The following is a 56,441-nucleotide window of genomic DNA, read 5'->3' on the forward strand; positions in this document are numbered from 1 at the left end:
AAAGACAACCCCGGCACCGGCTGGACCGTCACCCAACCCAGCCCCGGCACCTTCATCCACACCTCACCCACCGGCCGGACCTACACCAAAAACCCCCAACCCCCACCCTTCTAAGACCAACCCGTGCAACGTCACACCACCCAGCGACGAGCTCGCCCGTTCCGCCACTCCGGCGGGCCGACGCTGTCGTGGTATCACCGCAGGCTCACCCGTCCTGACACTACGGTGCAGGCACTGTCCTTGTACTGCGGTTGGCTGGCTGGCCGGTCCTGATTTGTCCTGGTACTACAGGGCAGGAACTGTTCGTGGCCTGACGACTAACCAAAGGGAAGCGATCAGCAGGGCAATACAACCGGCCATAACGGCACCCATGGGGGTCGCGCTGCCAACGCCGAGCAGTCCGACTACGGGGGAGATGAGGCCGGCCACGCCAAATGTTGCCGCGCCGAGCAGAGAAGCCGCCGTTCCTGCTTGATGTCCATGGTTCGAGAGTCCAAGAACCTGGATGCACGGGAAGACAAAGCCGGTGGCCATGATGTAGAACCACAGCGGCACTATCACGCCCCACAGACCAAGATGGAACTGATCAAAGACCACGATCAACACAGCCATCAGCAGCTGGATGATACTGGCCGCGGCGATCACCCATTGCGGGCCCAGCCTGCGCAGCAGCCGGGCAGAGGTCTGCACGCCGGTCACGATGCCGAGCGAATTTATTCCGAAGAGCAAACCGTACTGCTGCGGTGAAAATTCGTAAATCGTCTGAAAGAGGAAGGGAGAGGCGGAGAGGTAGGTGAATAAACCGCCGAAATTCAGTCCGCCAACCATCAGCGTGCCGACGAAGATCCTATCCGCGAAGAGGATCCGGTAGCGCTGGCGCATGGTTGATCCGGAGCGTCGTCGCTGTTCGATGGGCAGTGTCTCGACGATCAGGAAGGACGCCGCCATTAGCACGATAAGTCCGTAGGAGGCCAAGAACCAGAAAATGCCGGGCCATGCCATTATGCCCAGCAGCTGGGAACCGATGACCGGCGCCAGGATGGGCGCCATTCCGTTCACCAGAGCCAGCCGGGAGAGCATTCTGACAAGCGGGTAGCCGCTGAATAGATCACGGACCATGGCCATCGCTACGACGCCACCGCCGGCAGCGCCGATTCCCTGCAGGACGCGGAACACGCCCAGCATGGTGATATCCGTGGACAGCGCGGCTCCCACCGAGGCCAGCACATGAACGGCCGTCGCCAGGATCAGCGGCATCCGGCGTCCAAATTTGTCGCTGAATGGCCCTACCACCAGCTGACCAACGGCAAAACCGATGGTGGTCGCCGTTAGCGTGAGCGCAATCGACGTGGCGCTGGCGTTGAGGTCCTGTTCCAGGATGGGGAACGCCGGCAAATAGAGGTCAACTGTGAAAGGTCCAAGAGCCGTGAGCAGGCCGAGGACCAGGATGTAGACAAATTTCTGCCGATGCGATAATGCGTCGCCGGGATGGATATGCGAGCTCAAAAAAAGAATCCTCAGATGTATGGGAAGCCATCGCGTGGGGGTGGCCAGTCACTATGCTGGTAGTTCAGTGGCCACCTGCTGGCAATTCGAAAGCAGAACGGCCAAGTCCTCATAGTAGGGCCTGAGTCAGTGGAGGAGAAAGTGATGGAATCCGAACAAGGAGCAGCCGCACCCAAACGGGGCAAGGTTATTGGGGTCACCATTGCAGCGGCACTCGGGGGACTCCTATTTGGGTTCGACACGGCGGTCATTAACGGAGCCAACGAGGCGATTCGTGAGGAGTTCTCACTTGATCCTGCGGTATTGGGATTTGTCGTTGCCGTGACTCTGCTCGGGTGCGCGGCCGGCGCCTGGTTTGCCGGTCAGTTGGCTGACCTATGGGGCCGGAAAAAAGTCATGGTGTTGGCCGCCATTCTCTTCGTCGCGAGCTCGTTGGGCGCAGGCCTCGCATTCGCCGCTTGGGACTTGATGATCTGGCGCTTTATCGGCGGTTTGGCAATTGGTACCGCATCGGTGATTGCTCCGGCCTACATTGCCGAGGTGGCGCCGGCTCGGATGCGCGGTGCGTTGGGATCGTTGCAGCAGCTGGCCATCACCTCGGGAATTTTTCTGGCGTTGCTCTCGGATGCCTTCCTGGCCGACTCCGCCGGGAGCGCCATGGACCAGTTCTGGCTTGGTCTGCCCGCATGGCGTTGGATGCTGCTGGTGGGTGTGATCCCGGCCGCCGTCTACGGTGGGCTGTCACTGGGAATCCCGGAATCCCCGCAGTATCTGCTGCGGGTGGGACGGGTCGACGAGGCGCGAAGGGTCATCGTCAACGTCATTGGAAGCCGTAACCCTGATGCGCGGATCAAAGATATACAGGACAGTTTCGAGCGCGAAGATAAGTCGAGTTTTCGGGAATTGCGTGGTCCAATGCTGGGCCTGCAGCCCATTCTTTGGGTAGGCATGGCCGTGGCGGCGCTCCAGCAGCTGGTGGGCATTAACGCCATATTTTATTACTCGAACACTCTTTGGCAGTCGGTGGGCTTCAGTGAAAAGGACTCCTTTACGACGTCGGTTATTACCGCGATCATCAATGTCGCCTTGACATTCGTGGCCATTTTCTTTGTTGACAAAGTGGGGCGCACCAAGCTTTTACTGATTGGCTCGGTGGGAATGTTCCTTGGTCTGCTGGCGGCGGCAATTTCCTTTTCGCAGGCATCCGGCAGTGGCGATAATATTTCGTTGCCGGCGCCGTGGGGTGCAGTAGCCCTGGTGGGTGCGAATGTCTTTGTTATTTTCTTCGCGGCCACTTGGGGGCCGGTGATGTGGGTGGTGCTGGGCGAGATTTTCCCAAACCGCATCCGCAGCATGGCTCTGGGCCTGACGGCAATGGTCAACTGGATCTTCAATTTCATTGTGACGTTGTTGTTTCCGATTCTCAGCGCGGCGGTGGGACTTGGCTATGTCTACGGCGGCTTTGCGCTGTTTGCCGCATTGTCCTTCTGGTTTGTGAAAACGGCAATGCCCGATGTCAGCGGCCGCGAGCTCGAGGACAAGGGCAAGCTGATCAAGGCATGAGTTGTCGTGGCGCTTTGCACCGGTGCCGGGGCCAGCTGGCACCGGCACCGCATGGCTCGATGGTAATTTTGAGAAGTAAGGCGCCGGAACGATCGGTGCTACGTGCACGTGCGGCCAGCACGTCTGCAGGTTCCAACGATGGAGGCGGTTCCGATGAGTAGTGCTCGACACGCCAAGGCCGGTACCCTGGAAGCTTATTCCGCGGGTACCGGGTCCACCCTGATGGGTGCGCTTAAGCTGGTGTCCCGACTGGTCCCCAAGCAACTTAACGATGAATTGGCGCTGGCCAAGGCGGAGCTTAAACGCAAGGGCATGGCCCTGGGCATCGCGTCGGCAATTTTCGCGGTCGCGCTGGTCTTTCTGGCCCTCCTGGTGGTTGCCTTGATAGTGGCCGGCATCATGGGGCTCGCAACGGTCATGCCGGCGTGGCTGGCCGCTCTATTGGTGGCAGCACTGTTCTTAGTGTTGCTGCTGATTGCTGGATTGGTTGGGTACCTCAGGCTTAAGAAGGCTCTACCGCTCAAACCGGAGCAGGCTTTGACCGGCATGCGCTACGACGTCGCCATTGCCAAGGAGGGCGGCAAGTTTAACGTATCGACGATGGTCGCCAAGCCGATAAGCAATGCGGAAGCGAAAGCCAAGAAGGCGGAGAAGGTGGCGAAGGCCAAGCGTGCCAAGGCCCAGAAGGAAGCCAAAGCAGTTCAGAACGGTCCTGCTCCGAGCGAGCACGATCTCAGCGCACGGACCGCGGCGCGGCGTGAACATTTGCTCGCGCTGCGTGCCACTATCATTGCCCGCGCGGACATCCGTAAGGACGCGCGTGTGCTGTGGCAAAACGCCAAAATTACGGCCGACGACGCCGCCGCAGACACGCGCCACAAGTTTGCTGAGCTCTCGGGCACGACTGCAGTTGAAACGGCCAAGGAACGTTGGTTCCCTGCCGGTGTCTTTATGGTTTCGACCACCGTGCTGGTTGTCCTCCTGAGAAAGCTGATCCGGAAGTAGCAAGCTGGACCACGAGGTGCAGAGAGGGGCAGCGTGAGGCTGATCGGTGCGGGTGCCCGAAGGGGTGCAGCCCTGACGGACCACGAGGTGGTCTTCACCGTCCCCAATCTACTCACGGTGCTCCGTTTTCTCGGCGTCCCGTTGTTCATGTGGCTCGTTCTGGCCCGGGAGCAATACGGCTTTGGGGTTCTGGTCCTGGCGATCATGGCATGCACGGACTGGGTGGACGGGTACGTGGCGCGCCGTTTTGACCAGATGTCCAGGCTTGGCCGGGTGCTGGACCCGATCGCGGACCGGTTGGCGCTGACTGCCGTGGCGGTCACGCTGGTGATTGCCGGGATTGCTCCGTGGTGGCTGCTGGCCGCGCTCGTTATTCCCGATGCGATTCTGCTGGTGCTGTGCATCGTCTTTTTCCGTTGGCACCCCGACCTGCCCGTCAGCGTCCTGGGCAAGGTCAGGATGGCGGCGTTGCTGCTGGGAACTCCTCTGCTCCTGCTCGCCAAGGCGGTGGGATCGGAGCCTAATGCGCTCCAGGTTGCCGCCTGGTTCTTCCTGATCATTGGCATTGCCGGGCATCTCATTGCGGCCGTGAGCTATTTCCGCGCCATCGTGGAAAAGCACCGCCGGGAACCGAGGCCCAAGGGTGCGGCGGCAGAAGGCAGACCAACATGATGTGGGTAGCCATCGCCTGCGCAGTGGCGGGAGCTTTCTTTCTGGCCTTCGGCGCACAACGTCAGGGCAGCGCGGTTCAGGCTAACACCGGCGGGTTGGCTTTGGGCGGAAACGGATTTCTGCGGCTGCTGCGCAATCCACGTTGGGTGCTCGGCCTGTTGCTGTTGGGCGCCGGTACAGCGCTGAATGTGGTGGCCCTAACGCTGGGTACGCTAGTGGTGATCCAGCCGATCGGCGCCATCGCACTGGTGATCACCACCATAGTTAATGCCAAGGACCAAGGCATCAGACTCAACCGGGGCACCGTTGTGTCAATTTCTTTATGCGTTACCGGCAGCGGGGTGTTCGTCCTCCTCGCCGTGAATGTGGTTCGGGAAAACACCCATGTCACAGTTGTGGAGGAACTGACGGTCGTGCTGCTGCTCGCCGTCGTCGTCGGCATTCTCGGCTCCTGCATGGTCCTGTTTAAACACCGGTTGAAGGCCTTCTTTTACATCCTTGGCGCCGGCGTACTCTTCGGCTTCGTGGCGGTGTTGACCCGAATAATTTCCAAGCAGCTTTTCGACCCGAACGGGCTGTTTCTACTGAATCTGCAGTGGTACTCCATTCTGGCGATCGCGACGGCCGCCGGCCTTGGCTCCTGGTTCGTGCAGAATGCCTATTCCAGTGGCCCCCCGGACCTGGTGATTGCCGGGCTGACCGTGATTGATCCTATGGTGGGCATTGCCATCGGGATCAGCATCCTGGGTGAATTGCGTCCGGATGTCCCCGCCGTGGTCGCAATTGGCATGGTTGGGGCTGCTTTGCTTGCTATCGTGGGAGTCGTCGCGCTGTCCAGGCACCATCCGGATGTGGTCAAAAAACGGGACGAAGCCCGAAGTGACCGCAGGAAGGGCTCGCGGAAAACCGTGAAGCGGTAGCTGCGAAAGTTGCAGCAGCAGGACAGGACCGAGGAGCACGACAGTACCGCAGAAGCACCGCAGTACCGCAGGAGCACCGCAGTAACGCAAAAGCACGACGGCGCCGGAAGCCCGAAGTGCGCCGGTCCGCCAGGAACCGGTCCAGTGAGAAGCCACCAGGAGTAATTTCAGTGACATCCGCACAAAGCACCGAGCCGCAGCAGAAGCCGCAGGCCAGCGCTCAGCCTACGACCCGACCCGTTGCGCGGGCCAGTGCGGCGGCCCGGGCTCAGACGAAGCCGCTGACAATATTGATTGCTGCGGACACTTATGCTCCGCAGATCAATGGTGCAGCGATGTTCTGCTACCGACTGGCCAAAGGATTGACCGGCCGCGGGAACGACGTCCATGTGCTCGCCTGCCGCGCCGACAAGGGCAAGAGCTTTACCGAAGTCCGTGATGAAGGACAAATACACCGGCTTCGTGCGCATTCGGTGCCGACTCACGAATATTTTAGGGTTTGTCTTCCGTGGGAAATCAAAAAGGACATCGCGCTGCTGTTCGATCGGATCAAGCCCGACGTCGTCCATGTCCAGAGTCATTACATGATTGGTGAGCAGGTCGTCTACGAAGCCCAGCGCCGCGGCATCCGGATCATAGCCACCAATCACTTCATGCCGGCGAACCTGAATCCCTTCCTGCCATTCCCGCAGTGGCTCAAAGACATCATCGCCCGTGTTTCCTGGCGGGACATGGGCAAGGTAATGGGCCGAGCCGACGTTGTTACTACCCCCACACCATTGGCTGCCAAGGCCATGGCGGAGCGTGCACTCCTGCCCCGGGTGCTGCCGCTGTCCAACGGCATAGACTCCGCCGCTTATGAGCTACAACCGGGAGAAGTGATTGAGCGCCATCGGTACCCGACCGTTCTCTTCGCCGGTCGGCTGGCGGAAGAGAAGCACGTCGATGTCCTGATCGATGCGGTGGCCAAGACACCGTCCGAGCTCAACGTCCGGCTGGAAATCGTGGGTGGTGGTGAGGTGAAAGCTGCCCTCCGAACGCAGGCCGAACGTCTGGGTCTGAAGGACCGGGTGAAGTTTTTCGGACTGGCTAGTGATGAGGACCTGCGCAAGGCCTACATCCAGGCGGATCTCTTTTGCATGCCGGGAACCGCCGAGCTGCAGTCATTGGTAACACTGGAAGCCATGAGCGCTTCGACCCCTGTGGTGTTGGCCGATGCCATGGCGCTTCCGCACCTGGTGGACCAAGGTGTAAACGGCTACCTATTCACACCCGGAGACAGCAACGATCTGGCGCGCAAGATAACGACGATTCTGCAGCTTCCACCGCAGGAACGGGCAGCCATGGGGGAGGCCAGCCACGCGATGGTCGAAAAACACAGCATCGCGCAGACGCTGGACACCTTCGAGGACCTGTATCGCGGCGGCTCGTATAACGACTATGCCGATCAGGCCTAGAAGCGCGGTTAGGCGCGGCAAATGTGCTGATCATGCCGGCGGACTATTAGGATGGCTAAGTCAGTCATTGACGTGACGGGCATGGGGCTATAGCTCAGCTGGTTAGAGCGCGGGACTCATAATCCTTAGGTCCTCGGTTCAAGTCCGAGTAGCCCTACTGAAAACGCCCGGAAGACCCGGTCCCATTGGGGGCCGGGTCTTCCGGCGCTTTTCACTGTGTTTGATATGCGGTCCCAGGTACCCTGGAGTCCAGGTGGAGAGGCCGGGAAGCCAGACTATGGCTGTGCAGACCGCTGGCCGTAAGACAATGAGTTGGTGTTGGCCTCCGGTGCAGCGATCCAGTGGCCAGTCGCAGCTACGCAGCAGTCTTCTGCCAAGCCTTGATGCTGACCAAAAGGGATTCCAAGCTGATTCGCATGAAGGCTGGGTGAAGCAGCCCCATGACAAGCCCGAGAATGAGCAGGGCGATCATCCTCCCAAATTAAATTAAACGATTTTCGCGCCGTTCGGTGGGATATGCCTGGTGAAACTCAGGTCAGAAAAACTCTTCATAAATTTCTCCTATCGACAGCAGTGGTGCGTCCGGCAGGCTTGCTGAACAGACCATTCAGGCCCATGTAAGCAGTGCGTCAGAGCAGTTCTCCCCAAGGTGTATGCGGTTGCCGCTCTGGACGAGATGAAGTCTCTGGTCCGAACGCACCGGGGAAGACTTTGCTGCCGCGGCCTATCTGCGGTATGTTACTGATGAGTAACAAGCTCCGAACCGTTGATCCGCGAAGTAATCCCGGATCACAATTGATCACGAGCGAAGGAACGCCGATGCCTAAGGCCATTGACCTCAATAATCTCCCTTACGCCGATGGGGATTTCTATTCATTTGAGGATCTCCTCACTGGCGCGGAGCGGGAGCGCCTGCAGGAGGTCCGGGACTTTCTGACCAAGGAAGTCCGTCCGATTGCCGTGGACTGCTGGAACCGTGCCGAGTTCCCAATGGACATTATTCCCAAGCTTGCCGAACTGGACATGGTGAGTCCCGTCCGCCGGCAGGGCTATTCGAATGTTTTTGCCGGCATGGTGCACGCCGAGTTCACGCGTGCTGATGCCTCGATTGCCACGTTTATGGGAGTCCATGACGGGCTCTTCACCGGTTCCATTGAGGAACTCGCATCGGAAGAGCAGAAGGCGGCGTGGCTGCCGGACATCTACTCGCTGAAGAAAATCGGGGCGTTCGGACTGACCGAACCGTTGGGCGGCTCGGATGTTGCCGGTGGGACCAGGACCACTGCCCAGCGTGAGGGTGACAGCTGGATCCTGAACGGTGCGAAGCGGTGGATCGGTAATGCGACCTTCTCTGACTGGGTGGTCATTTTTGCCCGTGACGTGGCCGATAACCAAGTCAAGGGGTTCCTTGTGGACACGAAGACCGAAGGTTACGCAGCAAGCAAGATCGAAAATAAGATCTCCCTGCGGACTGTACAGAATGCCGATATTACCCTGACCAATGTGGTGGTTTCGGATGACTTCAAACTGGCCGGGGCGAACAGCTTTCGCGACACTAACAAGGTGCTGAAGGTGACTCGGCTGGGCGTGGCATGGCAGGCCGTCGGACAGCAGCTCGCTGCCTTCGACGTTGCCCGCAGGTATGCGGTTGAGCGCCAGCAGTTCGGTCGCCCGCTGGCATCCTTCCAGCTGGTGCAGGATCAGCTGGTTCAGATTCTGGGTAATGCGGTCAGCTCGATGGGCATGATGATCCGCCTCGCGCAGCTGGAGGACGCGGGTGTGGCCAAGGACGAGCAGTCAACGCTGGCCAAGGCCTTCACCACCGCCCGTATGCGGGAGAGCGTTGCCTTGGGCCGCAGCATTCTTGGCGGTAACGGCATCGTCACGGACTACGGGATGGCCAAGATTTTCGCGGATGCCGAAGCGATTTACTCTTACGAGGGAACCCACGAAATCAACACCCTCGTGACAGGCCGGGCCATTACCGGTATTTCCGCGATCGTTTAGGGCGGATGGAGCGGGAGCAGGACTGAGGGCCGCCGGTCGAGGATGAACTGAAGTGGATCCAGGTAGACCTGGCCACGCCGTACACCCCAGTGCAGGCAGCCCGCCGGCGGACAATGGCTGCTTACTGCGAGGATGCCGACGGGCTGACCGATGACGACGGTGGTTCCCTCTGGAAGCGGGCTGTCTACCGGCTCGAAGCTGCTGCGAAGACCGGGTGTGTGTTCAATGGTGACGACGGTGCGGTCGACCACCCAGCCGGAAAAGACCACTGTTCCATTGGCTGGTGCCAGGATTGGGGTTCCCGGAGCCGCCGCCAGGTCAATACCCCGGTGCCCGGCCAGCCACGGCTTGGCGGGGGGATCGAACTTCCGGATGAGCCGTGGACGGGGATCGAGTGGCCAGTGCCAGCCGGCCTTCGACGGTGTTGATGACCGCGCCGTTGATTGTGGTGGCGCCGATGGCCGCGGTGCCGCAGCCGATGCCGCTGCTGGTGTCGAAACCGCAGAAACGGCAGATTTGCCCGTGTGGCTGAAAGGTACGATCCCGCCCAGTGGGAGGGCCAGCTGCAGCAACGCTGCTGCCATCGCCAAGCGTTGAAGTCCGGCAGAGCGTTGAAGTCCGGCAGAGCGTTGAAGTCCGGCAGAGCGTTGAAGTCCGGCAGAGCGTTGAAGTCCGGCAGAGCGTTGAAGTCCGGCAGAGCGTCGTCGTACATTCATGCATCCAGCTTCCCGCCGAGCGCAGTGCCGTGGCACTCCGGATCGCCCGGTTGTGCATCACGGGACGCTGACCTCGGCTGTGGAGGACCGCGCAGCCATGCCAAGACGATGGAGGCAGGCAGGCAGGCAGGACAGGACAGCGAAAGCCGGGGGCGCCACTGTAGTAGGATGGACAAAGCAGCCTGCTGTGCAGGCTGACTACGCGTGCCCGAACCGCTATGGAAACAGGCGGATGGTGTCTCTTTCGGTCCGAGGGTCAGTAATTGATTCCCGGGTAGGGACACTCTGGGCGCCAGGAGCAAGCCCCGGCAGAAATGTCTGCGGGGGTACGAGGCTAATAACCGTCAAATTATAGAAGGAGCGTCGGCATGCCCGTCGTAACCATGCGCCAGCTGCTTGACAGCGGCGTCCACTTTGGACACCAGACCCGTCGTTGGAACCCGAAGATGAAGCGTTTCATCTTCACGGAGCGCAACGGCATTTACATCATCGATCTGCAGCAGTCGCTGTCCTACATCGACCGCGCCTACGAGTTCGTGAAGGCCACCGTGGCTCACGGCGGTACCGTTCTGTTCGTGGGTACCAAGAAGCAGGCGCAGGAAGCCATCGCCGACCAGGCCACCCGTGTTGGCCAGCCATACGTGAACCAGCGTTGGCTGGGCGGTATGCTCACCAACTTCCAGACCGTGGCCAAGCGCATCCAGCGTATGAAGGAACTCGAAGAGATTGACTTCGACGACGTCGCCTCCTCTGGCCACACCAAGAAGGAACTGCTGCTGCTGCGTCGCGAGCTGACCAAGCTGCAGACCAATCTGGGCGGTATCCGCAATCTGACGAAGGCTCCGTCCGTCGTCTGGATTGTTGACACGAAGAAGGAACACCTCGCCATTGACGAGGCCAAGAAGCTGAATATCCCGGTTGTCGCCATCCTGGACACCAACTGCGATCCGGACGAGGTCGACTTCCCGATTCCGGGTAACGACGACGCGATTCGCTCCGTCAATCTGCTGACCCGCGTTGTTGCCGATGCGATCGCCGAAGGCCTGATGGCGCGGAACAATAAGGCATCGGGCAATACCGAGGCGCCCGTGGAGCCGATGGCCGAGTGGGAGCGCGAGCTGTTGGTTGGCACCGAGACCCCAGAAGGCGAAGCCAAGGCCGCTCCGGCTGACGGCACACCCGCTGGCACCGAGGCTGCTGCTTCACCGGTGGCTGCTGATGCTCCGGCCACGGAGGCTCCGGCCACCGACGCTCCGGCCACCGACGCTCCGGCCGAGGAAGCTCCGGCCGAGGAAGCTCCGGCAGCGGAAACTGCTGACGTCGTCTCCGAAGAGAAGACCGAAGACAAGTAACTCCTTGGTGCTGCCGGGATGCCTCTTGGTATTCCGGCAGCACCGTCTGCGCTCAGCACTGTAACGTTCGCGCTCAGCGGTGTACCGTCTGCGCTCAGCGCTGTACCGTCTGCGCTCAGCGCAGCTTGGCCCGCCTCGCGGGCCCCTAAGCAATTGGCACAAGAGAAGATTAGAAAGAGGAGTTCACTATGGCGAATTACACCGCCGCTGATATCAAGGCTCTGCGCGAGCGCACGGGCGCCGGCATGATGGACGTCAAGAAGGCACTCGACGAGGCCAACGGTGACGCGGAAAAGGCCATGGAGCTTATTCGTATTAAGGGACTCAAGGGTGCTACGAAGCGCGAAGGCCGCTCCACCGCAGAGGGCCTTGTGGCCGCTGCTGTTAACGCCGGTGTGGGCGTCATGGTGGAGGTCAACTGCGAGACCGACTTTGTCGCCAAGGCCGGACCGTTCATTGACTTCTCCAAGAAGGTCCTTGCTGCCGCGTTTGATTCCGGTGCTTCGGACGTCGATAGCCTGCTGGCGCACACCGTAGACGGCAAGCCGCTGTCCGAACTCGTCATCGAGACCGGAGCGTTGCTGGGCGAAAAGGTTGCCGTCCGCCGCATGGCCCGCATTGAAGGCAAGACCGTGGATGCGTACCTGCATAAGACCTCCAAGGACCTTCCAGCCCAGGTTGGCGTGCTGTTCGCAGTGGATGGCGAAGGGGATGCCGCCACGGAAGCCGCGCACGACATCGCCGTGCACATCGCTGCCTACTCGCCGACTTACCTTACCCGCGACGAAGTTCCGGCAGAACTGGTCGAGAGCGAGCGTCGCATTGCGGACGAGACCGCACGGGCCGAGGGCAAGCCGGAGGCCGCCATGAGCAAGATTGTTGAGGGACGCCTGACGGGCTTCTTCAAGGAGAGCGTTCTGGTTGATCAGTCGTTTGCCAAGGATGCGAAGAAGAGCGTTGCCCAGGTTCTCACCGAGGCTTCCGTGAAGGCTACTGCCTTCGCCCGGTTCCGTGTTGGTGCGTAGCCCACGAAACTGGTAGCGCGAAGCTGGTAATGCGAAGGGGGCGGTCACTGCGGTGGCCGCCCCTTTCGCATGAGGACCGCTAATATCTTAGGAGCCCATCGGATCAGACCGGACTTCGGGACGCAAGTCAGCAAGGCATAATGTCAAGGGCGCCAGCGCCAAATGGAAGGCGATATGAGCATCGATAATACTGTTTCCACGGCCCGTAGGGCACCTGTACCGGCCACCCATCGGGATCCGCTGCACGGGCATGCAGAACCTCGCAGGCGGGTGCTGCTCAAGCTCTCCGGTGAGGTCTTCGGGGGCGGCAAACTGGGTGTGGACCCGGACACGGTCCGCGGTATTGCCGAACAGATTGCCAGCACCAACGGCACCGTAGAAGTGGCCATCGTTGTTGGCGGGGGTAATTTCTTCCGCGGTGCAGAACTGGCGCAAAGCGGTATGGACCGGTCGCGTGCTGACTATATGGGGATGCTCGGCACAGTGATGAACTGCCTGGCGCTGCAGGACTTCCTGGAACAAGCCGGCGTGGAAACGCGGGTGCAGAGCGCCATCAGCATGGGGCAGGTAGCCGAGGCTTACATTCCTCGCCGTGCCATCCGTCACTTGGAGAAGGGGCGGGTGGTAATTTTTGGCGCGGGTGCGGGACTGCCGTACTTTTCCACCGACACGGTGGCTGCCCAACGTGCGCTGGAGGTGCATGCCGATCTGGTGCTGATGGCCAAAAACGGGGTCGACGGCGTCTATACGGCCGATCCCAAAAAGGATCCACTGGCGCGCAAACTGGACAAACTGACCTACGATGAGGCCATCCAGCGGGATCTGCGGGTGATGGATCAGACAGCGCTGAGCCTGTGCAAGGACAATAACGTGACCATGCTGGTCTTCGGCATGGAGGGCGAAGGCAACGTTGCCCGGGCCATCCTGGGCGAAGAGCTGGGTACTTTGGTCACACCCTGAGCGCGGCCCTTGGTGGCTCCACGCTAGGATGAAGTCAGGACATGGGCGGGCGGAACGCGGTCCCGGGGATCAGGGAAAGCTAATGCCCGAGTTGGAAGCATCAATTTTTCGAGGGAGAGACTGTGATCGACGAAATCTTGCTGGAGGCCGAAGAAAAGATGGACAAGGCTGTTGAGGTCGCGAAGGAGGATTTCGCCTCAATCCGCACTGGGCGGGCAAATCCGGGCCTGTTTTCGAAGGTCCTGGTGGAGTATTACGGTTCGCCGACGCCGCTGCAGCAGCTGGCGTCCTTTGCCGTGCCGGAAGCCCGCACGCTGCTGATCACCCCCTTCGATAAGACCTCGCTGAGCGCCATCGAGCGCGCGCTGAGCAACTCCGAGGTTGGCGCCAATCCGTCTAATGACGGCAACGTAATCCGCATTGTGATGCCCGAGCTGACTCAGGAGCGCCGCCGTGAATACGTCAAGATTGTCCGCGGCAAGGGTGAGGACGCCAAGGTGTCGATCCGCAATATCCGCCGAAAGGCCAAGGAAGGTCTGGATAGGATCGTCAAGGATGGCGACGCCGGCGAAGACGAGGGCTCCCGCGCTGAAAAGGAACTGGACGCCCTGACAAAGGCCCACACTGACAATATCGATGACCTGCTCAAGCGAAAAGAAGCGGAACTTCTCGAGGTCTAATGAGCGATTTACCGCCTCCGGAACCCGGCTCCGGCTCGGCCGGCTCTTCAGGGTCAGGGGCCACCGGCCCGGAACCGCACTTTCCCTCCCGCCGTTCCCTGCGTGCCGGCCAGCATGACCGGGTGAGCAGAGCGTCGCGCAGATCCGCCGGTCGTTCGGCGCAGGGCGTTCCGACGGTCCCCGAGTCTGCAACGCCGATTCGTCCGCTGCCGCCGGAGGCATCCGCAGCTGAGCCGCACGGGCAGCTGCCGGACACGGGGGTTGCCGATGCCATTTCCCAGCATGGTTCCTCCGGCACCGATGGGGTTGTTCCGGCTGCGGACAGGTTACCGCTGGAGCTGACGGCGGAAAAACCAGCGAAGCGGACGCCGTCCGCCGGACGTGACCTGCCGGCAGCCATCGCGGTGGGCCTGACCATGCTCGTCGTCGTGCTGGTAGGGCTGCTGATTTACCAGCTGGCATTCGTTGTCATCGTCACGGTCTTTGCCGGCTTTGGCGTCTGGGAATTTAGCCGGGCCCTGCTGCAGCGCGGAATAGGCGTACCCATACTGCCGGTGATGATCGGCACCGTAGCCATGCCGGCGTCGGCGTATTTCTCCGGCGCGGAGGGGCTCTTGTTTGCCCTGGTGGCCAGCGCAACAGCGGTGCTCCTCTGGCGCTGTCTGGATCCGGCAGAGGGTGCCATCCAAAGCGTCTTTGCCGGCGTTTTTGCGCTGGCATGGATCCCCTTTTTCATTAGTTTTGTCTTTCTCCTGCTGCGCGGCGCAGACGGTCCGACGACGGGAATAACGTTGGACCTGTCACGGCCGCGGACAGGTGCGCTGCAGGTGGCCATCATGCTGATGCTGGTGGTGGCGAACGATACCTGCGGTTATCTGGTCGGTGTGTTTTTCGGTAAACACCCAATGGCACCGAAAATCAGTCCGAAGAAGTCGTGGGAGGGCTTTGCCGGTTCGGCTGGCGGTGCCATTGTGCTGGCCGTACCGGCGACTGTCTTTCTTCTCAACGATCCATGGTGGGTGGGCATGGTTCTGGCGCTCAGCATGGTGACCGCCGCGACCGCCGGCGATTTCGCCGAATCCATGATCAAACGCGAACTGGGGGTGAAGGATATGAGCAGTATTCTTCCCGGACATGGCGGCGTGATGGATCGGCTGGATTCGATCCTATTCGCGGCCCCGGCGGCCTTCATCGTCTTCACCTTGCTGGGCCGGTAAAGTTGTTGGGCCGGGAGGGTTCGCCGGTAGAATATTCCAGAGAATATGGTGGAGCAGGCTGCGCGGCGGCAGCGGCTGCGGCGGCGGCCGTCACCGGCAGCTGAATCCAATGACTGAAAAAAGGAATGACTGTGACCGTGGACAATAAACAGCGGACAAGCGCTCCTTTTGTGCGCGTAGGCCGCAGCGAGCTCGGCTATAGCACCAGGCAGGTTGACGTGTTCCTGCGTCGGGCACGTTCCTACTACACCTCACAAGACCACGATCACAAGACCGTGACCAGCCACGACGTACGGTCAGTGTCGTTCGATCCGGCCAAGGGCGGCTACGAGGCGCTGGCTGTGGACGCGGCACTGGACCGGCTGGAGGACGTTTTTGCCCAGCGGGAGCGGGACCAGCTGGTCAGCAGCAAGGGCGAAGAAGCGTGGCTGCTGCATATCGGCCGAATTTCCTCGGTGTTGCGGGCCCGGCTGCACCGCGGTGACGGCGGCCGGTTCCGCCGGCCAAAGGGCAAGAAGACCCGCAGCTACAACGTTACCGACGTGGACCGGCTTTGCCATCAGCTGCTGGACTACTTTGAAGCGGGCAAGCCGATGAGCGTTGACGTCGTCCGACGCGCGGTGTTCGCTCCGGCGAAGGGCAGCACCGGATATGAGGAGAGCCAAGTCGATGCGTTCCTGGACCGCGTGGTCGAGCTGATGGCCTCCGTCGACTAGCGGCCGGCCGGAACTTTCACTCCACGGCGGGTACTGTTGCTTGGCCAAGGGGCCGCTCCGGCGCATGCAGCCGAGTCATGATCCGGGTAATACCGCCCGGACGTCGGTTCTTGGTAGCCAGTGAGACGGCGATCATGACCACAAAAGCCACGGGCACCGTCCACGCCGCCGGCTGTGCCAGCACCTGGTACCAGAATCCGGCGGGATTTTGGGTTGAAGCCAGTGTTGACGCTGCCAGTGGTGAGGATGCCGGTGCTGAGGATGCCAGGCGTGAACCGGCCAGGATGGCTGCGGCGCACAGTATCCCGCCGGTGAGCATTCCGGCAATGGCTCCGATGTCTGTCAGTCCGCGCCACCAGATCCCGAGTACCAGCAGTGGACACAGCGTGGAGGCGGTAAAAGCAAACACCAGACTGACACTGCCGGCCAGCGCCAGCGATCCGGTGCCCAGTGCTACAGCCAGTGGAATCAGGGCGGAGAGCACCGCCGCGATGCGGAAGCCGCGTACGGTTCCACCGAAGAGATCCTGGCTGACCACGCCGGCCAGCGAAACCACAAGGCCCGAGGTGGTGGACAGGAAAGCTGCGAAAGCGCCGGCGATGACCAGCGCGGACAGCACGTTCCCGGCGGCACCGCCGATCAGCCGTCCGGGCAGCAGCAGGACTGTCGCGTCCGCCTGCCCGTTCGTGGCCAGTTCCGGAAGGTAGATGCGGCCCAGGACTGCGTAGATGGTGGGAAAAAGATAAAAAACGGAGAGCAGTCCCAGGACGATCAGCGTTGTACGCCGTGCCGCGCCGCCGTCGGGATTGGTGTAAAACCGCACCAGCACGTGCGGCAGGCCCAAGGTTCCGAACAGCAGGGCGGTCATTAGGGACAGGTTCCGGTAGAGCCCCGCGGGTGCCACGGTGTTCAGCGTCGTCGAGAACGCGGCGCCGCCGTCGCTCACCGGCCGCGCGCCCGCCGTCAGGACCAGAAGCACAAAAATCACCGGAACGGCAATGGCAGTCAGTTTGAGCCAGTACTGGAAAGCCTGCACGAAGGTGATGGAGCGCATGCCGCCGGTCATGACGGTAAGGCAGACGACGGCGACGACGGCCACCGCGCCGACCCAGGACGGCAGACCGGTGGTGATTCTGATGGTCAGCGCTGCGCCGTGGAGCTGGGGGACAATATAGAACCACCCAACGACCACCACGAGGGCACTGGTGACGTTTCGGACCCGGCGGGACTGCAGTCGGGATTGGGCGAAGTCGGGAAGGGTGTAGGCGCCGGAGCGCCGGAGCGGGGCTGCCACGAACAAGAGCAGCATCAGGTAGCCGGCCGTGTATCCCAGTGGGAACCAGAGCCCGTCAATTCCCGAGACCATGATCAGCCCCGCGATACCGAGGAAGCTGGCGGCTGAGAGGTATTCTCCGCCGATGGCTGAGGCATTCCACCACGGAGCCACGGTGCGGGAAGCGACGTAGAAGTCACTGGTGGTGCGGGACACGCGCAGACCGTAGAAACCGATTAGTGCCGTGACCGCCGAAACGCCCGCCACCGCTGCATAACCGATGGCCGGATTCACTTCTCACCTATCAGATCGCGGTAGCGCGCTTCATTGCGGGCAGCGCTGCGGACAAAAAGCCAAGCGCACAGGCCCGTCACCGGGTATATCCCGGCGCCCAACACTAACCACGGCAGCGGCACCGTCAGCACCGTGATGGAATGCAATTGCGGTGCCAGGGCCAGGAGCAGGCCGCAACCGGCCACCAGCAGCAAAAAACCCGCCGCCACCACCACGGCCAACCGCAGTTGGGAGCGGATCAGGGACGTGATGAAGACCTCTCCTACGTCCGTCTGCTCGGCGACCTCACGCGCTACCGGAATCGGACCGGGGGAGCGTTGTGCCAGATTGCGCGGTGCCACCACCCGGACACGGGCAGGCGTCTCGCCGTCGTCGTTCACGCTCCGGGCCGTACTCGGGAGGATTTCAGTGTGCCCCGCAGCGTGGGAAGGTGCCGCCGGCTGACCGGCAGATCCGTCGCAGATACCGAGACCGCAGGCCGGGCAGCACCGAGTTTCAGTGCGGTGACGTAGTCCATGCAGACCAGATAGGAACGGTGAATACGCAGGAAGCCGGCATCGGCCCACTGGCGTTCCAACTCTGCCAGCGGAACCCGGATCAGGTAGCTGGCGTCCTTGGTGTGCAGCCGGGCGTAGTCGCCCTGGGCCTGCACGAACCGGACTTCGTCGCGGCGAATAATTTTGCTGGTTCCGCCCTGATCCACGGTAATCAGCTCCGACTTTGTGCCTCGGCTGCCCGGACCGGCCCCTGCCCGGGCACCCGCCGTGGCGCCGAGCTCCGCAATGCGTCCAACCGAACAGGCCAGCCGCTGGGCCCGGACGGGTTTAAGCAGGTAGTCGACGGCGGCGAGTTCGAACGCTTCCAGCGCACAGTCCTCGTCGGCTGTAACGAAGACGACGGCGGGTGGGTCCGGTCGTGCGTTAACGGCACGTGCCAGTTGGAGGCCCGAGAGCCCCGGCATGTGAATGTCCAGGAAAATCGCGTCCACGGCGGCGCCATCCAGGGCCAGCAGTGCCTGGCTCCCGCTGGAGGCCGTGTGGATAACGCCGATCCGCTCGTCCCGGCCCAGCAGGAAGGCAAGCTCCTGCACGGCGGGGGGCTCGTCGTCGGCGACGAGGACATTGATCATGGCCTCCAGCATAGGGCCCGGCCTCAGGTATCGTGCTCGGGCTGGGACTTGGGCACCCGGACCGTGATCAGTGTCCCTGCCCCTGGTGCTGTCTCAATCACCAGTCCGTGGTCGTCGCCATAGACCTGGCGGAGCCGGGAATCGACGTTGCGCAGGCCCACGTGGTCGCCGTCTTGGTGCCCGGCCAGAACGGACCGCAGGTGCTCCGGTTCCATCCCGCCGCCGTCGTCCTCGATGATAACTTCGGCGTAGGCTCCACGGTCGTGGGCTGCGATGCGGACGTGCCCAATTCCTTCCTTGGCCTCCAACCCGTGCCGTACGGCGTTTTCCACCAGTGGCTGCAGGCTCAGGAACGGGATCACCGTACCGAGGACTTCGGGGGCGATCAGCAGGCTGACCTGCAGACGATCGCCAAACCGGGCGCGTTCGAGCAGCAGATAGCGGTCAATGCAGCGCAGCTCCTCGGCCAAGGTGGTGAAATCACCGTGCCGGCGAAAGGAATACCTGGTGAAGTCCGCGAACTCCACCACGAGCCCGCGCGCCCGGTCCGGGTCGGTGGTGATGAAGGAGGCGATGGCGTTCAAAGAGTTGTAGATGAAATGCGGGCTGATCTGTGCCCGCAGTGCGCGGACCTCGGCCTCCATCAGCAGTGTCCTGGAAGTGCCCAATTCTGCCAGCTGGACTTGGGCCGCGACCCAGCCGGCAACCTCATTCGTAGCGCGGACCAGGCCGGCGCTGGCGTGGCCGGTGAAAGCGGCGACGCAGCCAAGGACGCGGGAGTCGACCTGAATGGGTGAAATCACAACGTGTTTGAGTGCCGCCTCTGCCTCGCGCAGTCCCAGCGCCTGCCGGGTCGGCGCATCGAGTTTGCCGACCTGGGTCCGGCCGGAGGAGAGCGTTTTGGCGGCCAGCTCCATGACCTTCCCGCGGGCCTGGTCATCCGTGGCACTGCCTGCGCCGTCAAACGCCAGCAGACGGGACTCATCCGTCATCGCGAAAGCAGCACAGTTCAGCAGGCTCCGCAGATGCCCGCTGGCCTTGAGCGCGCCTGCGGGTTCGAGCCCGTTGCGCAGGTGGGCACCCGCCAGCGCGGCTGTGTGCAAAGCGGTGTAAGTGGCGTGTTCGACGTCGGTGCCAAGCTCACGGTAGGGCCGGGAAAGCCGGAAGCCAACGGCTCCGACAACACAGACGGACGCGACGATGACGGCGACCGCCGCGATGATGAACAGCGTCGATTCCGGCATGCAGCTAAGACTATCCGGCGGGCAGCCGGGCCAATGTACCGCTGACCCTTGAGTAGACCTGCGGAGCGGACCCGCGCTGTCATTGGGCGCATGGATCGTGCCGTTGGGCGACGGCGGGCGCATCAGGTGCTGTGGACGAGGCCGGCACCGTGCATGGTGATAAGCATCACTATCAATTCAAGGAGGAATCATGGGTAGTACTGCCCATAGCACGTCGGATGATCCCGCTCTTACCGTGGATTTCGTTGCGGAACAGGCCACCGACGAGTTCCAGAATCTGCGCAAGCGGCACCGTAGTTTCGTTTTTCCCCTGGCCATCGGATTTTTGCTCTGGTATTTCGCGTATGTTCTGCTCGCGGACTACGCCCATGACTTCATGTCAACCAAGGTCTGGGGCAGCATCAACATCGGGCTGATCCTGGGCCTTCTGCAGTTCGTCAGCACTTTTGGCATCACCACCTGGTATGTCAGCTATGCCAACCGCAAGCTTGATCCGGCTGCGGAGAAGATCCGCAGCCGGCTTGAGGGCCCGCTCACGAAGGAAGAGGCCGCCAAATGAGTGCACTCGCCGCTGTGCCGCAACTTGTCCCGATGGCAGGGCTTGGCGCCCAGATGAAGGACACCGCGTGGGTGAATATCCTCATTTTTGGGCTCTTCGTCGCCATCACCTTGGTCGTTGTCTTCCGGGCCAGCCGCAACAACAAGACCGCCGCGGACTACTACGCGGCAGGACGTTCCTTCACCGGACCGCAGAATGGCACGGCCATTGCCGGGGACTACCTCTCTGCGGCATCCTTCCTGGGCATCTGCGGGGCGATCGCCATCAACGGCTATGACGGTTTCCTGTACTCCGTTGGTTTTCTCGTAGCCTGGCTGGTTGCGCTGCTGCTGGTGGCGGAGCTGCTGCGCAATACCGGCAAATTCACGATGGCGGATGTACTGTCTTTCCGCCTGAAACAGCGTCCGGTCCGCATTGCCGCAGCTACCACGACGCTGATGGTCTGTTTCTTCTATCTATTGGCACAGATGGCCGGAGCAGGCGGTCTGGTTTCACTGCTGCTGGGGCTGGACAGCAAGGACAAGCTCGGCCAGGCGGTCGTGATCGCGGTGGTCGGCGCGCTGATGATTGTGTATGTACTGATCGGCGGCATGAAGGGCACCACCTGGGTGCAGATCATCAAGGCGATGCTGCTGATTGCCGGAGCAGCGGTAATGACTTTCATTGTCCTGGCGATGCACGGCTTTAATTTGTCCACTCTCCTGGATGCGGCGGTCACCAAAGCCGGCGACGGCGGCGCAGCCCTTCTGAGTCCGGGTAAGGCTTACGGCGCCACCGGGACATCAAAGCTGGACTTCATTTCCCTGGCGCTTGCTTTGGTCCTCGGTACTGCTGCCCTGCCGCACGTGCTGATGCGCTTCTACACCGTGCCGACGGCCAAGGAAGCCCGGCGCTCGGTAGTGTGGGCTATCTGGCTAATAGGTATCTTCTACCTGTTTACGCTGGTTCTGGGCTACGGTGCCGGCGCACTGATCGGTTCCAAGGAAATCCTCGCGGCTCCCGGCGGAGTCAATGCGGCGGCTCCGTTGCTGGCCTTCGTGATCGGCGGTCCGGTCCTCCTTGGATTCATCTCCGCTGTCGCCTTCGCCACTATTCTCGCTGTGGTGGCCGGTCTGACCATCACCGCGGCCGCATCCTTCGCGCATGATATCTACACAAATGTCATCGCCAAAGGTGAGGTCAACCCGAAGGCGGAGGTCAAGGTTGCGCGGCGCACCGTCGTGGTGATCGGCATTGTTGCCATTGGCGGTGGCATTCTGGCCAACGGACAAAATGTGGCCTTCCTTGTGGCGCTGGCCTTTGCGGTAGCGGCAAGTGCAAACCTGCCGACCATCCTGTACTCGTTGTTCTGGAAGCGCTTCACCACCCAGGGCGCGTTGTGGAGCATGTACGGCGGTCTGGCGTTGGCAATCATTTTGATAGCGTTCTCCCCGGTGGTCTCGGGTAACGCCAAGGCTATGATCCCGGGTGCGGACTTCGCCTGGTTCCCGCTGGCCAATCCCGGATTGGTCTCCATCCCCGCGGCTTTCGTCCTGGGCTGGCTCGGTACGGTCCTGGATAAGACGAAGGAAAGCCGCACTCTGCAGGCGGAGATGGAAGTCCGTTCGCTGACCGGGGTCGGCGCCGAAAAGGCGACCCCGCACTGAGCGGCGGCACGGACAGAAGCGGTTGACAGCTGACGACCGGGACTGGCAGGACTCTCAGCCGGTGATATGGACGAATGCCGGTGGGATGGACGGATGCCGTGGAAATTTCCGCGGCATCCGTCCATCTCCATGGCATCCCCGGGGCAACCGTCGCCCGGGGCAATCCGCGCCCGGGTAATTAGTGGTGATGCCCGGCCGGGTCATGTAGGGCGGGAAGCGAGGGGGAGTGGGTGCCGTGTTCGCCGTGCGGAACTGCATGCAGCCCGGCGGTGGTGGCGGCCAGGCCCGGTGTCGCAACGGCCGCGACGAGGAGGGCGGCGGCGAACATGGCCGCCAACAGTCGTCCGGCTGGCGGAGCCTTAATAGGGGCAGACTCTGAAGGCTCGGCAGCCGTCCATCCCGCTGGATCCCCGCCACGGCGCAGCCAGCCAACGGAACCCAGGATTGCCAGCTCCAGTACGACGGAGCACGCGGAGCTGAGGTCGAATGTGCGGTTCGCTGCCGGCAGCTGCCACAGGCCGTAAATGATGGCTCCCAGCTGTAGAGTCACCGCCGCCGGCAGCAGCCTGCCGGTCAGCAGCGGCCAGACGGGGGAGCCATTGCGCAATGTCGCAATGGCCCACAGCAGCAGGCAGAGGGCCCAGGCCCCGACGATAACCGCAGCCACAAGCCCAAGTGCGGAAGCCGCCGTCGTACTTCCGGACTCCGATGCGGTTGGCCCGAATTCCTGCACGGCCGCCGCAACGAGGTTGGAGCTCAAACCGAAGGTGACCGCCGCCGCGCCGAGACCTGCAAAGCCGGTGAAAAGCCGGACCGCTTCGGGGAGCAAAGCGAAGGTTTCGGAGCTACCGGCGCCGGCAGCATGTCCGCGAAGCTCCCGGTGCGCCGTGGCGGCGGACATGGTTACGCCGTCCGGCTGGTCATGGAGCGACGGGCAACTGATTTGTCCTGCGAGAGCCCGACGCCCAGCAGCAGAACGGCGCTGGCCAGGTGCAGGACGTTGTCCGCGCCGTTGAGGGCGATGATGTTCAATGAGCTGCCGAGCAGGAACAGACCGACGATACCAACGAGCAGGTACACCGCCCCTACGGTAGTGTTCACACCTCTCGCGGCGGGGATGGAGCTTAGTCCGGCGATCAGCAGCGCGGCACCGATGGCCAGGTGGATGACGTTGTGCAGTGGATTGACCGCGAAGATAATGAGGTTCTGGCCCTCGGTGGCGAAGAACCCGACGCCGGAGGTGACGAAGAATCCGAGGATACCCACCAGAAGGTAGACGGCACCGAAGATCGTGGCAATCAGCCTGTTGGGTGAAGTACGCATGAGGGAAAGCCTTCCGTAACGGGATCCGCTGTACGGCGTTTCCCGGGGTGTCGACAGTTCCAAGCGGAACGTGCAACCTTAGTTCGCCGCGCTGAAGGTAATGGATGGGCGCACGCCGTGGAATTCTTCTGCCCGGCTGCCGGCCGCACTGCCCGGCTGGGCCTTATCCGGTGTGGCGGGGGCCGCGCTGCAGCAGCGGATTGAGGCGGAAGGGGATTAATTCACCCATGGCCAGCGATGTGTCTGTCCTTTCGACGCCGTCGCAGGCCTGAATTTTGCCATTGATCCGAAAGAGGTCTTCGGCATCCGTGCAGACTACTCGGACCAACAAATCGGCGGCCCCGGTGAGCCCGAAGGCCTCGACCACCTCGGGGATCTGCGCCAGCGAATCAGTCAGCGCGCCAAGCTTGTGCTGCTGGACATGGATGGAGATGAAAGCCAGCAGCGGGTAGCCCAGCGAGACCGGGTTGATCCGCCGTTCGAAGGAAAGAAAGACGTTCCGCGATTCCAAAGCCGACATCCGGGCCTGCACGGTATTGCGCGAGAGCCCCAGCTTCTGCGCCAGTGCCACCACGGTGCGGCGCGGGTCTTTGGCCAGCTCCAGCAGAAGCCGCAGGTCGGTACCGTCGAGGGTTTGCATAGTGCGCAAGAATAGCACGGCGCAAGGGAGCAAAATAGTGCATTTTGCTCAATTTCGCGGCTGCCGGTTGTGCCTTCCGGCTCCTGTGAGTAGGGTCACACTACATACGGGCAAGGAAGCTTGGGTGCAGCCGCGCGGTCATAAACCGCAGGTTGGGACCGGCCGGGAACCACGAGTTTCCGGGTCTGTCAGGACAACAGGTAAAGGTTGTGTGTGACTGTGTTGAAGGACAAAACAGCCCCGAGCGCGGGATTTGCGGAGCCGGACATGATCCAGCTCGTCACTGCGACGGGGACGCGGGTGAGCCACCCGGAATTTGACCGTTGGCTGGAGGATATCGACGCGGAGCGTCTTTGCGCCCTCTATGAGGACATGGTGGTCATTCGCCGGATTGATACCGAGGCTACGCACCTCCAGCGTCAGGGCGAACTGGCGCTGTGGCCGCCGCTGCTCGGTCAGGAAGCTGCCCAGATAGGCTCCGGGCGAGCCTTGCGCAGTGATGACTTTGTCTTTTCCAGCTACCGTGAAAACGGTGTTGCCTACTGCCGCGGCGTGGATCTGACGGACCTGCTGCGCGTGTGGCGTGGGAATGTCTCCTCCGGCTGGGACCCGTTTGAGATCAACATGGCGACGCCGCAGATCATCATCGGCGCCCAGACGCTGCATGCCACCGGTTATGCGCTGGGAATCCAGAACGACGGCGCGGATGCCGCCGCAATCACCTACTTTGGTGACGGTGCTGTGAGCCAGGGAGACGTCAGCGAGGCACTGGTCTTTGCGGCCAGTTTCCAGGTACCGGTGATCTTCTTCTGCCAGAATAATCACTGGGCTATTTCCGAACCCGTTGGGCTGCAGAGCCGCGTTCCTATCGCGGACCGCGCCCCGGGCTTCGGTATTCCGGCTCTGCGTGTTGACGGCAATGATGTGCTCGCGGTCCTGGCCGCCACCCGGATTGCGTTGGACCGGGCCCGGACAGGCGGCGGACCGACCTTCATCGAGGCGGTCACTTACCGGATGGGCCCGCATACGACGGCGGATGATCCGACCCGTTACCGGGACGCCAATGAGCTGGAGGACTGGGCGGCCAAAGACCCCATCACCCGGATGGAGGCGCTGTTGACGCACGAGGGGCTGTTTACGCCGGAGCTGCAGGCCGGCGTTGCCGCCAAGGCCGACGCGGTGGCTAAGGAAATGCGGGCCGGCTGCATTGGTCTGCCGGAACCGGAACCGATGGACGTTTTTAACAATGTCTACAGCACGCCAAATTCCCAGCTGGAGCGCCAGCGGGATCACTATTCCCGCTATCTGGCCACTCTTGCCGGCGCGGAAGGGAGCAACTGATGTCCACCATGACATTTAGCCGGGCCATCAATGCCGGTCTGCGCAAGGCAATGGATGATGACCCGAAGGTCCTGCTGATGGGCGAGGATATCGGCAAGCTCGGCGGTGTATTCCGCATCACCGATGGCCTGCAAAAGGATTTCGGCCCGCAACGGGTCCTTGACACGCCCCTGGCCGAGTCCGCCATCCTTGGTACCGCCGTCGGCCTTGCCTACCGCGGCTACCGGCCGGTCTGCGAGATTCAGTTTGACGGCTTCATCTACCCGGCCTTTGACCAGATCGTTGCGCAGGTTGCCAAGCTGCATTACCGGACGCAGGGCAAAGTCAGGATGCCGATCACCATCCGGGTCCCGTTCGGTGGAGGTATCGGCTCCCCGGAGCACCACTCCGAATCTCCGGAGGCGTACTTCACGCACACCTCGGGGCTGCGGGTCATCAGTGTGTCCAACCCGCAGGATGCCTATTCGATGATCCGCCAGGCCATTGCCTGTGATGACCCGGTGCTGTATTTCGAACCAAAGCGCCGGTACCACACGAAGGGCGAGGTCAACGAGAATCAGGACCTGGACCAGATGCCCTCGATGGAAAGCGCGCAGGTAGTGGCACCGGGAACCGACGTCACGCTGGTGGCCTATGGACCGCTGGTGCAGACCGCACGGGAGGCCGCGATGGCAGCAGCGGATGAAGGGATTTCCATCGAGGTGATTGATCTGCGCTCGCTGGCGCCGATTGACTTCGCCCCGCTGGAGGCCTCGGTGCGCCGGACCGGCCGCCTGGTGATTACGCACGAAGCCGCGCAGTCCGGCGGTCTGGGGGCCGAGATCGCGGCCAGCATCACGGAACGCTGCTTCTCTTATCTTGAGGCGGCGCCGGTGCGCGTGACGGGTTTCGATGTCCCGTACCCGGCGTCTAAGTTGGAGAAACATCATTTGCCGGATCTGGACCGGATTCTGGACGGCGTGGATCGCGCGCTGGGCCGGCCGAACTCGCTGAGCGGACTGGAAGGGTGAGGATGATTAAGGAATTCAGGCTTCCGGATCTGGGCGAAGGCCTGACGGAATCCGAGATTGTGGCATGGAAGGTCGCGGTGGGGGATACCGTCGCGCTGAACCAGGTGATTGCGGAGGTGGAAACCGCCAAAGCCGTGGTGGAACTGCCCTCGCCGTACGCCGGAGTGATCGCGAAACTGCATGAGCAGCCCGGCACCGTTGTAGAGGTCGGGTCGCCGATCGTCTCCTTCGAGTTGCCTGGCTCCGACGACGACGGCAGCAGCGACGGTGGCGCTGGCGCTGGTGCTGGTGCTGGCGCTAGGGCTAGCGGTGCCACTGGCGGCGCCACATCATCAGAGCTCGGCCAAGCGGGTTCCGCCGAGGGCGCGGAGACCACAGAAGCAAAGCGGATTCCGACCCTTGTCGGGTACGGTGCGGACGTGGAAAAGGGCGGCCGGCCGGCCCGTCGTCGGCGGACGCTTCCTGCCGGTTATCAATCAGGGCCGTCGGCGGCCGCGGGAGGAGCCAAGGGCGCACAGAGCGAAACTCCTGCTTCCGCACCTGCCCCTGTGACCGCGCCTGCCCACGTGACCACACCTGCCCCTGTTGCTGCAGAGCGGCCGCGTTCAACGCCTCCGGTGCGCAAACTGGCGAAGGACCTTGGGGTGGAACTGACGGGTATCACCGGAACGGGTCGCGGGGGGCTCATTGTCCGCGAGGACGTGCTGGCCGCTGCGGCTCTCTCCGCGGACTCCAACGTGTCTGACTTTGCACCGGAGGGCGTAACCGACGTTGCTGCGCCGGCGGGTGCCGGACGTGAAACCCGCACTCCCATCAAGGGCGTCCGAAAGCATACCGCCGCGGCGATGGTCGCCAGTGCATTCACCGCTCCGCACGTGAGCGAATTCCTGACTATCGACGTCACTCCCACCATGGAACTGCTGGCCAAGCTCAAGGCTGCACGCGCCTACGCCGGCTACAGGCTCACACCGTTGACGCTCGTGGCAAAGGCACTGTGCATTGCAGCGGCGCGGCAGCCGTCGGTGAACTCGCGGTGGGACGAGGCCGCGGGTGAAATTGTTACCATGAATTACATCAACCTTGGCATCGCCGCCGCTACTCCGCGGGGGCTCATGGTGCCCAATATTAAGGATGCCCAAGGCCTGAGCCTGATGGAGCTGTCAACTGCCCTGACGGAGCTGACGGACACGGCGCGGGCCGGGAAAACTACGCCGGCGGCACTGGGCGGAGGCACCATTTCCATTACTAACATCGGTGTTTTCGGCATTGACGCGGGGACACCCATCCTCAACCCGGGCGAGGCCGCGATTCTGGCGATGGGTGCGGTGCGCCGCCAGCCGTGGGAGTTCAACGGCGGGATCGCCCTGCGTCAGGTAATGACGCTGAGTCTTTCCTTCGACCATCGGCTGGTGGACGGCGAGCAGGGTTCCCGGTTCCTGGCGGATATTGGCGCTATCCTGGCCGAGCCCGGCATGGTTCTCACCATGATCTGAGGCGAGCCAGCCCGCGCTGATCGAGGTCCGGCAGGCGTTGATCAGCAGCATCCGTGCCGGCCAATGTCGTTTTGCTTTCATTTGTTGCATATCGTCGGAGATCCGAAAGGATCGCCGGCACGCTGGTGATCATGCCCGTAAACAGCGCTACAAAGGCTGGCGCAATGCAGCCTCCCGGCAGGCATAATTGGTCATGCCCGAGTGCGATCCAAAAGACCGATGATCTCGTCCGTCGTGCCGGTTTCGCCGAGCCGCGGGAAGATTCGGTTGATGGAATTGGCGTGGGCCTCGCGGTTTATGTCTGTCATGGCATCGGTGGCGAGGGTGACGTTGAATCCAAGTTCGAAGGCACTGCGGGCAGTAGACTCCACACCGATGCTGGTGGCGACGCCGGCAATTACCACCTGCGTGACACCCCGCTTCGCCAAGTGGTCACGGAGATCGGTGTCGTGGAATGCTCCCCAGGTGTGCTTTGTGACAGTGAGATCGTCCGGCTGCTGATTCAGGCCGGAGACGAGGTTGCTCCAGCCGACCGGGCGCTGGCGTTGCGCACCGCAGCCACTCTCGGTGCGGCCCGGAGCCCCGGCTGTGACGTTGACCAGCACTACAGGCAGGCCGTGCCGGCGGAATGCATCCGCCGGCAGCGGCGGCGCGTTCCACGATCCCGTGCGCGGGATGCACGGTGGGTAACGCGACGATGCCATCCTGCAGGTCAATAATAATCAAGGCGGTCGTGGGGTCGAGGGTGGTTAGTGCCACGGGATTCTCATTTCTGTTGCGGCCTTTAGCAGAATGTGCAGCGTCAGTTAGCCTTCTGAAGGGTGGCGGGACGTTCCTATCCCAGCTGCTCGGCGTGAACGGCAGCCCTGCTGGGGCCGGTGGTGGTTTGCCCGATGATGATGCGCAGCCCTGCATGGGTCGTGGAAAGTTTCTCAGGCGCCTGCCAGCAGCCCGGCCAAGGCCATGGACTGCAGGACAGGGCGGGCTGCTGCGCCACCGACGCCGCCATGTTGGCTCCGGGCGCTGTGCGGGGTGGAGTTGATGAGGCCAAACGTGGCCTGCACCTTTAGCCGCAGAACGGCAGGAGCAGTTCCGGGCTGGAGGCTGCCGAGCAGGTCTACCCAGACGTCGATGTAACTGCGCTGCAGGGCGCGGACGGCGGCCTGGTCGTCAGCGGCGAGGCTATCCAGATCCCGGTCCTGCACCCGGATGACGTCACGATTAGCCAAGGCAAAATCGACATGGAAGCGGATCAGCCCGCGGAGGGCCGCTTCGCCGTCAGCGGCCTGGGCAACCACGGCGGTCCCGCCATGGAGCAGATCCTCGCTGACACCCACGAGCAGGGCTCCAAGAACGGCCTGCTTACCGCTGAAGTGACGGTAAACGGCCGGGCCACTCACTCCCGCGGCGGCGCCAAGGTCTTCAATGGAGACGCGGGTGAAGCCGTGCTGCGCAAACAGCTCCGCAGCAGCCGTGAGCATGACCTGCCGCCTGCTGGCCTTGGCGCGACTGCGCACTGTGATCGACGGTACTGCTTCCGCCGGTGCAGCCGCAGTTTGTGCCGTACCCGCCTGTGCCGCCGCCGTCCGCGCTGCGCCCGCGGCTGGTGTTTCGCTGCTCATCAGTCTCCTGTGGTGGACATCACGGTTAATCCAGACTAACCTAAATTCAGTTAATCATCACTAACTGATGTTGAAATAGGAAGTTGTCGATGGAGACGATTGAAAGCCTGGTGGATGCGGACAGCACCGCCTTCATGGCGAACGATGCAGCCCAGCGGGCACTAGCAGCCGAGCTCCGCGAGCGGCTGAAAGTGACCGCGCGCGGCGGCCCGGAGCGCTCTCGGGAGCGGCATCTGGCCCGCGGGAAACTACTGCCCCGGGACCGCGTAGACCAACTGCTCGATGAAGGTAGCCCCTTTCTGGAAATCGCTCCGCTGGCCGCCAACGGAATGTACAGTGACGATTCTCCGGGTGCCGGTGTGATTGCCGGCATTGGCCTGGTGCATGGACGCCAGGTATTGGTAATTTCCAATGACGCCACCGTCAAGGGCGGCACGTATTACCCGATGACCGTCAAAAAGCACCTCCGGGCACAGGAAATAGCGCTGGAGAACGGGCTGCCGTGTATCTATCTGGTCGATTCCGGCGGGGCTTTCCTGCCTAAACAGGATGAGGTGTTCCCGGATAAGGAGCACTTTGGCCGGATTTTCTTCAATCAGGCGAAGATGTCCGCCGCCAAAATCCCGCAGATCGCGGCGGTAATGGGATCGTGTACCGCCGGCGGCGCCTATGTGCCGGCAATGAGCGACGAGACGGTGATAGTGCGGAACCAGGGGACCATCTTCCTGGGTGGCCCGCCACTGGTCAAGGCCGCCATCGGGGAGATTGTCACTGCCGAGGAGCTCGGCGGTGGAGATGTGCATTCGCGGATTTCCGGCGTAACCGACCACCTGGCGGACAATGACCAGCATGCCCTGCAGATCGTCCGGGACATTGTCGCCACCCTAGCCAAGCCGGCCGCACCCGCTTGGGATATCGAAACCAGCATTGAGCCGCAGGCGGAGCCGGCGGAGCTGTATGGCGCTGTCCCGACGGATCTCAACACCCCCTACGATGCGCGGGAAATCATTGCCCGGCTGGTGGACGGCAGCCGCTTCCACGAATTCAAAATGAACTATGGCACCACCCTGGTCACCGGATTCGCGCGGCTGCACGGCCATCCGGTGGGGATCGTGGCCAATAACGGAGTACTGTTCAGTGAATCCGCGCTCAAGGGTGCGCACTTTATTGAATTATGCGATCAGCGCGGGATTCCGCTGATTTTCCTGCAGAACCTCTCCGGCTTCATGGTTGGTAAGGACTATGAGCGGGGAGGCATTGCCAAAAACGGGGCCAAGATGGTCACCGCTGTCGCCACAGCCCGCGTGCCCAAGCTGACCGTCGTCGTCGGCGGTTCCTTTGGCGCCGGCAATTACTCGATGTGCGGGCGGGCCTATTCCCCGCGCTTCCTGTGGATGTGGCCGGCCAGCCGGATTTCGGTGATGGGCGGCAATCAGGCCTCCGGCGTGTTGGCAACTGTGAAGCGTGAGCAGATCGAGCGAGGTGGAGGTGAGTGGACCGCTGCGGAGGAGGAAGAATTCAAGGCGCCGATCAAAGCCCAGTACGAGGATCAGGGCAGTCCGTACTACTCCAGCGCCCGGTTGTGGGACGACGGCGTGATAGATCCGGCCGATACGCGCCGGGTGCTGGGACTGGCGCTGGACGTCTGTTCCCGGGCGCCACTGCCCGAAACCTCCTTCGGCCTCTTTCGGATGTGAGCATATGACCAACCTGAACATACCTTCCCCGGCGGACGCCGCCGTGAGCGCATCTGCCGGCGGCAGTAACCCCGCGGCCGGCACACCCCTTTTCGCTACCGTCCTGGTCGCGAACCGAGGCGAGATCGCCTGCCGCGTGATCCGGACGCTGCGCCTAATGGGCATCCGCTCGGTGGCGGTCTACAGCGAGGCCGATGCCGGCGCCCGGCACGTGCGCGAAGCCGATCAGGCCGTCTGCATCGGACCAGCCGCGGCCAGCGAAAGCTACCTCAGTATTGACGCGATTATTGCCGCCTGCCGGGCAACAGAAGCGCAGGCCGTGCATCCTGGCTACGGGTTCCTCAGCGAAAATCCCGCCTTTGCGCAGGCTCTGGAAGCGGCGGGCATCGTCTTTATGGGTCCAGGCGTGGAAGCCTTGAACGTCATGGGGGACAAGATCCGCTCGAAGAACCATGTGGTTCAGGCGGGCGTTCCGGTGGTGCCGGGTATCGCCGAGCCTGGTCTGAACGATGGGCAGCTGATCGCGGCAGCGGCGAACGTAGGCTACCCGCTGCTGATCAAGCCGTCCGCGGGCGGTGGAGGCAAGGGAATGCATGTAGTGGAGCGCGCCGAGGACCTGCCGGCAACGCTGGTAACTGCGCGCCGGGTTGCCGCGTCCGCGTTTGGTGACGACACGCTGTTCCTGGAACGTCTGATTTCCTCGCCCCGGCACATCGAGGTTCAAGTGCTGGCGGACAACTTTGGCCATGTGATTCACCTGGGCGAGCGCGAGTGCTCACTGCAGCGCCGGCACCAGAAGGTTGTCGAGGAGGCGCCCTCGCCGCTGCTGGATTCCCAGCACGACGGCGCCGCCATCCGTGCGCGGATCGGTGAGGCGGCGTGCAACGCGGCTCGGTCCGTTGCTTACACCGGCGCGGGTACCGTGGAGTTCCTGGTCTCCGATAATGCGCCGGACGAGTTCTTTTTCATGGAAATGAACACCCGTCTCCAAGTGGAACATCCGGTGACGGAAATGGTTACCGGAGTGGACTTGGTTCAGTGGCAGGTGCGTATTGCGGCCGGGGAGCCGCTCACGCTGGCACAGACCGACGTCGTACTCTCTGGCCATGCGGTCGAGGCGCGGGTTTACGCGGAGAACCCGGAGCGCGGCTTTATGCCCTCTATCGGAACGGTGCTGGAACTGGATGAGTCCGTTACCGGGGAGCCGGGAATCCGGGTGGATAGCGCGCTGATCCGCGGACTGGAGATTTCCCCTAACTATGACCCGATGATTGCCAAGGTGATCGCCTGGGGCGAAGACAGGGCCACCGCGCTGGACCGGCTGGATCGGGCGCTAAGCGAGTATGTGGTGCTTGGCGTGGAGACGAACATCGAATACCTGCGGATGCTGATCAACGACGACGACGTCCGCGCGGGCAGGCTGGATACCACCCTGATCGAACGCAAGCTGCCTGCGCTCAAGTTCCGCCAGGTGTCCGATCCGGAGTACATTGCCGCGGCCCTGCTTTACCGCCAGGAACTATCCTCGTCAGCCGCGCCGACCTCACCGTGGGCGCTGCACGACGGGTGGCGGCTGGGCGAGGACGCCCCTTGGCGGGTGGTGCTGGCAGGTCAGGGTCCGCACGCGCTGGTGACTGTCACCGGCCGGGGCGATGGTTCGGCTGCCCGGGTCCAGGTCAACGACGGACCAATCCGGCAGGCGACGTTGCAGGTGACGTTGCCCCCGGCAGCGGCAGCGGGGATCCCGACGGCGCAAGTGATCGTGGATGAGGAGGTTCACCGGTATCGGCTGGCCGTCACGGGTGCGCGTACCGATTACCGGTTCTTCGAGGGTGGCTGGTCCTGTTCCGTCCGCGTGCTCGGCCGTGAGGCCGTCACGGCGCGTATCCGGGCGGGAATTCCACGGGAGGGAAGCGCAGCGGATCCTCAGGTGCGCTCGCCCATGCCAGGGACCGTCGTCGCCGTTATTGTCAGCAATGGCGATTCGGTGGAAGCCGGACAGACGCTGCTGGCGGTGGAGGCGATGAAGATGGAGCATCAGCTGACGGCGTCCGTGGACGGTACGGTGCACATCAGCGTCAAGGCCGGAGACCTGGTCAGGGCCGATCAGGTCGTGGCGACTATTCATCCGGCAGGTACAGCAGATACAGCAGATACAGACTCAGAAGGAGCTTCCAGCAATGCCTGATTTTGAACTAAGCGAGGATTACCAGGATCTCAGCGACATGGTGCGCGACTTCGCGGACACCGTGGTGGCTCCGGTTTCTGCCAAGCATGACCAGGAGCACAGCTTCCCCTATGAAGTTGTTTCCCAGATGGCTGAAATGGGATTGTTCGGCCTGCCTTTCCCGGAGGAGTTCGGCGGTCAGGGCGGAGACTACTTCGCGCTCGCCCTGGCCTTGGAACAGCTGGGACGGGTGGACCAGTCCGTGGCCATCACCTTGGAGGCCGGTGTTTCCCTCGGCGCCATGCCGGTCTACCGGTTCGGCAACGAGGAGCAGAAGCAGCAATGGCTGCCCATGCTGGCCTCCGGCACGGCGCTCGCAGGATTCGGTCTGACCGAACCGGAGGCCGGCTCAGATGCAGGCGGGACCAAAACTCACGCGCACCTGGAGAACGGGGAGTGGGTGGTCAACGGCAATAAGGAATTCATCACCAATTCCGGAACGGATATCACTAAACTGGTCACGGTCACCGCCGTCACCGGGACGTCCGAACGCAGCGACGGCTCCGTCAAAAAGGAAATCTCCACCATCCTGGTTCCCACCGATACGCCCGGGTTCAAGGCGGAGAAGGCCTACAACAAGGTGGGCTGGAATGCCTCGGACACTCATCCGCTGACCCTCCAGGATGTCCGCGTACCCGAAGCCAACCTGCTCGGCGTGCAGGGCCGCGGCTTTGCCAACTTCCTGAGCATTCTGGATGAGGGACGGATCGCGATTGCCGCTCTAGCTACCGGTGCCGCCCAGGGCTGCGTGGACGAATCCGTCCGCTACGCCCAGGAACGCCAGGCCTTCGGCCACAATATCGGCAAATATCAGGGCATCTCCTTCAAGATCGCCCGGATGCAGGCCCGCGCCTACACGGCCCGACTGGCCTACTACGACGCAGCTGCCCGGATGCTGGCCGGTAAGGACTTCAAGGTCCAGGCCGCCATTGCCAAGATGGTGGCAGGCGAGGCCGCGATGGACAACGCGAGGGATGCCACGCAGGTGTTCGGGGGCTATGGGTTCATTAACGAATTTGTGGTGTCCCGGCACTACCGCGATTCCAAGATTTTGGAGGTCGGTGAGGGCACCACCGAGGTCCAGCTCATGCTGATTGCCCGCGACCTCGGTCTGTAGACCGCCGGCGGAACATCCGTGCAGAATCCGCCACCCTCTATGATCGGTACAAGGGAAAGGTTCAACGAATGATTGACAAAGTCGTCCACAGCGCCGCGGAAGCCGTAGCCGATATCCGCGATGGTGCCTCCTTGGCCGTCGGCGGATTCGGGCTGTGCGGTATTCCCGTGGCACTGATCGCCGCACTGCATGATCAGGGCACCACCGATCTGGAGACCATCAGCAATAACTGCGGCGTCGATGACTGGGGGCTGGGCATCCTGCTGTCGGACGGCCGCATTCGACGTACCATTTCGTCCTATGTTGGCGAAAACAAGGAGTTTGCACGGCAGTTCCTCGCCGGCGAGCTGGAAGTCGAGCTCACCCCGCAGGGCACGCTGGCGGAGAAGCTGCGGGCCGGTGGCGCCGGTATTCCGGCGTTCTACACCACCGCCGGCGTCGGCACGCAGGTCAGCGAGGGAGGCCTGCCGCGCAAGTACGACGGCGGCGGGAACGTAGCGGTTGCCTCCGAACCCAAGGAGGTGCGCAGCTTTGCCGGTGCAGACTACGTGCTCGAGGAATCTGTCACGCCCGACTTCGCATTGGTGCATGCGCTAAAGGGGGACCGGCACGGAAACCTGGTGTTCCATGCAACCGCCATGAACTTCAACCCGCTCTGCGCGATGGCAGGCAAGATCACTATCGCGGAGGTAGAGGAACTGGTGGAACCGGGGCAGCTGGATCCGGAACACATTCACGTGCCCGGCATCTTCGTCCAACGGGTGGTCCATGTTCCCGCGGGCGCGCCGCACAGCGAGAAGCGAATTGAGAAGCGCACCGTCTCCGCTCCCGACTCCACGACCGCAACTAAGGGAGCATGAGATGGCATTGACCCGCAACGAACTCGCGGCACGGGTGGCTATGGAACTGACCAATGGTCAGTATGTGAATCTGGGCATCGGGATGCCAACCCTGATTCCCAACTACATCCCGGCCGACGTCGAGGTTGTGCTGCATTCCGAAAACGGGATCCTCGGTACCGGACCATATCCCACCGAGGAAAACGTCGACCCGGATTTGATCAATGCCGGGAAGGAAACCGTCACGGTCAATAAGGGTGCGGCGTTCTTCGATTCTGCGGCGTCCTTCGGCATGGTCCGCGGCGGCCACGTGGATGTGGCGGTGCTCGGTGCCATGGAGGTGGCCGAAAACGGCGACCTGGCCAACTGGATGATCCCGGGCAAGATGGTCAAAGGGATGGGCGGCGCCATGGACCTGGTCTTCGGCGCGAAACGGCTGATCATCATGATGGAACATACAGACCGCAGCGGTAAGCCCAAGATTGTGCAGCGTTGTACTCTGCCGCTGACAGGCAAGGGATGCGTGGACCGTATCATCACCGATTTGGCCGTGATCGACGTGACGGAGGATGGCCTGGTGCTGCGCGAAGTCGCGCCGGGAGTCACCCTTGATGAAGTCGTGGCCGCGACCGGTGCGGAACTGGAGATCGAAATCCATAACGAGGATGACGTATGAGTGAACAGCCGGTGGTGGAGCAGCGTGGACTCTACTTCGACGAACTGGACGTCGGTGTCGTCTACGCCCATAAACCCGGTCGTACGGTCACCGAAGCGGACAACGTTCTCTTTACCACCATGACCATGAATACTCAGGCCCTGCACTTGGACGCGGCGTGGAGTTCCACCCAGCCATTCGGGCAGCGGCTGATGAATTCGATGTTCACCCTTGCCACCGTCGTCGGCCAGTCCGTCACCCAGCTGACGCAAGGCACCATCGTGGCGCAGCTGGGACTGACCGACGTGAAATTTCCGCACCCGATGTACCACGGCGACACCCTCTATACGCAGACCGTAATTACCGCCAAGAGGCTCTCCGCCTCCCGTCCGGGGCAGGGAATTGTCACCATGGCGCACACCGGCCGGAACCAGCACGGGGTAGTGGTGGCAACACTGGAGCGCAGCTGCCTGATGTGGACCGCGGAAGGGCACATCGCAGCGGAGTCCCAGAAGGGCGCATCATGAGCTTCACCATGGGACCCGCCCTGCTCTTCTGCCCGGCGGACCGTCCGGAGCGCTATGCCAAGGCCGCAGACCGGGCAGATGCGGTGATCCTGGATCTTGAGGACGCCGTCGCCCCCGACGACAAGGCAAGCGCCCGCGGACACCTCATCGCCAACCCACTCGATCCAGGCCGGACAATCGTGCGGATCAACCCGCTCGGCACGCCTGACTCGGACGCCGACATGGCGGCACTGAAACAGACGCGTTACCGTACCATCATGGTGGCCAAGTCCGAGGACGCCGCAGCGCTGTCCGCGCTGGATGGCTTCGACGTCGTCGCGCTCTGTGAAACCGCCCGCGGAGTACTCCAGGCGCCGCAGATTGCCCAAGTCCCCAACGTCGTCGCACTGATGTGGGGCGCAGAGGATCTGGTGGCATCCCTTGGAGGCACCAGCAGCCGCGACGACGACGGCGGTTACCGCACCGTCGCCGCGCACGCCAGATCAAGCGTCCTGCTGGCAGCAGGCGCGTACGGTAAGACGGCAATCGACGCCGTTTACGTAAATATTCCTGATCTAAGCGGCCTGACCTCGGAGGCCTGTGACGCCGTCGCCTCCGGTTTTGGAGCAACTGCCTGCATCCACCCCAACCAAGTCGCCGTCATCCGCGATGCTTACACCCCTGCGCCGGAGGACGTTGCGTTCGCGCGGGAGTTGCTCGCAGCCGCCGTCGCGGCAGGATCCGGTGTCTTTGCCTACAACGGCAAAATGATCGATGGCCCCATCCTCAAACACGCGCGCCAGACCCTGCGGCGTGCCGGAGTGCAATAACTTCAGGTGGAAGGCCGCGGGCCTGCGGCTCTTCTATTCGCGCGCATCTGTGACAAGCAACAGCGACGCCCCGACCACACTAGCGATCACCGTAGAACGATGAGGATATAGCTTCGTCGGGATCATCGAACGTTTCGTCGTCATACGCCGGCAGCTCACGCAAGGCACCAATTACTACCGGCCGGTTCTGATGCAGCACAAGATCCACCAACGGTTTACCTGCCTTCGCAATCGTTACTGATTTGCCTGCGAGGACCTCCTCAATCAGGCGCGACAGGTTCGTTGTCGCTTCGTGGATGTTGACAGTGACGCGCATAACAATATTTTACGGGGCCAAGTCGGAGTAAGCCCAGGACTAATACCAGCCGTACGGGCAGCCGCACAGCAACCAGCCCGTCCTACGCCGGGACCGCCAGATAATTCAGCGCCTCAAGCGCGCAGCTTTGACTTAATGACCCGTCCAGTTGATACCAGCCGGCGCACTGGTCGAAGTCGTAGAGCCTGACCACGTGGTACAGCTCGGAGTGCTCGCCGGAGACCGCCAGCTCATTTTTGCTCACATAAAAAGGTGTCTCAATACGTGCCCGAGTCGTTTTGACCTCAATGAGCCGTTCCTTGCCGCGGGGCTCGAACGACAAAACATCGTAGCCGGGTCCGTCTCCATGGGTTTGCGAAACATGCTCAACCCGTTCGGCCAGCCGAAACTTGCCCAGTGCATGCCCGCGGGCGAATTCGTGGACGAGCCCAGCCGCCTCGGCCGCATCCCAGAGAGGCGCGCCTGCCTCAGGCCGCATAGATATCCTGTGCGCTCCCGAAGGCCGACGCCTTGAAGAACGGGTTCTTCACCGAGCGCTCCGTGACGAGGTCGACTCCCCGGCCGACGATCCGCTCCAGCTCGAACTTCAGATCGAAGTAGTCGTGGAACAGGTTCTCCCGCTCCGGTCGGAAGACGACGAGGAAGTCGACATCGCTCGTCTCCGGATCGAACCGGTGCGTGAGCACCGAGCCGAAGACGCGGAGCCGCTCCACGCCGTACCGCTGGCAGGCGCTCCGGATCGCCTCGATGTCGAGCAGCACGGCGAATTCCATGCATCCAGTCTCGCAGATCAGGTGCGGCTCGGCGAGGCAACCCGCAAGAGACGGTCGCAGACGGATCCCTGACCCCGGCGCCTCGCGGCGGCATCCGCGGCGACACCCCGCACTGCGCGAACACGTGAGCCGATAGGCACAGCCTGCCCCGCTGAACCAGCCTGGGCCGCACACTCCACTGTAGGTGGATAGATTTTGTCGGGAGTGATCACTTCGAGTAGCGGCGCGCATATCCCGTCGGCCCAGAAGCGCACTGCCAACAGCCGAGAAGGCGCGACTCGGCCGGATCGCCCAATAGTTCCGCGCCGCATAATGCACTTCCACCGGTAGTGACCCTCTCGTAGTGGAAGGCCAACCGTTCTACGAACTGGGTGCGGGCCATTCCTTTGAGGTGGCTGTCCGTGGCAAGGTCGTCAAAAAAAATTTGCCGCAGCGGTTCCGATGAAACCCCCTGGGCGGGAAGAATTGTGCTCCGGAGATGTTCTTCTTCACGTTAATGGTGCGGATTTGGTAGGAATCGGTGTTTTTAGGCGAGCCCATACTTAGCACGGACCCGATCAACAAGTTCGTTTGAATCGATGGTCCCGGCGATGTAGGAATTAGCATCCGCGCGGGTCGCCTCTGGAACAGTCAGGCCCGCAATTTCTCCACTGTGGATGGTGGGCTCCACGATTTCAGCGCACGCTTCAGCCAGGGGCACAACTTGGTCCTTATCCATGGTCCATTGTCCGGGACCTCGGTCAAGCTGCACGGGCAATCTGGGGTGCGAGCCGGTGCGTTCTGCGCAGTGCGCGGCGCTAATCCTGCGCAGGGTGCGCCCTGCGCAGGATTAGGAACCAACTCTGCGCAGCTTTTTAGGCCTCGCGGGATTTGGGCGAGCTGTCGTTGGTTTTGTCGGGATCGCGCTCGGCCAGGGAACCGATCGCGTCGTCGATCTTGGCCAGGACATCCTCGTCGAGTTTTACGCCGGCGGCCTTGACATTGGAGGCCACCTGCTCGGGGCGGGAAGCACCGATGATGGCTGAAGCCACGTTCTTGTTCTGCAGGACCCAGGCGATGGCGAGCTGAGCCATGCTCAGTCCTGCCTGATCGGCAATCGGCTGAAGCTTCTGCACTCCGGTGAGGACGTCGTCGGACATCCAACGTTTGATCATATTCGCGCCGCCCTTCTCATCCGTGGCGCGGCTGCCTTCCGGTGCTGGCTGTCCGGGCTGGTACTTGCCGGTCAGCACGCCCTGGGCGATGGGGGACCAGACAATCTGGGACAGGCCCAGTTCTTCCGAGACGGGGACTACTTTTTCCTCGATAACACGCCAGAGCATGGAGTACTGCGGCTGGTTGGAGATCAGCTGCACACCCAGATCTTTGGCGAGCGCATGGCCGGCGCGGATCTGCTCTTCGGTCCATTCGCTGACGCCGATGTAGAGTGCCTTCCCGGCCCGGACCACGTCGGCGAAGGCCTGCATGGTCTCCTCCAAAGGCGTTTCCACGTCATAGCGGTGCGCCTGGTACAGGTCGACGTAGTCCGTCTGCAGCCGGTGCAGCGAGCCATCGATGGATTCCATGATGTGTTTGCGGGACAGCCCGACGTCGTTGTGCCCCTTAGGGCCGGTGGGGCCGAAGACCTTGGTGAAGATTTCCAGGGATTGGCGGCGCTCGCCCTTCAGCGCTTCACCGAGAACCGTTTCCGCGGCCGTGTTGGCGTAGACATCCGCAGTGTCGAAGGTGCTGACGCCGGCATCCAACGCGGCGCGGACGCATTGGCCGGCTACGTCGTTTTCCACCTGGGAGCCGTGCGTGAGCCAGTTGCCGTAGGTGATTTCGGAGATCTTGAGACCGCTGTTGCCGAGGTACCTGAATTCCATGGGTCATTCCTGCTTCCGCTGATGTCTTTGATGAAGGGCCGTTTCGTGCGCCTGCAATAAAAACGCCGACGGCAAAGGGCCAGTTCCAGCCTATGCCCGCCGGAGGCTCCCCGTCCCAGACTGCCGCGATGGCAGTAGCGATGGTAGAGCCTTACGCTGGAGTAAGGAATGCCGACAATGGTAATATTTACTATGGCCATCGCAAAGTTGACGTCCAAAGGGCAAATAACCGTCCCACTCGAGGTACGCAAACGACTAGGTCTGCGGCCCGGAAGCCGGCTCGATTTCGTGCAGACCTCAGACGGCGGATACACGCTGGAGGCGCTGGGCGGCTCGCTTAGTTCCTTGGAGGGGATGTTCCGCTCGGTTGGGACGGCGACGCCGGTCTCCATCGAGGAGATGGATGATGCAATTGCCGCTGAATCCGCGGCGTCGGCGTTCCCGCACGTCCCGGACGAGGCGGACAGTGCCTCCGCGGCGGATTTTGCACCGGGCCACGGGGCATGATCGGACTGGACACCAACGTTCTGGTCAGGTATCTCGTTCAGGATGACCCGAAGCAGTCCCAGCTGGCCTCCCAGCTGATGTCCGGGTTCACGTCAGCTGATCCGGGATACCTCTCGCTCATTGTCCTCGTGGAGACAATATGGGTCTTACGCCGATCGTACAAGCTCGATCCACGGGATATTTCGCGCGCCATTCTTAAACTCTCCTCCGCCGAAGAAATCCTTGTGGAGTCGCCGGAGATGGTCCGTAGGGCAGCCAGGGAGAGCGCCGGGGGAGCGGATTTTGCTGATGCCCTCATTGTATTGAGCGGCCGGGACTCCGGGTGCGAGTACACCGCCACTTTTGATCAGCGCGCTGCCGAATTGGACGGGATGGAGCTGCTTCGCTGAGCCTCCGGCCGCGTTGGGTGTCGGCCGGGGGGCAATCTTCGTCCGCCGGCTGTGAGCGCGTGGTGGCTTCTGCTGGAATAATGGAAGAATGCACACTCACGGGGAACACCATGCGCAGACCGCACCGCGGCAGATCATTCTCTTGGGGTCGACGGGTTCCATCGGCACGCAGGCCCTGGACGTCATCGACCGCGCCCGGCTCGAGGACGGCAGCCCGCGGTTCGAGGTACTCGCGCTCAGCGCCGGCGGGACGAATCCGCAGCTGCTGGCCACCCAGGCGGTCCGTACGCGTGCGGCGGCGGTGGGAATCGCCACGGGCGACGGTGCGGCCCTGCAGGAAATGATCGACGACGCCGCCGCCGCGGCCGGAGTGCGCGGCTACCGGCCGGAGATCGTCACCGGACCGGACGCCGCCACCCGCATCGCCGGCTGGTCGGCCCCCGGGCCGGGCATCGTCGTCGTGCTTAATGGCATTACCGGCTCCATCGGGTTGGCCCCGACGCTCGCGGCGCTGAAATCCGGTGCCCTGCTGGCCCTGGCCAATAAGGAGTCACTGATCGTCGGCGGGCAGCTGGTCAAGGATGCCGCCGCCGCCGGGCAACTGGTGCCGGTGGATTCGGAGCATTCCGCTTTGGCACAGTGCCTGCGCTCCGGCAGCGCAGCGGAAGTCGACCGGCTGATCCTCACGGCTTCCGGTGGCCCGTTCCGCGGCAAGAGCCGCGAGCAGCTGGCGGATGTCACTCCCGCACAGGCACTGCAGCATCCCACCTGGTCGATGGGCCCGATGGTAACCACGAACTCGGCCACGTTGGTGAACAAGGGGCTTGAACTGATTGAAGCGCACCTGCTTTTCGATGTCCCGTTGAACCGGATCGACGTCGTCGTACACCCGCAGTCGGTGGTGCATTCGATGGTGCAGTTCACGGACGGTTCCACCCTTGCGCAGTGCTCGCCCCCGGACATGCGCCTGGCTATCGCGCTGGGGCTGGCATGGCCGGACAGGGTTGCCGGTGCCGTGCCCGCGTGCGACTGGACCAAGGCGGCCAACTGGACCTTTGAGCCGCTGGATTCCCAGGCATTCCCCGCCGTTGAACTGGCTAAGACCTCGGCACAGCAGGGGAGTACTTTTCCCGCCGTCTACAACGCCGCGAACGAGCAGGCCGTGCACGCCTTTCACGAGGGAAGAATCGGTTTCCTGGACATTGTTGAGACTATTGAGCGGGTTCTCGGTGAGCACTCAGCGAATCCACAGCTCACACTCGATTCCGTGCTGGATGCTGAGGGTTGGGCACGAGCCCGCAGCACCGAGCGTTTAGCTCTGATCAGCCGCTAAGCGAACCGGAAAGATCACTGTGACAGTTTTGCTTTTTATCCTGGGCGTCGTTTTCGTCGCCGTGGGCGTTGCCGTGTCCATTGCGCTGCACGAAGTCGGGCATTTGGTGCCGGCGAAGCTCTTCAGGGTGCGCGTGACGAAGTACATGATCGGTTTCGGCCCGACCCTGTGGTCCAGGAAGAAAGGCGAAACCGAGTACGGTTTCAAGGCCATTCCGGCCGGCGGTTACGTGGCCATGATCGGGATGTATCCGCCCAACGCCGCGGACGGGAGCGTCCGGCCCTCCAGTACGGGAATGTTTCAGACGCTCGCCACCGAGGCCCGCAGCCTTGCCCACGAGGATGTGGGCCCCGGGGACGAAAACCGTTTGTTTTACAGGCTGCCTGTCTGGAAAAAGATCATCATTATGCTCGGCGGTCCCTTCATGAATCTGCTCATTGGCGTGGTGCTGACCGCAGTGCTGCTGATGGGCTTCGGTACGCCACAGGCGACGACGACGCTGGCCGAGGTGAACGCCTGCCAGGTTGCGTACGGCGAGAGTGCACCGGCGGATCAAAGCGCGTGCAATAAGACTCCTGCCGCCGCTGCCGGGCTCAAGCCCGGCGACGTGATCACGGTTTTCGACGGCAGGGCCGTGACCGGCTGGGCCGACATGACCGCGTGGATCCGTGCATCGGCCGGCCGGCAGGTCCCGGTAACCGTCCGGCGCGGCGGTCAGGATGTCACCTTGACCATCACCCCAGTGCTAACGGCAAGACCGGTCACCGATGCAAGCGGCGCGGTCGTCCTTGACAGTAAGGGCCAGCCCGAGACGCAGGAGGTTGGTTTCATTGGGGTGGGGCCGACATCTGCCATGGTGGCTCAGCCGGCCAGTGCGGTACTTCCCGCAGTGGGCGACAGTCTGGTGAAGATTTCCGGCGTAGTGGTGAACCTGCCGCAGCGGCTGGTGGGTGTGGCCAAGGCCGCATTCAGCAGTGCGCCCCGCGATCCCAACGGACCCATTTCAATGGTTGGCGTCGGCAGGGTTGCCGGTGAGGTCGCGGCGATGGAACAGGTGCCGTTGAGCGCCCGGATTGCCACCCTCGTGGGGCTGCTGGCCGGGGTTAATCTGGCCTTGTGCATCTTCAACCTGATTCCGCTGCTGCCCCTTGACGGCGGCCATGTCGCCGGTGCGCTCTATGAGGGTGCCAGGCGGCGGGCGGCAAAGCTTTTGGGCCGAAGGGACCCTGGCGCTTTCGACATTGCCAAGCTGCTGCCGCTGACATATGTGGTGGCGTCGCTGCTGCTGGTCATGGGGGCTCTGCTGATGTATGCGGACATCGTCAAGCCGATTAATATCTTCGGGTGATTTTCCGGGCTGGGGCGGGGCATGCTGTACGTGGCTGGACTGCGCCGGCTGGAGGTTGATATTGTATAATCAACCACGAGAGGTTGCCTTAACGAGCGGTTTCACATTGTTACGCCGGCAAAAAATACCGGGGCCAGCGTTGGATTGCCGCACAAAAGCGCCACTGAAATCATCTTAAATCGGTTGTTTAAGGTGGATCAACGGAATATAGTTGTTTTATGTTCGTACTCACGATGGATCAGCGGGCCAGCCGGCAGGGGCGTGATCTGGTCCCGGACTTTTTGGCCACCCTGCGCCAGGTCAGCACGGTGCTGCCCTTTGAACGGTCGGTAGGTGATGAGGTGCAGGGCGTCGTGATGGACGCCGGTACAGCGGTCGAAGTGGCCATGTGCGCGTTGCGTTCCGGGCACTGGTACGTGGGTGTAGGGCTGGGCTCAGTGGATCTTCCGCTGCCGGCCAGCTCGCGGGAGGGCAGCGGATCGGCCTTTGTCGCGGCACGCTCGGCCGTGGAAGCTGCCAAGAAGACGGGGGAGAGGGTCGCCCTCGCCGTCAGATGGAGTTCACCCGCAGCCAGCCCCGGAAAGCTTAAACCCGGCTGCGGTCTACCGGAACCGACCCAATTAGTGGCGGCTGCGCAAGCCGTTCTGGTGCTGATCGGCCGCCTCGTCCGGGCTCGGACCGACGCCGAATGGCGTGTGCTTGACCTGCTTACTCCGGGTGAGCGGGGCGGCCAGGCCGCCGTCGCGCAGCGACTGGGGATCAGTCCCCAGGCGGTCAGCAAGGCGGTATTGCGCTCCGGCTGGCAGGAAGAGCAGAAGGGGAGGATGGCGGCTGCGACCCTGTTAGGCCTCGCCGCCACAGCTGCGTGGCCGGAAAAGCCGGGGAAGTCCGGGGAGGGCGAGGAGACGTAGGGCCGGCACCAGCGGCAGGTTACTCCTGTCGACCGAGTACGCCATTTCCATCCTCCGCCGAGCGCTGACGGCATGTTCCCGGCAGCGGATCTGTGCAGAACCGGGTTTCGGCTCGCCGGCCACGACCCCACCGCCCGTGACCGGAATGTGCCCCAGCTGCACTGCGGTGGTGGCTGTCGAGTGTGCGGCGATGATCATCCGTTCTCGCTTTCCCGGCATTCCTCTGATCGTGCCGGGTCCGAGTCTTGTGTGCGGGGTTCGACAGGCGCATAATGACTGGGCAAAGACGACGTGCAAAGACGTTGTCAAACGCGATGCGAGGTGGACCCCATGGCCAGTGGAGCGGACGAATCCGGCGACGACATGGTTGTCGGTCGCACTAACACCAGCGAAGATCGAACGCTCCTGCTCGCGATCAATGGTGAGAACGCTCCGGACGGCTACGGGGAGGACTTTGTTCTGAACGTGTCGACCGACGGCGACAAAGTACTTGTCTCGACCCCGCGCGGGGTCGACGGCATCCACGCCAAAGGCACGGTCTCCTTCCCGACCGGAGGCGCCATCGGGACCATTCCCGCGGGCAACGGTGTCATTGCACAGGGCCTGAACGGGGCCGTCGGGTATGTGCACGGGAGCGCTCGCGACCGGACGTTGGAAAATTCCGTGGGTGCTGGGCTACTCGGCGTTGGCGGCACGGCGGCTGCGGGGGTGTTCGGCACCGGAGTGAACGGAGTTGTGGGCTACGAACAGGCCACATCGCGTGACCTTGCCTTCGAAGCTGCTCAAAGAGCAGGCGTGCTGGGACGCGGCGAAACCGGCGTCAGCGGCGACGGCGCGAACGGTGCCGGGGTGTTCGGCCGCGGACTCCCCGGCGTACAGGGACAATCAGATGCTGGCGCGGGCGTCCTGGCAACGGGGCAGACCGGAGTGGTCGCGTCCGGAAATGACGGTCCTGGCGTGCTTGCCTCGTCCTCCACGGAGCAGGCAGGGGTTCTGAAATCCGCGAGGATGGCGCAGTTATGGCTCGTTCCCATTCGCATTGAGGATCCGCGCTCGCTCGACAGATCGAATGCCGGGGAGCTGTTGGCAACGGTATGGGCGGACCGTGAGGAGCGGGGCATCGACATCACAAGTCTCTGGTTCTGCAAGGTCGGCGGGGACCCCCAACAGGCGAACTGGGTGAAGCTGGCGTAGACGCGGCCGCCAAGCGGCGAAGGGCGCCTGCTGGTGTGCAACGCGCGGAAAACACCACGTGGGCAGCGTCTTGACAACCATTGTCAGTAACCGTTTCTATATAGCGCCAGGCAGTGCGTCATTACGGGGTTCGGGGAACGGCCGGAGTCGCCGGGCTTGCAGCCGCGCTCATCCGGTCCGGCCTACCCCGAAGGTATGGAGATCCCCAAGACAAAGGCCTGTGGTGCGGAAAAGGGACCATGCAGGGGACTCCCGACATTTTGTGCAGTTGGCTTTCGGCAAATAACACGTGGTCTGTCGCATACCACCGTTAGGCTGTGCGAAACAGGCAGCTTGGCAGCCGGAAGGAGAACAGCATGCAAGGACTGTGGATTGTGTTGACCGTCCTCATAGCGGTAGGTGTGGGCTGGCCGGTCACGCTGGGCATGCTACGGCTGGCCCGGGCAGCGGAGGTTTTGGACGCACAGGAACCCCCGGCGGCGGCAGAACCAACCAACCGAACCGACGGTCCGCCCGCCGCTGCACCCGCACGACCTTCGCCTGGGGTCCTGCGCGGAGGACTGGTGATCGGCATGCTGGAGCGGGCCGCCGTGGTCGTCGCCATCCTCGCGGACCAGCCGGTCGCGATCGCCTATGTCGTAGCGATCAAGGGGCTGGGCAGATATCCGGAACTACGGCAAAGCCCGGCAGCGAGCGAGAGGTTCATTATCGGCACCCTCAGTTCCATGCTGTGGGCCGCGGCTGTGGCAGTGCTGGTCAAATGGCTCCTGCCGGGTTCCTGAACCTGCTGGTGCCAAGACGACGGTGTCCCACCGCCAACGTCCCGATAGGCTAGGCGCATGAGTGTTTATGCAGTGGAATATGTCTATAGCCCCCAGACAGCGGCTATCCGTGATGAGCACCGCCCCGCGCACCGCGCCTGGCTGGCATCCCTTGTGGAAGACGGGCGGATGCTGGCCTCGGGTCCCTTTGACGACGGGACCGGAGCGTTGCTGATCTTCAAAACAGAGGACGAAGAGGCGCTGAACCGCTTACTGACTGAGGATCCTTTCAACATCGCCGGCGGTATCACCGGGTTGAAGTCCAGTTCCTGGAGCCCAGTCCTCGGGGAGCTGAGCAAGCACGTGCAGTGACCACGGGCCCGGGCTGTGAACGGATCAAAAGGCTTATAATTGAAGTTGACCGCGGTCGCGTAGATTTTTTGCGGCCTCGGAAAAACCGCGAGCCACCCGGTTCACGCAGAACCACAAGGAGCACATTTTGACCTCGGTCAGTCTTGGAATGCCGGAAGCACCTCCTCCCGTACTCGCGCCTCGACGCAAAACACGGCAAATCAAGGTTGGCTCGGTCGGTGTAGGTTCGGATTCGCCCATCAGCGTTCAATCCATGACGACAACGCCGACCACGGACATTAATGCCACGCTCCAGCAGATCGCCGAGCTGACAGCATCGGGATGCGACATTGTCCGGGTGGCGTGTCCATCTGCAGACGATGCCGAAGCGCTGCCGATCATTGCCCGGAAGTCCCAAATCCCGGTCATCGCGGACATCCACTTCCAGCCGAAGTACGTTTTTGCGGCAATTGACGCCGGTTGTGCGGCAGTCCGGGTGAACCCCGGGAACATCCGCAAGTTTGATGATCAGATTAAGGAGATCGCCCAGGCCGCCAAGGACCACGGCACATCCATCCGGATCGGGGTCAACGCCGGTTCGTTGGACCCGCGCCTGATGGAAAAATACGGTAAGGCCACGCCGGAGGCGCTGGTGGAATCGGCAGTATGGGAGGCGTCCCTGTTCGAGGAACATGACTTCCATGACTTCAAGATCTCCGTCAAGCACAATGATCCAGTGGTCATGGTACGGGCTTATGAGCTGCTGGCGGAGCGCGGTGATTGGCCACTGCACCTGGGCGTGACGGAGGCGGGCCCGGCATTCCAGGGCACCATCAAATCCGCCACAGCCTTCGGCGCGCTGCTGTCCCAGGGTATTGGCGATACCATCCGCGTATCCCTCTCCGCGCCGCCCGTTGAGGAGATCAAGGTGGGCAATCAGATTCTGCAGTCGCTGAATCTGCGGCCCCGCAAGCTGGAAATCGTCTCCTGCCCGTCCTGTGGCCGGGCCCAGGTCGATGTATACACCTTGGCCGAGCAGGTTACCGCAGGCCTGGAAGGCATGGAAATCCCGTTGCGCGTGGCGGTGATGGGCTGTGTGGTCAACGGACCGGGCGAGGCCCGCGAGGCGGACCTCGGGGTTGCTTCAGGAAACGGCAAGGGCCAGATTTTTGTGAAGGGAAAGGTCATTAAGACTGTTCCCGAGGACCAGATTGTTGAGACACTCATTGAAGAGGCCATGAAAATCGCGGAGCAGATGGAGGACGCCAGTGGCGACGATTCGCTCAAGGGTGGCCCCGTGGTTAGCGTCTCGTAGCGGCCACAGCGCCGGTCCGGTCCGCCCGCTGGTTCACCAGGATACGGCGGCCCTTGCTGAGCTGGCCGGTCGGGACCCGGTGGCCAATGTCTTTGTGGCATCGCAACTGGTCGCCGGAAAAAGTGCCGTCCCGTCGTCTCTCGGCACGGTGATGCTGGGGTATTTCGAGGACGACGGCGAACTGGCCGCCGCCTGCTGGGTCGGCGCAAATGTTGTTCCCGTCCAGGCGACGACCCTGCACGCCGGCACCTTCGGGCGTTGGCTGGCGTCCTCTGGGCGCAAACCGGCGTCGATCTTTGGACCTGCCGAGGCTGTCCTGGCGATCTTCGATGAGCTGGAGGCCACCGGCGTCAAACCAGCTGACGTCAGAGCAAACCAACCGCTCCTCGTAATGGCCGCGGACCCGATTCTGCCCGGGAATCCGGGATTGGTCCCCACACGGGGCGAAAACTTTGCTGCCATCCTGCCGGCGGCCGCTGCAATGTTTGAAGAAGAAGTGGGATATTCGCCCTTCGTTGGCGGTGAAGATCACTATCGTCGGCGCATTGCCGCTCTGATCGACCAAGGCCATTCCCTGAGCCACGTGAACGATGCCGGAGAAGTCATCTTTAAGGCGGACCTCGGGGCGGTATCCGTTGACGCCAGCCAGATCCAGGGCGTGTGGCTCAATCCCGACTACCGCGGCCGCGGCCTCAGCGCCGGTTACATGGCCGCCGTCGTCCGCCTTGCACAGCGGCACGCGCCGCTGACCAGTCTTTATGTCAACGACTACAATGTTCGGGCGCGCGCGACGTACCAACACGTCGGTTTCCGGCAGGTAGGGACGTTCGCAACGGTATTGTTCTAGGCAGCACAGGCGAAGGTCATCTGCAGGAGGAGGACCAATGGCGGAAGCCGAGGGTGGCGCGGCGTTGGGCGGGGAAACCGGAGAGCTGTTGCGCTCACTGAAATCCCTGCGGGTTATGGTTGACGGCGCCGTCGCTCTGGTGGAGCTAGTTGGTCCCGGCAAGGGTAATGCGATGGGTCCGGACTTCTGGGCTGAGCTGCCGTTGGTATTCGGTGCGTTGAGTGCTGAGCGCCGGGTTCGTGCCGTTTTGCTCTATGGCGCCGGCGGAAACTTCAGTTATGGTCTGGACCTGATCACCATGGAACCGGTTTTTGCCGCGCTCATGGGCGGAAACGGGAGAAATGCCGCCCAGCGGACGGAATTCCGCCGGACAATCGGAAGGCTGCAGCAGGCCGTCGCATCGGTGCAGAATTGCGTCAAACCGGTTATAGCCGCGATCGATGGCTGGTGCATCGGCGGTGGCGTGGATATAGCGGCCGCTGCGGATATAAGAATCGCCTCGCCGGGAGCGAAGTTCAGTGTCCGCGAGGTCAGAATGGCCATGGTGGCAGACCTGGGGTCCCTGCAGCGGCTTCCACGGCTCATCGGCGAAGCGGCCACGCGGCACTTGGCCCTTACCGGCGAGGACATAGACGCGGCACGCGCGTTGTCCCTGGGGCTCGTAACGGAGCTTGCCCAGGACGTGCTGGGACGGGGGCGCGAGTTAGCGGCTGTTGTTGCAGCCAATCCGCCGCTGGCAGTGCAGGGCGTCAAAGAAGTACTCAATTTCGGCCATAGCCGGGAAGTGCAGTCGGGCTTGGACTACGTGGCTTCCTGGAATGCTGCTTTCCTGCCCAGTGCGGACTTTACCGAAGCCATGGGTGCCTTTGGCGAGCAACGGCGGCGCCGCGTCCGGGACCATGAAAGTCAGGGCGCGGACCGGTCCTGAACACCACCACCGCGCTGTCCGCGGCGCCCGTCGTGGCTTTGACGCCCGGGGCAAGCGGCCACCCTCGGTGGCAGTTACGGGCTGGTCCCTGAACCGCGGCTACCGTAGTCTTTATGCAACTAGTTGCCTTAAGGAGCTGCAGTCGTGACGAATTATCCCCATCTGATGAAGCCGCTGGATCTGGGTTTTTTGACCTTGCCGAACCGGGTGTTGATGGGCTCAATGCACGTGGGTCTGGAGGAGCTGCCGCACGGCTTTGAACGGATGGCGGCGTTTTATGCCGAGCGGGCCCGCGGCGGCGTCGCCTTGATGGTCACCGGTGGCATTTCCCCCAATGAGCAGGGCCGCCCGGCTGCGGGCGGAGCCAAGCTGAGCACCGAGGCCGAGGCGGAGCAGCACCGGCTGGTTACCGGGGCCGTGCACGCCAATGGCGGCCGGATCGCACTGCAGCTGCTGCATTTTGGGCGCTATTCGACGCAGCCGGAGCCAGTGGCCCCGAGCGCAGTGCAGGCCCCGATCAGCCCGCTGGTCCCGCGTCCGCTTTCCTCCCAGGAGGTGGAACAAACCATCGAGGACTTCGTGAACGCCGCAGCCCTGGCCCAGCAGGCCGGTTATGACGGCGTCGAAATCATGGGGTCCGAGGGTTACCTGATTAATGAGTTCATCGTCTCCCGCACCAACGAACGCGACGACGCTTGGGGAGGTCCATATGAACACCGGATTCGGTTCCCCTTGGAAATCGTGCGCCGTACCAGGGAACGGGTCGGCAGAAATTTCATCATTATTTACCGGCTGTCCATGCTGGATCTGGTGGAGGGCGGGTCCACGCTGGCTGAAGTAATCCAGCTGGCGCAGTCGGTAGAAGCCGCAGGCGCCACCATCATTAATACCGGAATCGGCTGGCATGAGGCGCGCATCCCTACGGTGGCCACATCGGTGCCCCGGGCCGGCTTTGCGTGGGTGACCAAGAAGCTGATGGGCTCGGTGTCCATTCCGCTGGTTACCACTAATCGGATCAATACGCCGGAGGTTGCTGAGGAACTGCTGGCCGGCGGATTTGCGGACATGGTGTCGATGGCAAGGCCGCTGCTGGCCGATCCTGCTTTTGTCCTCAAGGCCTCCCGCGGGGCTGCGGATGAAATCAACACCTGCATTGCCTGCAACCAGGCCTGCCTGGATCACACCTTTGTTGGCAAGACCAGTTCCTGCCTGGTCAACCCCCGTGCCTGCCATGAGACTGAAATCGTGATCGAGCCGACGTCGGCAGTGAAGCGGATAGCCGTCGTCGGCGCCGGTCCGGCAGGTTTGAGTTTCGCGGTAACGGCGGCAGGGCGTGGGCATTCGGTGACGCTATTTGAGGCTGATGCCCAGCTGGGCGGTCAGTTCAACATTGCCAAGCGGATTCCCGGCAAGGAGGAGTTTTATGAAACCATCCGCTACTACGGCCGCCAGCTCCAGCTGCTCGGGGTGGACGTGCGGTTGAACACGAGAATCGGGGCCGTCGAGCTGGCCGAGGGCGACTACGATGAGATCGTTCTGGCCACCGGCGTCACGCCGCGCATGCCTCAGATTGAGGGACTGGACCATGCCAGTGTGCTGACCTACCCGGAAGTGGTCCGTGATGGTAGACCGGTCGGGACCAGGGTCGCGATTCTGGGCGCCGGCGGCATCGGTTTCGACGTGGCTGAGTACATTACGGCCGACGGCGACAGCGCCACCATGGTGCCGGAGAAGTTTTACCGCGAATGGGGGATCGATCCCGACTACGCCGAGCGCGGGGGAATCCGGCCGGCCCAGCGGCCGACAACGGCCCGTGAGGTCTACCTGCTGCAGCGCAAAGCCAGCAAAATCGGGGCCGGGCTCGGTAAAACTACCGGTTGGATCCACCGCACAGAGCTCAAAGCCAAGGGTGTGCAGATGATTCCCGCAGTCACCTACCACCGAATTGACGACGACGGCCTGCACCTGAGTGTCGACGGCACGAAGCAGATTCTCGCGGTCGACACGGTAATAGTCTGCACCGGGCAGGATCCGCAGCGGCAGCTGCAGGCGGAGCTGGCAGAACTGGCCCGGCTGGCCGGCCAGGCGGGCAGTGCTTCCGTGCACCTGATCGGCGGAGCCGACGTGGCGGCGGAGCTCGATGCCAAACGCGCGATCAGCCAGGGTACCCGGCTGGGGGCCGTTCTTTAGTCATGTCGCTTCCGCATGCAATTCTCACCTCCCTGGCGGAAAAGCCTGGGTCCGGAGCGGAGTTGGCGCAAAGATTCGATAAGTCGATCGGCTATTTCTGGCAGGCCACCCATCAGCAGATCTACCGTGAGCTGGCACGGCTGGAGGAACGCGGTCTCATCCGGTCCGCGGCCCGGGAGGCGACCCGCGGGCGAAAGCGTGACTACGCCGTCCTCCCTGCCGGACTGGAGGAGCTGGCGCGTTGGACCGTTCTGGCGCAGGATCCGCTGCCTGTCCGGGACGCGTTGCTGGTACGTCTGCGGGCGGTGGCGGTAATGCGGGCGGGGAGCGCCCCGGGTGACACGGCGCGGGCGGTAATGCGCGCGGAACTGGCTCGGCACCGGGGCCTGCATGAGCAGCAGCTCTCCCTTTATCAGGGGGTAGAAGGCGATGACTTTACGGCGGGCTCCGGGGCGCAGGCACAGAATACGCCGGATCTGCGGCTGCAGCGCGCGGTGCTGCGGGCCGGGATAATGTTTGAGCAGGCGTGGGTTAACTGGGCCGATGAGACGCTCCCGACGCTGGAACACTGAACTCGCCCGGGCGGGCCATCACGCCGGGGATGGGGACCGGGGAAAATTTCCGGTCAGGTAATGCTGCAGCGTCGGCGCCAGGAGGGAGATGACCTCCTCGCCGGATGCGGAAACCAGCGGTTCCAGCTTGAGGATGTAACGGGTCATCAACAGGCCGATCAGCGCACTTGCCGCGAGGGCTCCGCGCAGTTGACGATCGGCTGCGTTGCCGGCCAGGTCGGTCAGCAGGGCAGCAATTATTCGTTTTGTCAGCACCTGGCGCAGCAGCTCTGCATTAGGTGCGGAACTTACGGCGCCGCGCAGCAGCGCAATCAGGGCAGGTTGTGCGGAGGATTCCCAGAGGCCAAGAACCGCGCGAAGGAGGGTTTCGCCGCGGACCTCCGGCACGGTGCGCGCGACTGCGGCCAGGACCGACTCCGGATCAGCGGGGAGCTCAATGCAGGAAACAAAGAGCTCGTCCTTGTCCCGGAAATAGTGATGCACCAGCGCGGAATCCACTCCGGCGTCCCGGGCGATGGCCCGCATGCTCGTAGCGTCGTAACCCTGCTCGGCGAACAGCTTCCGGGCGCTGTCCAGGATCGTCGCACGGCTGTTTCCAGTGCCGCGCCGTCGTCCGGGCCGCGGCGCGTCCGCCGTCACGGCGTACGTCTGCGCAGGGTGGGGGACGCCAGCAGCAGCACCGCGAGAACAAAGCCGACCATCACCAGCAAATCTGCGGTCATGGTCGCGGTGGATGTTGCGTGTGCGGCGATTTCCTGCAGGGCGTCTACCGAATAGCTCAAAGGGAGCACATTCGAGATTAGCTCCAGGATGGGATTCATCTGATCCCGAGGGACAAAGAGACCGCAGAGCAGAATCTGCGGGATCACTACCACCGGCATGAATTGCACTGCTTGGAATTCGGTCCGCGCAAAGGCGGAGCACAGCAGTCCCAGTGCTACCCCCAGCACTGAGTTCAGTACCGCCACGACGACCACCCAGCCGGGATTACCCCTGATATCCATTCCGAAGACCCAATAGGCGACGGCTGTGGCGAACAGAGACTGCAGGGCTGCCATGATGGAAAAAGCCAATGCGTAACCGAATAACAGGTCTGCCTTATGAATGGGCGTCGTCAGCAGCCGCTCCAAAGTTCCTGACGTCCGCTCGCGCAGCATAGTGATGGAGGTGACCAGGAACATCACTACGAAGGGGAAGATAGCCAGCATCATCAGGCCCACCCGGTCGAAGGTGCGCGGCACGCCCGGTGGCAGCGTTTCATTTTCGAACAGGTAGTAGACAAAGGCCAACAGCACGGCCGGAACCACCAGGATCAGGGCTATGCTGCGGGGGTCAGCGCGCAGCTGCCGGAGGACGCGGGCAGCGGTTGCGCCCAGCATCGATGGATTCATGCCGCACCACGCCGGCCGGCAATGTCCGCCTGGATCATGTGCAGGAAGGCAAGTTCAAGGTCCTCTGTTGCCCCGCGGACGCGGAGCTCGTCGGGGGTGAGCCGGGCCAGTAATCGGCCCGCACGCAAGAGAAGCAGGGTGTCGCAGTGGCTGGCTTCTTCCATGACGTGGCTGGAGATGATCAACGTCGTGCCGCCGGCGGCGAGCCGGGCGAAGCGCTCCCAGAGTTCCGCCCGCAGCACCGGGTCCAGCCCGACCGTTGGCTCATCCAGGACCAACAGGCGAGGCTCCGAGACGAGGGCGCAGGCCAGCGAAACGCGGCTGAACTGACCGCCGGACAGGTCCGCCGTCCGGCGTTTTGCCAGCGTGCCCAGTCCGACGGCGTCGATCGCCTCCCTGGCCTGCGCCCGGTTTCGCCCGTGCATGGCACCGAAGTAGCGGACATTGTCCTCAACGCTCAGATCCCGGTAGACACTTGGTGCCTGGGTAACATAACCGACCTCGTGGCGCAGTTCCGGGCTGCCCGCAGCCTTATTGAGCACTTGGACGGAACCCGATGTGACGCGTTGGACCCCAACGATCGCACGCATCAGAGTGGTCTTGCCGCTTCCCGAAGGTCCCAGCAGGCCGGTGATGCGCCCGGTAGGAATGCTGAAGTCCACGTCGTTCAGGACCATGGTTTTGCCTCGAAGCACATGCAGTGCGCGGACTTCGACGCTGGGCACGGTGTGGCGGCCCATACGATCCTCCTGGGGAACTGCGGATTAATTCATCAACTGATGAATTCCAAGGTAGGCCCGGGGGATACCCATGTCCAGAGGCAGGCTTCAGGCGTTCTGCCTTTGGAAGGTACGTTCAGCACCGGCATCAGCATGTGGTGTGCGGTGGAAACCGGTAGATTGGAAGTCGCCCGATTTGTCGCGAATTGCCCGGTAGCTGCCGGGAACCACGGGTGCGTTCAACCAACATCTCAAGAAACGGAATTCCGCGTGGTCCTTCGACTTTCCAGCCTCTTCCTTCGCACCCTGCGCGAAGACCCCGCCGAAGCCGAGGTGGCCAGCCACAAGCTGCTGCTGCGTGCCGGCTACATCCGCCGCGCTGCCCCCGGCATCTACACGTGGCTGCCACTGGGACTGCGCGTACTGCGCAAGGTGGAGGAAATCATCCGGGAGGAAATGGCATCCATCGGTGCGCAGGAGGTGCATTTCCCGGCGTTGCTGCCCAAGGAACCCTATGAAGTCACCAACAGGTGGACCGAATATGGTGACGGCATTTTCCGTTTGAAGGACCGCAAGGGAGCGGATTACCTGCTGGCGCCCACACATGAGGAAATGTTCACCCTGCTGGTCAAGGATCTGTACAGCTCCTACAAGGATCTGCCGCTGAGCATTTACCAGATCCAGAACAAGTACCGCGATGAGGCGCGTCCGCGGGCGGGCCTGCTGCGCGGACGGGAGTTCATCATGAAGGATTCCTATTCCTTCGACATTGACGACGACGGCCTGGAAGCCAGCTATCAGGCGCACCGGGGTGCCTACTTGCGGATCTTCGAACGCCTCGGCCTGAATATTATCCCCGTTGCTGCTACAGCCGGTGCCATGGGTGGGTCCAAAAGTGAAGAGTTTCTGCACCCAACAGCGATCGGGGAGGACACATTCGTGCGCTCCGCGGGCGGTTACGCGGCAAATGTTGAAGCCGTCTCGACGGTACCGCCTGCGGAGATTGATTTCAGTACGGCGCCCGCGGCACGGGTTCTGGATACGCCTGCGACCCCCACAATCGCGACCCTGGTGGACGCAGCCAATACGATTGCCCCCCGCAGCGCTGGCCCGTGGACTGCCGCCGACACGCTGAAAAATGTCGTGCTCGCAGTGGACCTGCCCACCGGTGAACGGCAGATCGTCGTCGTCGGCCTTCCCGGGGACCGGGCGGTGGACCTCAAACGCATTGAAGCCAACATTGGCACTTACCTGCCGACGGCGGGCGAAATCGGTGTCGAGGCCGCCAACGCGGAAGATCTCGAGAAACATGCGCTGCTGGTCAAGGGGTATATCGGGCCGGGCCTGAGCCTGGATGCTGCGGTGCTGGGTTCCGAAGGAAGCAGTAAACTGCTCTACCTGGTGGATCCACGGGTGGTCTCGGGGAGTTCCTGGATCACCGGGGCTAATGAGAGCGGGAAACATGTTTTCGGGCTGGTCGCCGGCCGTGA

General features: G+C 62.6%; 57 protein-coding genes and 1 tRNA gene (1 of these 58 running past the window's edge). 39 read left to right on the forward strand and 19 right to left on the reverse strand.

Annotation, left to right across the window (positions count from 1 at the left end; all coding sequences use genetic code 11):
• Window positions 1-285 precede the first annotated feature (285 nt).
• A complete protein-coding gene (locus IV500_RS07390) occupies window positions 286-1,506 on the reverse strand; it encodes a multidrug effflux MFS transporter (protein ID WP_196396170.1) in 1,221 nt (406 codons plus the stop codon).
• 144 nt (window positions 1,507-1,650) lie between these two features.
• Between IV500_RS07390 and IV500_RS07395 the strand changes: the two genes are divergently transcribed.
• From IV500_RS07395 to IV500_RS07425, 7 genes are all read left to right on the forward strand, one after another.
• Window positions 1,651-3,069 carry a sugar porter family MFS transporter gene (locus tag IV500_RS07395; protein ID WP_196396171.1) on the forward strand — a complete coding sequence of 473 codons (1,419 nt, stop codon included), beginning with the start codon at window positions 1,651-1,653 and terminating at the stop codon, window positions 3,067-3,069.
• A gap of 153 nt (window positions 3,070-3,222) precedes the next feature.
• Window positions 3,223-4,074 (forward strand): phage holin family protein, encoded by an 852-nt coding sequence (locus IV500_RS07400; protein WP_230854645.1) that lies wholly within the window; start codon window positions 3,223-3,225, stop codon window positions 4,072-4,074.
• 33 nt (window positions 4,075-4,107) lie between these two features.
• Entirely contained in the window at window positions 4,108-4,746 is a 639-nt protein-coding gene (locus tag IV500_RS07405) for a CDP-alcohol phosphatidyltransferase family protein (RefSeq protein ID WP_196396172.1), read from the forward strand.
• Window positions 4,743-5,666, forward strand: a complete 924-nt coding sequence (locus IV500_RS07410; protein WP_196396173.1) for a DMT family transporter — start codon at window positions 4,743-4,745, stop codon at window positions 5,664-5,666. The genes IV500_RS07405 and IV500_RS07410 overlap by 4 nt, the downstream gene beginning before the upstream one ends.
• Before the next feature lie 281 nt (window positions 5,667-5,947).
• Window positions 5,948-7,123 (forward strand): glycosyltransferase, encoded by a 1,176-nt coding sequence (locus IV500_RS07415; protein ID WP_230854665.1) that lies wholly within the window; start codon window positions 5,948-5,950, stop codon window positions 7,121-7,123.
• An 83-nt stretch (window positions 7,124-7,206) separates the two neighbouring features.
• Window positions 7,207-7,280, forward strand: a tRNA-Ile gene (locus IV500_RS07420).
• A 662-nt stretch (window positions 7,281-7,942) separates the two neighbouring features.
• On the forward strand, window positions 7,943-9,130 hold the full coding sequence (locus IV500_RS07425; protein WP_196396174.1) for an acyl-CoA dehydrogenase family protein: 1,188 nt from the start codon (window positions 7,943-7,945) through the stop codon (window positions 9,128-9,130).
• On the opposite strand, the gene IV500_RS07430 is transcribed toward IV500_RS07425, so the two are convergent.
• Window positions 9,127-9,846: a M23 family metallopeptidase gene (locus IV500_RS07430; RefSeq protein ID WP_312875855.1), complete on the reverse strand. Its 720-nt coding sequence runs from the start codon at window positions 9,844-9,846 to the stop codon at window positions 9,127-9,129. The two genes, IV500_RS07425 and IV500_RS07430, sit on opposite strands and share 4 nt — an antisense overlap.
• Before the next feature lie 368 nt (window positions 9,847-10,214).
• On the opposite strand from IV500_RS07430, the gene rpsB reads away from it, so the two are divergent.
• The 6 genes from rpsB to IV500_RS07460 all read left to right on the forward strand — a co-directional run bounded on the left by rpsB (window position 10,215) and on the right by IV500_RS07460 (window position 15,796).
• Entirely contained in the window at window positions 10,215-11,198 is a 984-nt protein-coding gene (gene rpsB / locus IV500_RS07435) for a 30S ribosomal protein S2 (RefSeq protein ID WP_196396175.1), read from the forward strand.
• Window positions 11,199-11,386: 188 nt separating this feature from the next.
• Window positions 11,387-12,223: a translation elongation factor Ts gene (gene tsf, locus IV500_RS07440; protein WP_196396176.1), complete on the forward strand. Its 837-nt coding sequence runs from the start codon at window positions 11,387-11,389 to the stop codon at window positions 12,221-12,223.
• A 174-nt stretch (window positions 12,224-12,397) separates the two neighbouring features.
• Window positions 12,398-13,183, forward strand: coding sequence for a UMP kinase (gene pyrH, locus IV500_RS07445; protein WP_196396177.1), 786 nt, complete (start codon window positions 12,398-12,400; stop codon window positions 13,181-13,183).
• A gap of 122 nt (window positions 13,184-13,305) precedes the next feature.
• Window positions 13,306-13,863 carry a ribosome recycling factor gene (gene frr, locus IV500_RS07450; RefSeq protein ID WP_196396178.1) on the forward strand — a complete coding sequence of 186 codons (558 nt, stop codon included), beginning with the start codon at window positions 13,306-13,308 and terminating at the stop codon, window positions 13,861-13,863.
• Window positions 13,864-14,195: 332 nt separating this feature from the next.
• Entirely contained in the window at window positions 14,196-15,080 is an 885-nt protein-coding gene (locus IV500_RS07455) for a phosphatidate cytidylyltransferase (RefSeq protein ID WP_230854667.1), read from the forward strand.
• Between the two features lie 125 nt (window positions 15,081-15,205).
• The gene (locus IV500_RS07460) at window positions 15,206-15,796 is read left to right on the forward strand and encodes a DivIVA domain-containing protein (protein WP_196396180.1); all 591 of its coding nucleotides are present in this window, start codon (window positions 15,206-15,208) and stop codon (window positions 15,794-15,796) included.
• 16 nt (window positions 15,797-15,812) lie between these two features.
• On the opposite strand, the gene IV500_RS07465 is transcribed toward IV500_RS07460, so the two are convergent.
• The 4 genes from IV500_RS07465 to IV500_RS07480 are packed head-to-tail and all read right to left on the reverse strand — an operon-like array spanning window position 15,813 to window position 19,736.
• Window positions 15,813-17,363 carry a sodium/solute symporter gene (locus tag IV500_RS07465; RefSeq protein ID WP_196396181.1) on the reverse strand — a complete coding sequence of 517 codons (1,551 nt, stop codon included), beginning with the start codon at window positions 17,361-17,363 and terminating at the stop codon, window positions 15,813-15,815.
• Complete coding sequence (locus IV500_RS07470; protein WP_312875856.1) at window positions 17,360-17,743, reverse strand: DUF485 domain-containing protein; 384 nt, start codon at window positions 17,741-17,743, stop codon at window positions 17,360-17,362. Before IV500_RS07470 ends, IV500_RS07465 begins: the two co-directional genes overlap by 4 nt.
• On the reverse strand, window positions 17,740-18,492 hold the full coding sequence (locus IV500_RS07475) for a LytR/AlgR family response regulator transcription factor (RefSeq protein ID WP_196396182.1): 753 nt from the start codon (window positions 18,490-18,492) through the stop codon (window positions 17,740-17,742). The genes IV500_RS07470 and IV500_RS07475 overlap by 4 nt, the downstream gene beginning before the upstream one ends.
• Window positions 18,493-18,515: 23 nt before the next feature.
• Window positions 18,516-19,736, reverse strand: coding sequence for a sensor histidine kinase (locus IV500_RS07480; protein WP_196396183.1), 1,221 nt, complete (start codon window positions 19,734-19,736; stop codon window positions 18,516-18,518).
• Window positions 19,737-19,926: 190 nt separating this feature from the next.
• Between IV500_RS07480 and IV500_RS07485 the strand changes: the two genes are divergently transcribed.
• Both IV500_RS07485 and IV500_RS07490 read left to right on the forward strand, forming a co-directional pair.
• On the forward strand, window positions 19,927-20,295 hold the full coding sequence (locus IV500_RS07485; RefSeq protein WP_196396184.1) for a DUF485 domain-containing protein: 369 nt from the start codon (window positions 19,927-19,929) through the stop codon (window positions 20,293-20,295).
• Between the two features lie 32 nt (window positions 20,296-20,327).
• Window positions 20,328-21,941: a monocarboxylic acid transporter gene (locus IV500_RS07490; RefSeq protein ID WP_196396326.1), complete on the forward strand. Its 1,614-nt coding sequence runs from the start codon at window positions 20,328-20,330 to the stop codon at window positions 21,939-21,941.
• A gap of 178 nt (window positions 21,942-22,119) precedes the next feature.
• On the opposite strand, the gene IV500_RS07495 is transcribed toward IV500_RS07490, so the two are convergent.
• The 3 genes from IV500_RS07495 to IV500_RS07505 all read right to left on the reverse strand — a co-directional run bounded on the left by IV500_RS07495 (window position 22,120) and on the right by IV500_RS07505 (window position 23,904).
• Window positions 22,120-22,842 (reverse strand): hypothetical protein, encoded by a 723-nt coding sequence (locus IV500_RS07495; RefSeq protein ID WP_196396346.1) that lies wholly within the window; start codon window positions 22,840-22,842, stop codon window positions 22,120-22,122.
• A gap of 2 nt (window positions 22,843-22,844) precedes the next feature.
• Complete coding sequence (locus tag IV500_RS07500) at window positions 22,845-23,264, reverse strand: DUF4383 domain-containing protein (RefSeq protein WP_196396185.1); 420 nt, start codon at window positions 23,262-23,264, stop codon at window positions 22,845-22,847.
• 163 nt (window positions 23,265-23,427) lie between these two features.
• The gene (locus IV500_RS07505; protein WP_196396186.1) at window positions 23,428-23,904 is read right to left on the reverse strand and encodes an Lrp/AsnC family transcriptional regulator; all 477 of its coding nucleotides are present in this window, start codon (window positions 23,902-23,904) and stop codon (window positions 23,428-23,430) included.
• A gap of 267 nt (window positions 23,905-24,171) precedes the next feature.
• Between IV500_RS07505 and pdhA the strand changes: the two genes are divergently transcribed.
• The 3 genes from pdhA to IV500_RS07520 are packed head-to-tail and all read left to right on the forward strand — an operon-like array spanning window position 24,172 to window position 27,748.
• On the forward strand, window positions 24,172-25,245 hold the full coding sequence (gene pdhA, locus IV500_RS07510) for a pyruvate dehydrogenase (acetyl-transferring) E1 component subunit alpha (RefSeq protein ID WP_196396327.1): 1,074 nt from the start codon (window positions 24,172-24,174) through the stop codon (window positions 25,243-25,245).
• Window positions 25,245-26,255 carry an alpha-ketoacid dehydrogenase subunit beta gene (locus IV500_RS07515; protein ID WP_196396187.1) on the forward strand — a complete coding sequence of 337 codons (1,011 nt, stop codon included), beginning with the start codon at window positions 25,245-25,247 and terminating at the stop codon, window positions 26,253-26,255. The genes pdhA and IV500_RS07515 overlap by 1 nt, the downstream gene beginning before the upstream one ends.
• Before the next feature lie 2 nt (window positions 26,256-26,257).
• Window positions 26,258-27,748: a dihydrolipoamide acetyltransferase family protein gene (locus tag IV500_RS07520; protein WP_196396188.1), complete on the forward strand. Its 1,491-nt coding sequence runs from the start codon at window positions 26,258-26,260 to the stop codon at window positions 27,746-27,748.
• Between the two features lie 191 nt (window positions 27,749-27,939).
• Here IV500_RS07520 and IV500_RS07525 read toward each other — a convergent pair whose 3' ends face one another.
• The gene (locus tag IV500_RS07525) at window positions 27,940-28,452 is read right to left on the reverse strand and encodes an isochorismatase family protein (RefSeq protein WP_230854646.1); all 513 of its coding nucleotides are present in this window, start codon (window positions 28,450-28,452) and stop codon (window positions 27,940-27,942) included.
• Window positions 28,453-28,680: 228 nt separating this feature from the next.
• Window positions 28,681-29,370: an SACE_7040 family transcriptional regulator gene (locus IV500_RS07530; RefSeq protein WP_196396189.1), complete on the reverse strand. Its 690-nt coding sequence runs from the start codon at window positions 29,368-29,370 to the stop codon at window positions 28,681-28,683.
• Between the two features lie 89 nt (window positions 29,371-29,459).
• Here IV500_RS07530 and IV500_RS07535 point away from each other — a divergent pair, with 89 nt between their 5' ends.
• The 7 genes from IV500_RS07535 (at window position 29,460) to IV500_RS07565 (ending at window position 37,241) form a co-directional block, all read left to right on the forward strand.
• Window positions 29,460-31,067, forward strand: a complete 1,608-nt coding sequence (locus IV500_RS07535; protein ID WP_196396190.1) for a carboxyl transferase domain-containing protein — start codon at window positions 29,460-29,462, stop codon at window positions 31,065-31,067.
• A 4-nt stretch (window positions 31,068-31,071) separates the two neighbouring features.
• On the forward strand, window positions 31,072-33,255 hold the full coding sequence (locus tag IV500_RS07540) for an ATP-binding protein (RefSeq protein ID WP_196396191.1): 2,184 nt from the start codon (window positions 31,072-31,074) through the stop codon (window positions 33,253-33,255).
• Window positions 33,248-34,411, forward strand: a complete 1,164-nt coding sequence (locus tag IV500_RS07545; RefSeq protein WP_196396192.1) for an acyl-CoA dehydrogenase family protein — start codon at window positions 33,248-33,250, stop codon at window positions 34,409-34,411. The genes IV500_RS07540 and IV500_RS07545 overlap by 8 nt, the downstream gene beginning before the upstream one ends.
• Window positions 34,412-34,479: 68 nt before the next feature.
• The gene (locus IV500_RS07550) at window positions 34,480-35,271 is read left to right on the forward strand and encodes a CoA transferase subunit A (RefSeq protein WP_196396193.1); all 792 of its coding nucleotides are present in this window, start codon (window positions 34,480-34,482) and stop codon (window positions 35,269-35,271) included.
• A gap of 1 nt (window position 35,272) precedes the next feature.
• Complete coding sequence (locus tag IV500_RS07555; protein ID WP_196396194.1) at window positions 35,273-35,926, forward strand: CoA transferase subunit B; 654 nt, start codon at window positions 35,273-35,275, stop codon at window positions 35,924-35,926.
• Window positions 35,923-36,432 carry a MaoC family dehydratase gene (locus IV500_RS07560; protein WP_196396195.1) on the forward strand — a complete coding sequence of 170 codons (510 nt, stop codon included), beginning with the start codon at window positions 35,923-35,925 and terminating at the stop codon, window positions 36,430-36,432. The genes IV500_RS07555 and IV500_RS07560 overlap by 4 nt, the downstream gene beginning before the upstream one ends.
• Entirely contained in the window at window positions 36,429-37,241 is an 813-nt protein-coding gene (locus IV500_RS07565; protein WP_196396196.1) for an HpcH/HpaI aldolase/citrate lyase family protein, read from the forward strand. Before IV500_RS07560 ends, IV500_RS07565 begins: the two co-directional genes overlap by 4 nt.
• Before the next feature lie 79 nt (window positions 37,242-37,320).
• On the opposite strand, the gene IV500_RS07570 is transcribed toward IV500_RS07565, so the two are convergent.
• From IV500_RS07570 to IV500_RS07590, 5 genes are all read right to left on the reverse strand, one after another.
• Entirely contained in the window at window positions 37,321-37,557 is a 237-nt protein-coding gene (locus IV500_RS07570; RefSeq protein WP_196396197.1) for a type II toxin-antitoxin system Phd/YefM family antitoxin, read from the reverse strand.
• Between the two features lie 82 nt (window positions 37,558-37,639).
• Entirely contained in the window at window positions 37,640-38,035 is a 396-nt protein-coding gene (locus tag IV500_RS07575; protein ID WP_196396198.1) for a protein NO VEIN domain-containing protein, read from the reverse strand.
• On the reverse strand, window positions 38,025-38,330 hold the full coding sequence (locus IV500_RS07580; RefSeq protein WP_196396199.1) for a nucleotidyltransferase family protein: 306 nt from the start codon (window positions 38,328-38,330) through the stop codon (window positions 38,025-38,027). The genes IV500_RS07575 and IV500_RS07580 overlap by 11 nt, the downstream gene beginning before the upstream one ends.
• A gap of 526 nt (window positions 38,331-38,856) precedes the next feature.
• Window positions 38,857-39,030 (reverse strand): antitoxin VbhA family protein, encoded by a 174-nt coding sequence (locus tag IV500_RS07585; protein WP_312875857.1) that lies wholly within the window; start codon window positions 39,028-39,030, stop codon window positions 38,857-38,859.
• 154 nt (window positions 39,031-39,184) lie between these two features.
• Complete coding sequence (locus tag IV500_RS07590; RefSeq protein WP_196396201.1) at window positions 39,185-40,195, reverse strand: aldo/keto reductase family protein; 1,011 nt, start codon at window positions 40,193-40,195, stop codon at window positions 39,185-39,187.
• 177 nt (window positions 40,196-40,372) lie between these two features.
• Between IV500_RS07590 and IV500_RS07595 the strand changes: the two genes are divergently transcribed.
• From IV500_RS07595 to IV500_RS07655, 13 genes are all read left to right on the forward strand, one after another.
• Entirely contained in the window at window positions 40,373-40,702 is a 330-nt protein-coding gene (locus IV500_RS07595; protein WP_230854647.1) for an AbrB/MazE/SpoVT family DNA-binding domain-containing protein, read from the forward strand.
• Window positions 40,699-41,091 (forward strand): type II toxin-antitoxin system VapC family toxin, encoded by a 393-nt coding sequence (locus IV500_RS07600; protein WP_196396202.1) that lies wholly within the window; start codon window positions 40,699-40,701, stop codon window positions 41,089-41,091. The genes IV500_RS07595 and IV500_RS07600 overlap by 4 nt, the downstream gene beginning before the upstream one ends.
• An 88-nt stretch (window positions 41,092-41,179) precedes the next feature.
• Window positions 41,180-42,424, forward strand: coding sequence for a 1-deoxy-D-xylulose-5-phosphate reductoisomerase (gene dxr, locus IV500_RS07605; protein WP_196396203.1), 1,245 nt, complete (start codon window positions 41,180-41,182; stop codon window positions 42,422-42,424).
• Between the two features lie 19 nt (window positions 42,425-42,443).
• Window positions 42,444-43,772 (forward strand): M50 family metallopeptidase, encoded by a 1,329-nt coding sequence (locus IV500_RS07610; RefSeq protein ID WP_196396204.1) that lies wholly within the window; start codon window positions 42,444-42,446, stop codon window positions 43,770-43,772.
• Window positions 43,773-43,990: 218 nt separating this feature from the next.
• Window positions 43,991-44,683: a MarR family transcriptional regulator gene (locus tag IV500_RS07615; protein WP_196396205.1), complete on the forward strand. Its 693-nt coding sequence runs from the start codon at window positions 43,991-43,993 to the stop codon at window positions 44,681-44,683.
• A gap of 330 nt (window positions 44,684-45,013) precedes the next feature.
• A complete protein-coding gene (locus tag IV500_RS07620) occupies window positions 45,014-45,877 on the forward strand; it encodes a hypothetical protein (RefSeq protein WP_196396206.1) in 864 nt (287 codons plus the stop codon).
• A gap of 356 nt (window positions 45,878-46,233) precedes the next feature.
• Window positions 46,234-46,659 (forward strand): hypothetical protein, encoded by a 426-nt coding sequence (locus IV500_RS07625; RefSeq protein ID WP_196396207.1) that lies wholly within the window; start codon window positions 46,234-46,236, stop codon window positions 46,657-46,659.
• Between the two features lie 57 nt (window positions 46,660-46,716).
• The gene (locus IV500_RS07630; RefSeq protein ID WP_196396208.1) at window positions 46,717-47,010 is read left to right on the forward strand and encodes a YciI family protein; all 294 of its coding nucleotides are present in this window, start codon (window positions 46,717-46,719) and stop codon (window positions 47,008-47,010) included.
• 127 nt (window positions 47,011-47,137) lie between these two features.
• Window positions 47,138-48,304, forward strand: coding sequence for a flavodoxin-dependent (E)-4-hydroxy-3-methylbut-2-enyl-diphosphate synthase (gene ispG / locus IV500_RS07635; RefSeq protein ID WP_196396209.1), 1,167 nt, complete (start codon window positions 47,138-47,140; stop codon window positions 48,302-48,304).
• Entirely contained in the window at window positions 48,258-49,151 is an 894-nt protein-coding gene (locus tag IV500_RS07640; protein WP_312875858.1) for a GNAT family N-acetyltransferase, read from the forward strand. The genes ispG and IV500_RS07640 overlap by 47 nt, the downstream gene beginning before the upstream one ends.
• A gap of 37 nt (window positions 49,152-49,188) precedes the next feature.
• Entirely contained in the window at window positions 49,189-50,079 is an 891-nt protein-coding gene (locus IV500_RS07645; protein WP_196396210.1) for a crotonase/enoyl-CoA hydratase family protein, read from the forward strand.
• A 144-nt stretch (window positions 50,080-50,223) separates the two neighbouring features.
• Window positions 50,224-52,269: an oxidoreductase gene (locus IV500_RS07650; RefSeq protein ID WP_312875859.1), complete on the forward strand. Its 2,046-nt coding sequence runs from the start codon at window positions 50,224-50,226 to the stop codon at window positions 52,267-52,269.
• A gap of 2 nt (window positions 52,270-52,271) precedes the next feature.
• A complete protein-coding gene (locus tag IV500_RS07655; RefSeq protein WP_196396211.1) occupies window positions 52,272-52,841 on the forward strand; it encodes a PadR family transcriptional regulator in 570 nt (189 codons plus the stop codon).
• Between the two features lie 18 nt (window positions 52,842-52,859).
• On the opposite strand, the gene IV500_RS07660 is transcribed toward IV500_RS07655, so the two are convergent.
• From IV500_RS07660 to IV500_RS07670, 3 genes are read right to left on the reverse strand one after another with little or no spacing between them, the layout of a single operon-like run.
• A complete protein-coding gene (locus IV500_RS07660; RefSeq protein ID WP_196396212.1) occupies window positions 52,860-53,480 on the reverse strand; it encodes a TetR/AcrR family transcriptional regulator in 621 nt (206 codons plus the stop codon).
• Window positions 53,477-54,220, reverse strand: a complete 744-nt coding sequence (locus IV500_RS07665) for an ABC transporter permease (protein ID WP_196396213.1) — start codon at window positions 54,218-54,220, stop codon at window positions 53,477-53,479. The genes IV500_RS07660 and IV500_RS07665 overlap by 4 nt, the downstream gene beginning before the upstream one ends.
• A gap of 8 nt (window positions 54,221-54,228) precedes the next feature.
• A complete protein-coding gene (locus tag IV500_RS07670; RefSeq protein WP_196396214.1) occupies window positions 54,229-54,972 on the reverse strand; it encodes an ABC transporter ATP-binding protein in 744 nt (247 codons plus the stop codon).
• 249 nt (window positions 54,973-55,221) lie between these two features.
• On the opposite strand from IV500_RS07670, the gene IV500_RS07675 reads away from it, so the two are divergent.
• On the forward strand, window positions 55,222-56,441 hold the 5' portion of the coding sequence (locus IV500_RS07675; RefSeq protein WP_196396215.1) for a proline--tRNA ligase. 580 nt of this gene lie beyond the right edge of the window; the window shows 1,220 of its 1,800 coding nt (coding positions 1-1,220); it begins with the start codon at window positions 55,222-55,224; the stop codon falls past the right edge of the window.

The sequence above is a fragment of the Arthrobacter terrae genome (genome assembly GCF_015708085.1).
Lineage (GTDB): Bacteria > Actinomycetota > Actinomycetes > Actinomycetales > Micrococcaceae > Arthrobacter_M > Arthrobacter_M terrae.

Bases quoted from the DNA above. Each gene is read 5' to 3' on its own strand.
- IV500_RS07395 (WP_196396171.1), top strand. From the start codon at position 1,651: ATGGAATCCGAACAAGGAGCAGCCGCACCCAAACGGGGCAAGGTTATT.
- IV500_RS07400 (WP_230854645.1), top strand. From the start codon at position 3,223: ATGAGTAGTGCTCGACACGCCAAGGCCGGTACCCTGGAAGCTTATTCC.
- IV500_RS07410 (WP_196396173.1), top strand. From the start codon at position 4,743: ATGATGTGGGTAGCCATCGCCTGCGCAGTGGCGGGAGCTTTCTTTCTG.
- IV500_RS07425 (WP_196396174.1), top strand. From the start codon at position 7,943: ATGCCTAAGGCCATTGACCTCAATAATCTCCCTTACGCCGATGGGGAT.
- IV500_RS07430 (WP_312875855.1), bottom strand. From the start codon at position 9,846: ATGAATGTACGACGACGCTCTGCCGGACTTCAACGCTCTGCCGGACTT.
- rpsB (WP_196396175.1), top strand. From the start codon at position 10,215: ATGCCCGTCGTAACCATGCGCCAGCTGCTTGACAGCGGCGTCCACTTT.
- tsf (WP_196396176.1), top strand. From the start codon at position 11,387: ATGGCGAATTACACCGCCGCTGATATCAAGGCTCTGCGCGAGCGCACG.
- pyrH (WP_196396177.1), top strand. From the start codon at position 12,398: ATGAGCATCGATAATACTGTTTCCACGGCCCGTAGGGCACCTGTACCG.
- IV500_RS07460 (WP_196396180.1), top strand. From the start codon at position 15,206: ATGACTGTGACCGTGGACAATAAACAGCGGACAAGCGCTCCTTTTGTG.
- IV500_RS07475 (WP_196396182.1), bottom strand. From the start codon at position 18,492: ATGATCAATGTCCTCGTCGCCGACGACGAGCCCCCCGCCGTGCAGGAG.
- IV500_RS07480 (WP_196396183.1), bottom strand. From the start codon at position 19,736: ATGCCGGAATCGACGCTGTTCATCATCGCGGCGGTCGCCGTCATCGTC.
- IV500_RS07485 (WP_196396184.1), top strand. From the start codon at position 19,927: ATGGGTAGTACTGCCCATAGCACGTCGGATGATCCCGCTCTTACCGTG.
- IV500_RS07490 (WP_196396326.1), top strand. From the start codon at position 20,328: ATGGCAGGGCTTGGCGCCCAGATGAAGGACACCGCGTGGGTGAATATC.
- IV500_RS07495 (WP_196396346.1), bottom strand. From the start codon at position 22,842: ATGTCCGCCGCCACGGCGCACCGGGAGCTTCGCGGACATGCTGCCGGC.
- IV500_RS07500 (WP_196396185.1), bottom strand. From the start codon at position 23,264: ATGCGTACTTCACCCAACAGGCTGATTGCCACGATCTTCGGTGCCGTC.
- IV500_RS07505 (WP_196396186.1), bottom strand. From the start codon at position 23,904: ATGCAAACCCTCGACGGTACCGACCTGCGGCTTCTGCTGGAGCTGGCC.
- pdhA (WP_196396327.1), top strand. From the start codon at position 24,172: ATGATCCAGCTCGTCACTGCGACGGGGACGCGGGTGAGCCACCCGGAA.
- IV500_RS07515 (WP_196396187.1), top strand. From the start codon at position 25,245: ATGTCCACCATGACATTTAGCCGGGCCATCAATGCCGGTCTGCGCAAG.
- IV500_RS07520 (WP_196396188.1), top strand. From the start codon at position 26,258: ATGATTAAGGAATTCAGGCTTCCGGATCTGGGCGAAGGCCTGACGGAA.
- IV500_RS07525 (WP_230854646.1), bottom strand. From the start codon at position 28,452: ATGGCATCGTCGCGTTACCCACCGTGCATCCCGCGCACGGGATCGTGG.
- IV500_RS07530 (WP_196396189.1), bottom strand. From the start codon at position 29,370: ATGAGCAGCGAAACACCAGCCGCGGGCGCAGCGCGGACGGCGGCGGCA.
- IV500_RS07535 (WP_196396190.1), top strand. From the start codon at position 29,460: ATGGAGACGATTGAAAGCCTGGTGGATGCGGACAGCACCGCCTTCATG.
- IV500_RS07540 (WP_196396191.1), top strand. From the start codon at position 31,072: ATGACCAACCTGAACATACCTTCCCCGGCGGACGCCGCCGTGAGCGCA.
- IV500_RS07545 (WP_196396192.1), top strand. From the start codon at position 33,248: ATGCCTGATTTTGAACTAAGCGAGGATTACCAGGATCTCAGCGACATG.
- IV500_RS07550 (WP_196396193.1), top strand. From the start codon at position 34,480: ATGATTGACAAAGTCGTCCACAGCGCCGCGGAAGCCGTAGCCGATATC.
- IV500_RS07555 (WP_196396194.1), top strand. From the start codon at position 35,273: ATGGCATTGACCCGCAACGAACTCGCGGCACGGGTGGCTATGGAACTG.
- IV500_RS07560 (WP_196396195.1), top strand. From the start codon at position 35,923: ATGAGTGAACAGCCGGTGGTGGAGCAGCGTGGACTCTACTTCGACGAA.
- IV500_RS07565 (WP_196396196.1), top strand. From the start codon at position 36,429: ATGAGCTTCACCATGGGACCCGCCCTGCTCTTCTGCCCGGCGGACCGT.
- IV500_RS07570 (WP_196396197.1), bottom strand. From the start codon at position 37,557: ATGCGCGTCACTGTCAACATCCACGAAGCGACAACGAACCTGTCGCGC.
- IV500_RS07575 (WP_196396198.1), bottom strand. From the start codon at position 38,035: ATGCGGCCTGAGGCAGGCGCGCCTCTCTGGGATGCGGCCGAGGCGGCT.
- IV500_RS07580 (WP_196396199.1), bottom strand. From the start codon at position 38,330: ATGGAATTCGCCGTGCTGCTCGACATCGAGGCGATCCGGAGCGCCTGC.
- IV500_RS07590 (WP_196396201.1), bottom strand. From the start codon at position 40,195: ATGGAATTCAGGTACCTCGGCAACAGCGGTCTCAAGATCTCCGAAATC.
- IV500_RS07595 (WP_230854647.1), top strand. From the start codon at position 40,373: ATGGTAATATTTACTATGGCCATCGCAAAGTTGACGTCCAAAGGGCAA.
- IV500_RS07600 (WP_196396202.1), top strand. From the start codon at position 40,699: ATGATCGGACTGGACACCAACGTTCTGGTCAGGTATCTCGTTCAGGAT.
- dxr (WP_196396203.1), top strand. From the start codon at position 41,180: ATGCACACTCACGGGGAACACCATGCGCAGACCGCACCGCGGCAGATC.
- IV500_RS07615 (WP_196396205.1), top strand. From the start codon at position 43,991: ATGTTCGTACTCACGATGGATCAGCGGGCCAGCCGGCAGGGGCGTGAT.
- IV500_RS07620 (WP_196396206.1), top strand. From the start codon at position 45,014: ATGGCCAGTGGAGCGGACGAATCCGGCGACGACATGGTTGTCGGTCGC.
- IV500_RS07625 (WP_196396207.1), top strand. From the start codon at position 46,234: ATGCAAGGACTGTGGATTGTGTTGACCGTCCTCATAGCGGTAGGTGTG.
- IV500_RS07630 (WP_196396208.1), top strand. From the start codon at position 46,717: ATGAGTGTTTATGCAGTGGAATATGTCTATAGCCCCCAGACAGCGGCT.
- IV500_RS07645 (WP_196396210.1), top strand. From the start codon at position 49,189: ATGGCGGAAGCCGAGGGTGGCGCGGCGTTGGGCGGGGAAACCGGAGAG.
- IV500_RS07655 (WP_196396211.1), top strand. From the start codon at position 52,272: ATGTCGCTTCCGCATGCAATTCTCACCTCCCTGGCGGAAAAGCCTGGG.
- IV500_RS07665 (WP_196396213.1), bottom strand. From the start codon at position 54,220: ATGCTGGGCGCAACCGCTGCCCGCGTCCTCCGGCAGCTGCGCGCTGAC.
- IV500_RS07670 (WP_196396214.1), bottom strand. From the start codon at position 54,972: ATGGGCCGCCACACCGTGCCCAGCGTCGAAGTCCGCGCACTGCATGTG.